The 55473-nt window shown below is 70.6% G+C and carries 54 protein-coding genes, 3 tRNA genes and 2 pseudogenes (1 of these 59 only partly in view); 23 read left to right on the top strand and 36 right to left on the bottom strand.

All coding sequences use genetic code 11. The features are described 5' to 3' along the window. Positions 1 to 299 carry the 3' end of an alpha/beta fold hydrolase gene (locus JSY13_RS00300; RefSeq protein ID WP_259607037.1) on the top strand. It extends 463 nt beyond the left edge of the window, so 299 of the gene's 762 nt are visible here — the last part of the coding sequence; its start codon lies beyond the left edge, outside the window; the stop codon is at positions 297 to 299. 22 nt (positions 300 to 321) lie between these two features. On the opposite strand, the gene mnhG is transcribed toward JSY13_RS00300, so the two are convergent. The 6 genes from mnhG to JSY13_RS00270 are packed head-to-tail and all read right to left on the bottom strand — an operon-like array spanning position 322 to position 6790. Beyond that, on the bottom strand, positions 322 to 711 hold the full coding sequence (mnhG, locus tag JSY13_RS00295) for a monovalent cation/H(+) antiporter subunit G (protein ID WP_259607036.1): 390 nt from the start codon (positions 709 to 711) through the stop codon (positions 322 to 324). Further along, a complete protein-coding gene (locus JSY13_RS00290) occupies positions 708 to 977 on the bottom strand; it encodes an MrpF/PhaF family protein (protein ID WP_259607035.1) in 270 nt (89 codons plus the stop codon). Before JSY13_RS00290 ends, mnhG begins: the two co-directional genes overlap by 4 nt. After that, a complete protein-coding gene (locus JSY13_RS00285) occupies positions 974 to 1561 on the bottom strand; it encodes a Na+/H+ antiporter subunit E (protein WP_259607034.1) in 588 nt (195 codons plus the stop codon). The genes JSY13_RS00290 and JSY13_RS00285 overlap by 4 nt, the downstream gene beginning before the upstream one ends. Further along, the gene (locus JSY13_RS00280) at positions 1558 to 3111 is read right to left on the bottom strand and encodes a Na+/H+ antiporter subunit D (protein ID WP_259607033.1); all 1554 of its coding nucleotides are present in this window, start codon (positions 3109 to 3111) and stop codon (positions 1558 to 1560) included. The genes JSY13_RS00285 and JSY13_RS00280 overlap by 4 nt, the downstream gene beginning before the upstream one ends. Beyond that, on the bottom strand, positions 3108 to 3800 hold the full coding sequence (locus tag JSY13_RS12620; protein WP_432806423.1) for an NADH-quinone oxidoreductase subunit K: 693 nt from the start codon (positions 3798 to 3800) through the stop codon (positions 3108 to 3110). Before JSY13_RS12620 ends, JSY13_RS00280 begins: the two co-directional genes overlap by 4 nt. After that, complete coding sequence (locus JSY13_RS00270; RefSeq protein ID WP_259607032.1) at positions 3800 to 6790, bottom strand: Na+/H+ antiporter subunit A; 2991 nt, start codon at positions 6788 to 6790, stop codon at positions 3800 to 3802. The genes JSY13_RS12620 and JSY13_RS00270 overlap by 1 nt, the downstream gene beginning before the upstream one ends. A 244-nt stretch (positions 6791 to 7034) precedes the next feature. Between JSY13_RS00270 and JSY13_RS00265 the strand changes: the two genes are divergently transcribed. Continuing rightward, the gene (locus tag JSY13_RS00265; protein ID WP_259607031.1) at positions 7035 to 7307 is read left to right on the top strand and encodes a hypothetical protein; all 273 of its coding nucleotides are present in this window, start codon (positions 7035 to 7037) and stop codon (positions 7305 to 7307) included. Between the two features lie 14 nt (positions 7308 to 7321). After that, positions 7322 to 8542, top strand: coding sequence for a hypothetical protein (locus tag JSY13_RS00260; RefSeq protein ID WP_259607030.1), 1221 nt, complete (start codon positions 7322 to 7324; stop codon positions 8540 to 8542). Between the two features lie 287 nt (positions 8543 to 8829). Here the strand turns inward: JSY13_RS00260 and JSY13_RS00255 are convergent, their stop codons facing one another. Then, entirely contained in the window at positions 8830 to 9912 is a 1083-nt protein-coding gene (locus JSY13_RS00255; protein WP_259607029.1) for a LacI family DNA-binding transcriptional regulator, read from the bottom strand. Between the two features lie 58 nt (positions 9913 to 9970). Between JSY13_RS00255 and JSY13_RS00250 the strand changes: the two genes are divergently transcribed. The 3 genes from JSY13_RS00250 to JSY13_RS00240 all read left to right on the top strand — a co-directional run bounded on the left by JSY13_RS00250 (position 9971) and on the right by JSY13_RS00240 (position 12699). Beyond that, a complete protein-coding gene (locus tag JSY13_RS00250; protein ID WP_259607028.1) occupies positions 9971 to 11200 on the top strand; it encodes an MFS transporter in 1230 nt (409 codons plus the stop codon). A 9-nt stretch (positions 11201 to 11209) separates the two neighbouring features. Next, the gene (gene nucS, locus JSY13_RS00245) at positions 11210 to 11905 is read left to right on the top strand and encodes an endonuclease NucS (RefSeq protein WP_259607027.1); all 696 of its coding nucleotides are present in this window, start codon (positions 11210 to 11212) and stop codon (positions 11903 to 11905) included. Positions 11906 to 12030: 125 nt separating this feature from the next. Beyond that, positions 12031 to 12699, top strand: a complete 669-nt coding sequence (locus JSY13_RS00240) for an HAD hydrolase-like protein (RefSeq protein ID WP_259607026.1) — start codon at positions 12031 to 12033, stop codon at positions 12697 to 12699. A gap of 44 nt (positions 12700 to 12743) precedes the next feature. On the opposite strand, the gene JSY13_RS00235 is transcribed toward JSY13_RS00240, so the two are convergent. Next, complete coding sequence (locus JSY13_RS00235) at positions 12744 to 13340, bottom strand: alpha/beta fold hydrolase (RefSeq protein ID WP_259607025.1); 597 nt, start codon at positions 13338 to 13340, stop codon at positions 12744 to 12746. Between the two features lie 70 nt (positions 13341 to 13410). On the opposite strand from JSY13_RS00235, the gene JSY13_RS00230 reads away from it, so the two are divergent. Continuing rightward, complete coding sequence (locus JSY13_RS00230) at positions 13411 to 13992, top strand: TetR/AcrR family transcriptional regulator (RefSeq protein ID WP_259607024.1); 582 nt, start codon at positions 13411 to 13413, stop codon at positions 13990 to 13992. 117 nt (positions 13993 to 14109) lie between these two features. On the opposite strand, the gene JSY13_RS00225 is transcribed toward JSY13_RS00230, so the two are convergent. Further along, positions 14110 to 14316, bottom strand: coding sequence for a cold-shock protein (locus tag JSY13_RS00225; RefSeq protein WP_259607023.1), 207 nt, complete (start codon positions 14314 to 14316; stop codon positions 14110 to 14112). Positions 14317 to 14670: 354 nt separating this feature from the next. Next, positions 14671 to 15535: pseudogene (locus JSY13_RS12615) on the bottom strand (IS5 family transposase). A gap of 261 nt (positions 15536 to 15796) precedes the next feature. Between JSY13_RS12615 and JSY13_RS00210 the strand changes: the two are divergent. The 3 genes from JSY13_RS00210 (at position 15797) to JSY13_RS00200 (ending at position 19701) form a co-directional block, all read left to right on the top strand. Beyond that, on the top strand, positions 15797 to 17587 hold the full coding sequence (locus tag JSY13_RS00210; RefSeq protein ID WP_259607022.1) for a GmrSD restriction endonuclease domain-containing protein: 1791 nt from the start codon (positions 15797 to 15799) through the stop codon (positions 17585 to 17587). A gap of 596 nt (positions 17588 to 18183) precedes the next feature. Further along, entirely contained in the window at positions 18184 to 18366 is a 183-nt protein-coding gene (locus JSY13_RS00205; RefSeq protein WP_432806422.1) for a CsbD family protein, read from the top strand. Between the two features lie 108 nt (positions 18367 to 18474). Further along, positions 18475 to 19701 (top strand): YbdK family carboxylate-amine ligase, encoded by a 1227-nt coding sequence (locus tag JSY13_RS00200; protein ID WP_259607020.1) that lies wholly within the window; start codon positions 18475 to 18477, stop codon positions 19699 to 19701. Here JSY13_RS00200 and JSY13_RS00195 read toward each other — a convergent pair. After that, a tRNA-Leu gene (locus tag JSY13_RS00195) sits at positions 19667 to 19750 on the bottom strand. The two genes, JSY13_RS00200 and JSY13_RS00195, sit on opposite strands and share 35 nt — an antisense overlap. Before the next feature lie 313 nt (positions 19751 to 20063). On the opposite strand from JSY13_RS00195, the gene JSY13_RS00190 reads away from it, so the two are divergent. The 7 genes from JSY13_RS00190 (at position 20064) to JSY13_RS00160 (ending at position 29036) form a co-directional block, all read left to right on the top strand. Then, positions 20064 to 20771, top strand: a complete 708-nt coding sequence (locus JSY13_RS00190; RefSeq protein WP_259607019.1) for an FHA domain-containing protein — start codon at positions 20064 to 20066, stop codon at positions 20769 to 20771. After that, a complete protein-coding gene (locus tag JSY13_RS00185; RefSeq protein ID WP_259607018.1) occupies positions 20768 to 21259 on the top strand; it encodes an FHA domain-containing protein FhaB/FipA in 492 nt (163 codons plus the stop codon). Before JSY13_RS00190 ends, JSY13_RS00185 begins: the two co-directional genes overlap by 4 nt. Before the next feature lie 8 nt (positions 21260 to 21267). After that, the gene (locus tag JSY13_RS00180; protein WP_259607017.1) at positions 21268 to 22581 is read left to right on the top strand and encodes a PP2C family protein-serine/threonine phosphatase; all 1314 of its coding nucleotides are present in this window, start codon (positions 21268 to 21270) and stop codon (positions 22579 to 22581) included. Continuing rightward, positions 22578 to 23960, top strand: coding sequence for an FtsW/RodA/SpoVE family cell cycle protein (locus JSY13_RS00175; protein WP_259607016.1), 1383 nt, complete (start codon positions 22578 to 22580; stop codon positions 23958 to 23960). The genes JSY13_RS00180 and JSY13_RS00175 overlap by 4 nt, the downstream gene beginning before the upstream one ends. Further along, positions 23957 to 25414: a peptidoglycan D,D-transpeptidase FtsI family protein gene (locus JSY13_RS00170; RefSeq protein WP_259607015.1), complete on the top strand. Its 1458-nt coding sequence runs from the start codon at positions 23957 to 23959 to the stop codon at positions 25412 to 25414. Before JSY13_RS00175 ends, JSY13_RS00170 begins: the two co-directional genes overlap by 4 nt. Continuing rightward, a complete protein-coding gene (locus JSY13_RS00165) occupies positions 25411 to 27159 on the top strand; it encodes a serine/threonine protein kinase (protein WP_259607014.1) in 1749 nt (582 codons plus the stop codon). The genes JSY13_RS00170 and JSY13_RS00165 overlap by 4 nt, the downstream gene beginning before the upstream one ends. Before the next feature lie 62 nt (positions 27160 to 27221). Then, positions 27222 to 29036: a protein kinase domain-containing protein gene (locus JSY13_RS00160; protein ID WP_432806421.1), complete on the top strand. Its 1815-nt coding sequence runs from the start codon at positions 27222 to 27224 to the stop codon at positions 29034 to 29036. 28 nt (positions 29037 to 29064) lie between these two features. Here the strand turns inward: JSY13_RS00160 and JSY13_RS00155 are convergent, their stop codons facing one another. The 3 genes from JSY13_RS00155 to JSY13_RS00145 are packed head-to-tail and all read right to left on the bottom strand — an operon-like array spanning position 29065 to position 30574. After that, positions 29065 to 29667, bottom strand: a complete 603-nt coding sequence (locus JSY13_RS00155; RefSeq protein ID WP_259607013.1) for an anthranilate synthase component II — start codon at positions 29665 to 29667, stop codon at positions 29065 to 29067. After that, positions 29664 to 29819, bottom strand: a complete 156-nt coding sequence (locus JSY13_RS00150; RefSeq protein ID WP_259607012.1) for a hypothetical protein — start codon at positions 29817 to 29819, stop codon at positions 29664 to 29666. The genes JSY13_RS00155 and JSY13_RS00150 overlap by 4 nt, the downstream gene beginning before the upstream one ends. Then, on the bottom strand, positions 29819 to 30574 hold the full coding sequence (locus tag JSY13_RS00145) for a class E sortase (protein WP_259607011.1): 756 nt from the start codon (positions 30572 to 30574) through the stop codon (positions 29819 to 29821). Before JSY13_RS00145 ends, JSY13_RS00150 begins: the two co-directional genes overlap by 1 nt. Positions 30575 to 30609: 35 nt before the next feature. Between JSY13_RS00145 and JSY13_RS00140 the strand changes: the two genes are divergently transcribed. Further along, entirely contained in the window at positions 30610 to 30849 is a 240-nt protein-coding gene (locus JSY13_RS00140) for a cell division protein CrgA (protein ID WP_259607010.1), read from the top strand. 167 nt (positions 30850 to 31016) lie between these two features. Here the strand turns inward: JSY13_RS00140 and JSY13_RS00135 are convergent, their stop codons facing one another. Together JSY13_RS00135 and JSY13_RS00130 are read right to left on the bottom strand one after the other, a co-directional pair. Then, the gene (locus tag JSY13_RS00135; RefSeq protein ID WP_259607009.1) at positions 31017 to 31892 is read right to left on the bottom strand and encodes a rhomboid family intramembrane serine protease; all 876 of its coding nucleotides are present in this window, start codon (positions 31890 to 31892) and stop codon (positions 31017 to 31019) included. Positions 31893 to 31917: 25 nt separating this feature from the next. Next, positions 31918 to 32475: a peptidylprolyl isomerase gene (locus tag JSY13_RS00130; protein WP_259607008.1), complete on the bottom strand. Its 558-nt coding sequence runs from the start codon at positions 32473 to 32475 to the stop codon at positions 31918 to 31920. Positions 32476 to 32628: 153 nt separating this feature from the next. Between JSY13_RS00130 and JSY13_RS00125 the strand changes: the two genes are divergently transcribed. After that, complete coding sequence (locus JSY13_RS00125; protein WP_259607007.1) at positions 32629 to 33123, top strand: DNA helicase; 495 nt, start codon at positions 32629 to 32631, stop codon at positions 33121 to 33123. A gap of 140 nt (positions 33124 to 33263) precedes the next feature. Continuing rightward, positions 33264 to 33698, top strand: coding sequence for an aminoacyl-tRNA deacylase (locus tag JSY13_RS00120; RefSeq protein WP_259608218.1), 435 nt, complete (start codon positions 33264 to 33266; stop codon positions 33696 to 33698). Positions 33699 to 33794: 96 nt separating this feature from the next. Here the strand turns inward: JSY13_RS00120 and JSY13_RS00115 are convergent, their stop codons facing one another. Then, the gene (locus JSY13_RS00115; RefSeq protein ID WP_259607006.1) at positions 33795 to 34484 is read right to left on the bottom strand and encodes a DUF4352 domain-containing protein; all 690 of its coding nucleotides are present in this window, start codon (positions 34482 to 34484) and stop codon (positions 33795 to 33797) included. A gap of 179 nt (positions 34485 to 34663) precedes the next feature. Here JSY13_RS00115 and JSY13_RS00110 point away from each other — a divergent pair, with 179 nt between their 5' ends. Both JSY13_RS00110 and JSY13_RS00105 read left to right on the top strand, forming a co-directional pair. Beyond that, positions 34664 to 36022, top strand: coding sequence for a sensor histidine kinase (locus JSY13_RS00110; RefSeq protein ID WP_259607005.1), 1359 nt, complete (start codon positions 34664 to 34666; stop codon positions 36020 to 36022). A gap of 25 nt (positions 36023 to 36047) precedes the next feature. Beyond that, on the top strand, positions 36048 to 36737 hold the full coding sequence (locus JSY13_RS00105) for a response regulator transcription factor (protein WP_259607004.1): 690 nt from the start codon (positions 36048 to 36050) through the stop codon (positions 36735 to 36737). An 11-nt stretch (positions 36738 to 36748) separates the two neighbouring features. Here the strand turns inward: JSY13_RS00105 and JSY13_RS00100 are convergent, their stop codons facing one another. The 3 genes from JSY13_RS00100 to JSY13_RS00090 form a co-directional block, all read right to left on the bottom strand. Next, the gene (locus JSY13_RS00100; protein WP_259607003.1) at positions 36749 to 37189 is read right to left on the bottom strand and encodes an NUDIX hydrolase; all 441 of its coding nucleotides are present in this window, start codon (positions 37187 to 37189) and stop codon (positions 36749 to 36751) included. A 52-nt stretch (positions 37190 to 37241) separates the two neighbouring features. Next, positions 37242 to 37565 (bottom strand): DUF7882 family protein, encoded by a 324-nt coding sequence (locus JSY13_RS00095; protein WP_259607002.1) that lies wholly within the window; start codon positions 37563 to 37565, stop codon positions 37242 to 37244. A 102-nt stretch (positions 37566 to 37667) separates the two neighbouring features. Then, complete coding sequence (locus JSY13_RS00090; RefSeq protein WP_259607001.1) at positions 37668 to 38306, bottom strand: hypothetical protein; 639 nt, start codon at positions 38304 to 38306, stop codon at positions 37668 to 37670. A gap of 152 nt (positions 38307 to 38458) precedes the next feature. Here JSY13_RS00090 and JSY13_RS00085 point away from each other — a divergent pair, with 152 nt between their 5' ends. Next, positions 38459 to 38905, top strand: coding sequence for an iron chaperone (locus tag JSY13_RS00085; protein ID WP_259607000.1), 447 nt, complete (start codon positions 38459 to 38461; stop codon positions 38903 to 38905). A gap of 58 nt (positions 38906 to 38963) precedes the next feature. Here JSY13_RS00085 and JSY13_RS00080 read toward each other — a convergent pair whose 3' ends face one another. From JSY13_RS00080 to dnaA, 16 genes and pseudogenes are all read right to left on the bottom strand, one after another. Beyond that, positions 38964 to 40094, bottom strand: coding sequence for an aminotransferase class V-fold PLP-dependent enzyme (locus JSY13_RS00080; protein WP_259606999.1), 1131 nt, complete (start codon positions 40092 to 40094; stop codon positions 38964 to 38966). An 80-nt stretch (positions 40095 to 40174) separates the two neighbouring features. After that, entirely contained in the window at positions 40175 to 41044 is an 870-nt protein-coding gene (panB, locus tag JSY13_RS00075) for a 3-methyl-2-oxobutanoate hydroxymethyltransferase (protein WP_259606998.1), read from the bottom strand. After that, positions 41041 to 41433: an aspartate 1-decarboxylase gene (gene panD, locus JSY13_RS00070; protein WP_259608217.1), complete on the bottom strand. Its 393-nt coding sequence runs from the start codon at positions 41431 to 41433 to the stop codon at positions 41041 to 41043. Before panD ends, panB begins: the two co-directional genes overlap by 4 nt. Further along, positions 41433 to 42284, bottom strand: a complete 852-nt coding sequence (gene panC / locus JSY13_RS00065) for a pantoate--beta-alanine ligase (RefSeq protein WP_259606997.1) — start codon at positions 42282 to 42284, stop codon at positions 41433 to 41435. Before panC ends, panD begins: the two co-directional genes overlap by 1 nt. Beyond that, entirely contained in the window at positions 42281 to 43039 is a 759-nt protein-coding gene (locus JSY13_RS00060; RefSeq protein WP_259606996.1) for a DUF2520 domain-containing protein, read from the bottom strand. Before JSY13_RS00060 ends, panC begins: the two co-directional genes overlap by 4 nt. A 223-nt stretch (positions 43040 to 43262) precedes the next feature. Next, positions 43263 to 43335: transfer RNA gene (locus JSY13_RS00055), tRNA-Ala, on the bottom strand. A gap of 35 nt (positions 43336 to 43370) precedes the next feature. Next, positions 43371 to 43444: transfer RNA gene (locus JSY13_RS00050), tRNA-Ile, on the bottom strand. A gap of 52 nt (positions 43445 to 43496) precedes the next feature. Further along, positions 43497 to 44300, bottom strand: coding sequence for a DUF4097 domain-containing protein (locus tag JSY13_RS00045; RefSeq protein ID WP_259606995.1), 804 nt, complete (start codon positions 44298 to 44300; stop codon positions 43497 to 43499). Next, positions 44297 to 44896: pseudogene (locus JSY13_RS00040) on the bottom strand (LuxR C-terminal-related transcriptional regulator); the annotation flags it as partial. The pseudogene JSY13_RS00040 and the gene JSY13_RS00045, both read right to left, overlap by 4 nt. A gap of 478 nt (positions 44897 to 45374) precedes the next feature. Further along, complete coding sequence (locus tag JSY13_RS00035) at positions 45375 to 45779, bottom strand: DUF3566 domain-containing protein (protein ID WP_259606994.1); 405 nt, start codon at positions 45777 to 45779, stop codon at positions 45375 to 45377. Next, complete coding sequence (gene gyrA, locus JSY13_RS00030; protein ID WP_259606993.1) at positions 45776 to 48325, bottom strand: DNA gyrase subunit A; 2550 nt, start codon at positions 48323 to 48325, stop codon at positions 45776 to 45778. The genes JSY13_RS00035 and gyrA overlap by 4 nt, the downstream gene beginning before the upstream one ends. A 204-nt stretch (positions 48326 to 48529) precedes the next feature. After that, positions 48530 to 50668, bottom strand: a complete 2139-nt coding sequence (gene gyrB, locus JSY13_RS00025; protein WP_259606991.1) for a DNA topoisomerase (ATP-hydrolyzing) subunit B — start codon at positions 50666 to 50668, stop codon at positions 48530 to 48532. A 118-nt stretch (positions 50669 to 50786) separates the two neighbouring features. Next, positions 50787 to 51272 (bottom strand): DciA family protein, encoded by a 486-nt coding sequence (locus JSY13_RS00020; RefSeq protein ID WP_259606990.1) that lies wholly within the window; start codon positions 51270 to 51272, stop codon positions 50787 to 50789. Beyond that, positions 51269 to 52429 carry a DNA replication/repair protein RecF gene (gene recF / locus JSY13_RS00015; RefSeq protein WP_259606989.1) on the bottom strand — a complete coding sequence of 387 codons (1161 nt, stop codon included), beginning with the start codon at positions 52427 to 52429 and terminating at the stop codon, positions 51269 to 51271. Before recF ends, JSY13_RS00020 begins: the two co-directional genes overlap by 4 nt. Positions 52430 to 52522: 93 nt before the next feature. Beyond that, positions 52523 to 53665 (bottom strand): DNA polymerase III subunit beta, encoded by a 1143-nt coding sequence (gene dnaN / locus JSY13_RS00010; protein WP_259606988.1) that lies wholly within the window; start codon positions 53663 to 53665, stop codon positions 52523 to 52525. 416 nt (positions 53666 to 54081) lie between these two features. Further along, positions 54082 to 55473 carry a chromosomal replication initiator protein DnaA gene (dnaA, locus tag JSY13_RS00005; RefSeq protein WP_259606987.1) on the bottom strand — a complete coding sequence of 464 codons (1392 nt, stop codon included), beginning with the start codon at positions 55471 to 55473 and terminating at the stop codon, positions 54082 to 54084.

The raw sequence follows: 55473 nt of genomic DNA, 5'->3' as shown, positions 1-55473 counted from the left end.
GCCCCGTGGTGCTCTGGCGCGGCGCCCGGGAGTACCTGCGCGGCGGGCCGCACCTGCTGCGCAAGATGCGCGCGACCATCGTGCACGATGCGAAGCGGGCGTACGGCCGGGTGCGGCATCCGGTGCTCGTGCTGCGCGGCCAGCGCGATCCGCTCGCGCCGATGAGCTGGTGCCGGGAGATCGTGGACAACATCCCCGGCGCCCGCTTCGAGGAGATCCCCGACCACGGGCACGGCACGCTGATCAGCGATTCCTGGGCGGCGGCCGAGCTCATCCGCCGGTTCGTCGCCGAGCTCTGAGGGCGCTCCGGCCGGCGACCTGCTACCCGGCGGCCGGGGGCGTCTGCTTCGACTCGGCGTACTCGTCGACGACGAGACCGCGCTGGTGGATGGTGCCGTTGCGGTACGCCTGGCGGCCGACCATGTGCGCCGACAGCGGTGCGGTGGCGAACTGCATCAGCACCACCGGGGCGACGATGACGAGGCCGAGCAGGATGCCGCCGACGCTGCGCTGCGAGAGCGCGATCGCCAGGCAGATCAGCAGCAGCCCGAGCACCTGCGGTTTGGTCGCGGCGTGCAGCCGGGAGGGCACGTCGCGGAAGCGCAGCAGGCCGATCGCGGCCGATAGGCACAGCAGCGCGCCGACGAGGATCAGCCCGAGCACGATCGCATCCAGCAGCGGGTCGGGGATCTCGAGTCCGAGCAGGGTCATGGCGTCGTGACATCCCTCCGGGCGACGTAGCGGGCGACGGAGATGGATCCGAACACGCCGACCGCGGCGATGATGAGCAGCACCGGGACGTTGCGGGTGTGCCCGTTGATCGCCATCTCGGCGCCGAGCACGCACATCACTTCGGTCAGCAGCACGTCGGATGCCACGGCGCGGTCGAGGATCGATGGGCCCCGGACGATCCGGATGACGGTGAGGATGGCGGCGACGCCGAAGACGACGAGGATCGCCGTGAGCAGGATGTTCATGGGCGGGCCTTCCGCTTGCCGGTGCCGAGCTCGTCGGCGCGCAGCGCCCGGTACTGGGCGGGCGTCCCCAGGGCGCGCACGATGCGCTTCTCCCAGCGCAGCACGCCCTCGCGCACGTCGTCGACGTCTTCGCGGCTGCGCACCCCGATCACGTGCAGGTACAGGATGCGGCGGTCGCGATCGGCCTCCACGACCAGCGATCCGGGGATCAGCGAGGAGGTGACGGCCACGTGCGTCATCACGAGGTCGTCGGCGTAGCGCAGCGGCACGGCGATGATCGCCGCGCCCGGCTGCCGACCGAGATCGAGCACCTGGGCGGTCACCCGCAGCGCCCCCATCACGATCGCGGCGAGGAACTGCACCACGTACAGCGCCGCGTACCAGAGGTTGATCCGGCCGACCAGCTCGACCGTCGGGAGCCGGAAGACCCGGGTGACCACCACCGCCACCACCAGGCCGGTCACCACCGCCAGCGGCGTGAACTGCTGCCAGAGCAGCATCCACAGCGCCACCAGCCAGAGCAGGAACGGCACCTGCAGGCCGATGTCGCGCAGGATGCGGCGGGTCGAGGCGTCCGGGCTCATCCGCCCACCTCCTCCTCGAGCTGCACCAGGCTGACCGGCTGCAGGAGCGCACCGCCGATGCGGTCGCAGAGAGCGTACAGCGGCCCCGCGAACACGGTCAGCGCGAGCGTCACCGAGACCATGCCGCCGGTGGCGATGGTCATGATCGCAGGGATCCGCCGCGTCTCCTGCCGCTCGTCGGCGGCGGGGGCCGTGGTCAGGTGGGCGACACGGCTCAGGTCGGCGTCGTCCTCCTCCTCTTCGCGCCAGAACGCGAGGTTCCACGCGCGCATCAGGGTGTACAGCGTGAGCAGCGAGGTGACGACGCCCCCGAAGATCACCACGATCATCAGCGGGGTGCCCACGCCGGCCGCCGCCTCGAACAGTCCGACCTTGCCGAGGAAGCCGGAGAACGGCGGCAGTCCGCCCAGGTTGATCGCCGGCACGAAGTACAGCACGGCCAGCACCGGCGCCGCCTTCATCAGCCCGCTGACCCGCAGGATCGACGTGCTGCCCGCCCGTCGCTCGACCAGCCCCACCGCGAGGAACAGGGTCGTCTGCACGACGATGTGGTGCACGATGTAGTAGACCGTCGCGCCGATGGCATCCGGCGTCACGATCGCGAGACCGAAGATCATGTAGCCGACGTGGCTGACGAGAGTGAACGAGAGGATCCTCTTCAGCTCGGCCTGCGCGACGGCGCCCAGGACGCCGATGATCATCGTGGCGAGCGCCACGATCAGCAGCAGCGTGTCGATGCTGTTCTCGGCGAACAGCTGCGTCTCGGTGCGGATCAGCGCGTACACGCCGACCTTGGTGAGCAGGCCCGCGAACACCGCCGTGACCGGGGCCGGCGCGGTCGGGTACGAGTCCGGCAGCCAGAACGACACCGGGAACACGGCCGCCTTGATGCCGAAGGCGACGACCAGGAGCAGGTGCAGCACGAGCTGCGTCTCCTGCGGCAGGGCGGCGACGCGCTCGGTGAGCTGCGCCATGTTCACCGTGCCGACGGCGCCGTAGATCATCGCGATCGCGGCGAGGAACAGGATCGACGACACCAGCGAGACGACGATGTAGACGGCCCCGGTGCGGATGCGGGACTCCGTGCTGCCCAGCGTGATCAGCACGTAAGAGGCGACGAGCAGGATCTCGAAGCCCACGTAGAGGTTGAACAGATCCCCCGCGATGAACGCGTCGAAGATGCCCGCGGCGAGGATCAGGTACGACGGGTTGAAGATCGAGATCGGGGTCTCGTCGACGCCGTCGGCGACGCCCTGGCCGATCGAGAACAGGAGCACGGCGAGCAGGACGATGCTGGAGACGAGCACGAGCAGCGCCGCGAACCGGTCGACGTAGAGCACGATGCCGAACGGCACCGGCCAGCCGCCGACCGAGACCGCCAGCGGCGACCCGGCATCGACGGCGACCAGCAGCACCGCGGCGATGATCGACACCGCGGCGAGCGTGCCCACCGAGACGACCATCTGCAGACGCGGGTTGCGCCCGAACACGAGGGTGACGGCCGCGCCGAGCAGCGGCAGGGTGACGATCAGCGGCACGAGGGCGGTCACGGGCGGCCCTCCTCGCCGCTGTCGTCGGGGCGGCTCGTCTCGTCGCGCTTGTCCCGCGCGACGTCGTGAGCGGATGCCGCCGGAGCCGGCGCCTCCCCCGCGGAGCCCCCGGACGCGGAGCCCCCGGACGCTGAGCTTGTCGAAGCGTCCTCCCGGAAGCTCCCGGACGCTGAGCCCCCGGGCGCCGGGCCTGCCGAAGCGTCCCCCGCGGCATCCGGATCCACCGGCAGGGGCGTCGCGACGCGCACCGTGACCGGCACCGTCTCCAGACCGACGAAGTCGGTCGTGGCGTCCTCGTCGATGAGCTCCGCCTCGTCGTCGATGACGTCCTCCTCGGCATCCGTCCGGGCACGCAGAGCGAGGTCGGCCTCGTCGTCCGCGACGGTGTCGGCCTGGCCGAGCTGCCACGAGCGGTAGATGAGGGCGAGCAGGAAGGCGGACACGGCGAACGTGATCACGATCGCGGTGAGGGTGAGCGCCTGCGGCAGAGGATCGCTGACCCGCGCGTCCTCGCCGTGGAACGGCGCCCTGCCCGGCACGCCCATCACGATGAGCAGCAGCAGGTTGGTGGCGTTCCCGAGCAGGAGGAAGCCGATCAGCACACGCGTCAGACTGCGCTCCATCATCGCGTAGACCCCGCACGCGAACAGCACCGCCATGATGAGGATCAGGGTCAGGGAGACGTCCATCAGGCATCCGCCCCTCTCCGCTGCCCGTGGCGCAGGGCCTGCGTCTGCCGGTCGACCTCGGCGCCGAGACTGCGCAGCACGTCGAGCACGAGGCCGATCACGACGAGGTACACGCCCACGTCGAAGAGCGTCGACGACACCAGTTCGAGGTGGCCGAGCACGGGAACGTCGGCCTCCCACACCGCGCTCTGCAGCGGCCCCAGTCCGAAGAACAGGGGCAGTACGGCCGTGCCGGCGGCGACGACGAGGCCCGCGCCGAGCAGGCGCCCGGCATCCGTCGGCGCCGCCGCGCCCAGCTCCCAGCGGCCGCCCGCGACGTACCGCATCACCAGCGCCATCCCGGCGACGAGGCCGCCGGCGAAGCCTCCGCCGGGGCTGTTGTGTCCGGCGAAGAGCAGGTAGATCGACACCACGATGATCGTGTGGAACAGGATCCGGACGATCACCTCGAGCAGGATCGAACGGTTGGCGGCTTTGACCTGCTGACCGCCGACGAGCCAGGCGCGCGGTGCGTCGCGGTTCTCGGGGGTCTGGAAGCGCACGCCCTCGGTGGTCTCCACCATCGGCCGGCGGGCGGTGGAGCGTCGCTTCGTGTCGGGCAGGTCGCGGGTGGCCGAGAGCAGGTCGGCGCGGTGGGTGACGAAGACGAGGGATGCCACGCCGGTGGCTGCGAGCACCAGCACCCCCAGCTCGCCCATGGTGTCCCAGCCGCGCAGGTCGACGAGTGCGACGTTGACGACGTTCTTGCCGTGGCCGAGTTCGTAGGCGAGCTCCGGGTAGGCGAGGGAGATCGGGTCGACGAACCGGGCCTGCGTGGCCACGATCGCGACGAACGCCATCACGACGCCGACGCCGACGGCGAGCAGGGCGCGCGGCACCCGGCCGGCCGAGGCGTTGTGCTCGCCCATGCGCGACGGCAGGCGCCGGAGCACGAGCGCGAAGGCGACCAGGGTGATCGTCTCGACGAGGATCTGCGTGAGGGCCAGGTCGGGGGCGCCGCTCGTGGCGAAGAGCACCACCATGCCCAGCCCGGTGACCGACACCAGGACCACACCGGTGTAGCGCTTCTCGGCACGCACGGCGAAGAGGCCGGCCGCCGCCATGATCGGCGCGACGACGAGCTGCACCGGTGTGTGCCAGCCGGAGAGCCGATGCTCGCCGAGCGCCCCTCCCCCGACGAGGGCCGTCGCCTCGGCGGCCACGAGCACGATGAAGATCGTGCCGACGTAGAGGGGCAGCGAGCCGCGTTGGGTGAAGGTCGTGGTCAGCACCGAGAGCCGGTCGATGCCGCGGACGACGGCATAGTAGGCATCGGATGCCGTGAACGGCATGAACCGGCGACGGCGGTCCCATCCGGTGCGGATCGTGAGTGCGCACAGGCCGACGCCGAGCAGGATCGCCGCGATCGAGACGAACAGCGCCGGCTCGAGGCCGTGCCAGAGCGCCAGATGCCCCGGCTCGCCGGACGCGGAGCCGGTCGCGGACGCTGAGCCCGTCGCGGACGCTGAGCCTGTCGAAGCGTCGCCTCCTGCCAGGCTGAGCGCGTATGGCTGCAGCGCCCGGTCCACCGCGGGAACGCCCAGTCCGAGGGCGATGGTGGCGCCCGCGAGCACGATCGGCGCGGAGAGGAACCCCACCGGCGGGTCGGGCCAGGCGGTGTCCGGCACGCGGCCGCCGGCATCCGTCTTCCGCGCGAACGCGCCCCACAGGAATCGGGCGCCGTACGCCGCCGTCAGCACCGATCCGAGGGCGACGCCGGCGAGGGCCGCGGCGCCCCATGCCGAGCCGTGCAGGGTCTCGTCGATGAGCGCCGTGAGGGTGGATTCCTTCGCGACGTATCCGATCGTGGGCGCGAGGCCCACCATCGAGGCGACCGAGAGGACCGCCGCCGTGGCCATCACCGGGGCCTGGCGGCCGACGCCGCAGAGCTCGGTGATGTCGCGGGTGGAGAGCTGGCGGTCGATGATGCCGACGATCAGAAACAGCGCCGACTTGAACAGGGCGTGCCCGATGACGAGGGCCAGCCCGGCGAGCGCGGCCGCCGGCGTGCCGTAGCCCAACACGATCGCGAAGAAGCCGAGCTGGCTCACGGTGCCGAAGGCGAGGATGCGCTTCAGGTCCGTCTCACGCAGGGCCTGGATGCCGCCGAGAAGCATGGTGATGATCCCCAGCGTGATCACGATCGGCCGCCACGGCGCGGCGAAGGCGAAGATCGGGGCGAAGCGGGCGATCAGGTAGATGCCGGCCTTCACCATGGCGGCGGCGTGGAGGTACGCGCTCACCGGCGTGGGCGCAGCCATCGCTCCCGGCAGCCAGAAGTGCAGCGGGAACAGCGCCGACTTGCTCACGGCGCCGACGAGCAGCATCACGATCGCGGCATCGACGATGGGTCCGGTCGGCGCCATCGCGAGCAGTTCGCGGATGCTGGCGGTGCCGGTGTCGACGACGAGAAGGATCACGCCGACGAACATCACGAGTCCGCCGAGCGTCGTGATCAGCAGGGCCTGCAGCGCGGAGCGGCGGCTGGCGGCGCGGCGGTGGTAATGCCCGATCAGGAGGTAGGAGAGGATGCTGGTGAGCTCCCAGAACATCACGAGCATCACCAGGTCGTCGGTGAGCACGAGCCCGTACATCGCGCCGGCGAATCCGAGCAGCACGCCGGCGAAGGGCGCCACCCTGGATGCGTCGTCGTGGAAGTACCAGCGGCAATACAGCAGCACCAGAGCGCCGACGCCGGTCACGATCAGGGCGAGGACCCACCCGAGCACGTCCATGCGCAGGGAGAGGTGCAGGCCGAGCTGGGGGATCCAGTCGTAGCTGAAGAACGGCACGCGCTCGGGGTCGAGGACGTCGGGTGTGCGGGTGAGCGCGTGCACGAAGGCGGCGGCGGGGACGAGCGCGCCGATCGCGAAGGCCTGGGCTCCCAGCCAGCGGACCAGTGCAGGAAGGACGAGCGCCCCTGCGAGGAACACGGCGAGGAGCAACGGCATAAGCAGCTCCTCTGGCGCTTCGGGGCCTCTCGGCGCGGCGGGCGGTGTTCCCCATCTTATCGGGCGGTCTCCCCCGCCCTCCCGGCCCGCACTCCGCCGGCCTTCGCGCGCCGCGCCGGCCGGTCGCACCGTCGGACGCGGAGCCCGTCCACGGACGCTGAGCCTGTCGAAGCGTCCGCCCCGCCGCGCACCCCACCGCACCGGACCCGCCAGTGTCAGGCAACGGGCGTGCGACAGTAGTGCCATGACCCGCACGTCCCTCCGCGAGCTCGTCGGCTGGCTCGCGGCGACGGGGATCGCGATCGCCGTCACGGCGGTCGTCGCGGCCTCGCCCCGCGGCGAGCTGCTGTTCCGCGATGGGGACTCCCTGGCGGTCGCGCTGCTCGTCCGCTCGATCCTCGAAGGCGATCCGCAGGACTGGGCCTTCTCGAGCGTCCTGTTCATTCCGGAAGCCGCATGCTTCCTCGTGCTGAAGGCGGGCATGCCCCCCTCGATGTCGATGCGCTGCTCGCCGTGAACGCGGTCGTGAACATGGTCGCGCTGTACGGAGCGACCCGGCTGGCTGCCGGGCGGCGCGAGCCTGGCCGGGCGCCCGTCGCGTGGTCGCTTATCGCCCTCGGGGCCTTCGGCATGCTCGCCGCATCCGAGACATCCGCTTCCCGCGATGCTCTCGAGCCGGCATCGCTTCTGTTGACGACGACGTACTACTCCGCGACGGTGATCGGCGCCGTCGTGGCGGTGGGCCTCATGCGCCGCCTTCTCGACACGACGTCGCGCAGAGTGCTGCTCGGCACGACGTTCGCGCTCGGTGTCACCACCGTTGTCTCGACGGTCTCCAACCCGCTCTTCGTCGCCTGGGCCGTCGCTCCGCTCGTCGTGATCCTCGCCGTCCGGGCCGTGCGTGACGACCAGCGAATGCCTTCGCTGTCCGGAGTCGGTGCGCTTCTCGCCGGTGCCGCAGGCGGGATGATCGGCCGCATACCGCTGTCGGAATGGATCGCGAACAGCGGGACCGGATACGCACAGCCGGCGCTCTGGCAGGAGTCCATGAGCCACTACGCCGCGCTGGGGATCGAGCGTCTGGCGTCACCGCACGGTTTGGCGGCTGCGGTCCTCACGGCGGCGCTCATCGCGCTGTGCGTTGTTCGCAGCATCCGCGCCGGCGACGGCTCAGGTGTGATTGCGCTCTACGGCTGGCTCGCACCGGCACTGGTCGTCCTGGGGGCGATCGCGCTGGGTACGCACGCAGCCCGCTATCTCGCACCGATCGCCTTCGCTCCGGTGCTGGGTCTTGTCGCCCGGCCGACCGCTCTGCCGTCGCCCCGGCTTGTTCGGCGGGCGGCGGCGTCCGTCGCCGCCGTCGCACTTGCAGCCGGCGTCGTGATCGGCATCCCGACCATCGGCGCCGCCGCCGGACGGCCCGATCCCGATCTCACGTGCGTCACCGACTGGGTGGACGGCTCCGGCCGCACGGGCGCCGGCCAGTTCTGGACTGTGCGCCTGCCGAAGCTGCATCTCGCCGAGCCCTCACGGCTCGTGCAGGTCGACCACCGGCTGCGCGGTTACGCATGGCTCGTCAACCGCACCGACTTCGCCGTCGGCGAGGTGACGTTCCTTGTTGAGGACGCGCAGACCGTCCCGTGGGACCTTCCCCCGCCTGGCGCCGTGCCGGACCGCGTCATCGAATGCGGCCGCTACCGCATCCTCGACTACGCCTCGCATCCGCTCCCCCTCGGCCCCCAGCGCTCCTGACCATCGCCGGGTTCGCCGGGAGAGAATCGCACCGCAAGGCGGCCTCGCGGATGCGGGAACCTCCTCACGGCTGGACACGCTCGCGCCGGCGGGAGAAGAACGCACCGCAAACCGGCCCCAGGGATGTGGGAGCCTCCCGGCGGCGGAGCGCGTCACTCCCGGCGGGAGAAAAACGCACCGGACACGGGCGTTTCCGATGCAGAAAGCTCCCGCCGACCGCCCCGCGCGACCGGCCCGCGCGACCGGCCCGCGCCCAGCACGCGCACGCGGCGCCAGCGCCCGCGCCCTCACCGCCCCGCGGGCGGCGCCATCGTCGTCCCCTCGCGGAAACGGCAGGTGAAGTGCACCGACTCCCCCGGCTCTCCGGCCAGCATCCGCGCGATCTGGGCGCCGGCGGCGCGCCCCTTCTCGATCGCGGGCTGCACGATGGTCGTCAGCCGCTGGTCACCGAGTCCGTCGACGGCGATCCCGTCGAAGCCGACGACGCTGAGATCCTCCGGCACCCGCAGGCCGAGCTCCTCGGCGGCGCGCATCGCACCGACCGCCAGCAGGTCGCTCTGCGCGACGATCGCGGTCGGCCGTTCGGCATCCGGCAGCCGCTTCCCCGCCTCGTCGGTCAGCAGCGCTCGCGCGGCGATCATCCCCTCGTCGATGAGGCTCCCCGCGGCGCTGACCACCGGGGCGTCCGGGAACACCTCGCGGAACCCGGCGAGCCGGTCGAGCGCGACGTCGACGGTCGCGGCGCGCAGGCGCGCCGGCGTGACCGGTCCGCGCTCGCGCGCCGGCTCCATCGGCAGCGTGATCTCCGCCACCCGCTCATGCCCGAGGTCGCGGAGATGCCGCGCGATGGCCGCGCTGGCCTCCCGGTTGTCCAGGGTGACCCGGGGCACGCCCTCCCCCGCCGCGCCCTCGATGACGACCACGGGCAGCCCGCGCTGCCGCACGGTCTCGACCGCGGCGCGCGTGCGCGCGGAGCATCCGATGAGCACGACCGCATCCACCGGCGCCTCCGCGATCGGCGGCGGATCGTCGCCCTGCGGATCGTCGCGCAGGAGGAGGAGTCCCGCACTGGCATCCGTCAGCGCATCGGTGAGCCCGTCCATCATCGCCGTGGTGACCGGGTCGAGGAACGCATGGCGCAGGTGCGCGGACAGCACGACGCCCACGATCCCGCTGCGTCCGCGGCGCAACGAGGCCGCACGCGGGTCCGGCCCCGCATAGCCGAGCTCCGCGGCGGCGTCGAGCACCCGTCGGCGGGTCGCCTCGGCGACGTTCACCTTGCCGCTGAACACCACCGAGGCGGTCGACGTCGACACCCCGGCCGCCCGGGCGACGTCGGCGATCGTCGGCCGGCGCGGCTGGATCGTCATACCCCGAGGATAACCCGGAGTCGCTGCGCGGATCGAATCGATTCGATAGGGTGGGGGAGTGGAATCGACGCTCACCCGCTCCCAGTTCGTCCGCTGGCGCCTGGCGATCTTCGCGATCTTCCTCGCCAGCGGCCTCTCCATCGCGACCTGGGCCTCCCGCGTGCCCGGCATCAAGGAGGCGCTCGACCTCGACAACGCGCAGGTCGGCGTGCTGCTGCTGGGGATGGGCGTCGCCTCGATCCTCGGCATCTCCCTGAGCCCCGCCGTGATGGCCCGCACCGGCGCGCGCCGCGGCATCCTCCTGAGCATGCTGTTGTTCGCCGCGGGCATCGCCCTGATCGGCCTGGGCGCGAACGTGTTCGGCTCGGTGCCGGTCGTCCTGCTCGGCATGGCGCTGTTCGGCTTCGGCAACGGATGCGTGGACGTGATGATGAACGTCGAGGCCACCGCGATCGAGCAGCAGATGGGCCGGACCATCCTGCCGGTCTTCCACGCCCTGTTCAGCTTCGGCACCGTGCTCGGCGCCGGGGCGGGGGCCCTCGCGGCATCCGTCGGTCTCGACGTCGCCGCGCACGCCGGCGTCATCGGCGTCGTCATCGCGGTCGCGGCCGTCGTCTGCTTCTTCCAGGTCCCCGCCCGCGAGGCGGCGCTCGACCCGGTGGACGAGGAGAAGCCGCATTGGCGCGAACGGATGCACGTGGCGCTCGAGGCCTGGCGCGAGCCGCGCACCTACGCGCTCGGCGTCGTCATGCTCGGCATGTCCTTCGCCGAGGGCGGCGCGAACGACTGGATCGCGCTCGGCGCGGAGGAGGGTCACGGCGCCGCGCCCGGCATGGGCGCCGTCGCCCTCGCCGTCTTCTCGGTCGGCATGACGGTGGTGCGCCTCTTCGGCGGCCCCGTCGTCGACCGGTTCGGCCGGGTGCCCGTGCTCCGCGCGCTCGCGCTGACCGCGGCCGCCGGCATCCTGCTCTTCATCCTGGGGCCGTCGCTGCCGCTCGTGCTCGTCGGCGCCGCGCTGTGGGGCATCGGGGCGTCGCTCGGATTCCCGATCGGGATGTCCGCGGCCGCCGATGATCCGGCGAAGGCCGCCGCGCGCGTGAGCGCCGCCGCGACGATCGGATACATCGCCTTCCTCGGCGGTCCACCCGTCCTGGGCTTCATCAGCGAGCACATCGGCCTGCTGAACACCCTGTTCATCCTGGTGGGCCTCGTCGTGGCATCCGGTCTGTTCTCGGGCGCCGCCCGGCCGCTGCCTGCGGACGAGCTGACGGCGAGCGCGACGAAGTAGGCTCGACGGGTGCGTCTCGTCATCGCCCGCTGCTCCGTCGACTACACCGGTCGTCTCAACGCCCACCTGCCCCTGGCCACGCGCCTGCTGGTGCACAAGGGCGACGGCAGCCTGCTGGTGCACTCCGACGGCGGCAGCTACAAGCCGCTGAACTGGATGAGCCCGCCGTGCTCGCTCGCCACCGAGGAGCCGGGGGAGGAGGAGGCCGGCGCCGGCGTCGTCGAGGTGTGGCGCGTCACGCACAAGAAGACCGGGGATGCCCTGCGCGTGCAGATCTACGAGGTCATCCACGACTCGAACCACGACCTCGGCATCGACCCCGGGCTGCAGAAGGACGGCGTGGAGGCGGATCTGCAGCGCCTCCTCGCCGAACAGGTCGAGCTCGTCGCCGAGGGGGCGACCCTGGTGCGCCGGGAGTACCCGACCGCGATCGGTCCCGTGGACCTGCTCGTGCGGGATGCGGCGGGGGCGGCGATCGCGGTCGAGGTGAAGCGCCGGGGCGACATCGACGGCGTCGAGCAGCTCACCCGCTACCTGGAACTGCTCGGCCGGGATCCGCACCTCGCCCCGGTGCGGGGCGTCTTCGCGGCGCAGGAGATCAAGCCGCAGGCGCGCGTGCTGGCCGAGGACCGCGGCATCCGCTGCCTGGTGCTGGACTACGAGGAGATGAAGGGCCTCGAGTCGGGCGTTCCGCGGCTGTTCTGAGGGAGGAGGCGGGACCCTTCGACAGGCTCAGGGTCCTTCGACGGGCTCGGGGTCGGGCGACGGGCTCAGGGTCCGGGCGTCCGCCGGCGCGCGAGCGCGCAGTCGGCACCCGTAGGCTGGAGGGCATGCCCGCCTCCCGCTACTCCTGCATCCTCTGGGACGTCGACGGCACGATCGCCGACGCATCCGCGGGCATCCTTCCCCGACTGCGACAGGTGTTCGCCTCGTACGGCCTGCCCGAGCCCGCGCCCGAGGCCCTCGCCGCGTGGATCGGCCCGCCCATGTTCGAGTCGTTCCAGCTCCACGCCGGGATGACGCCCGAACAGGCCGAGGAGGCGCTGGGCCGGTACCGCGCCCTGGCCGCGGCCGACGGATACGCGGCATCCGTGGCCCTGTACCCGGGTGTGGCGGACGTGATCCGCGCGGTGTCGGATGCCGGCATCCCGCAGGCCACCGCGAGCACCAAGCCCGAGAACCAGGTCGCCGCGATCCTCGAGCACTATGAGCTGCTCGCCGCCTTCACCGCGATCTCGGGGGCGCGCCCGGGCCCGGAGGGCCGCAGCGACGGCAAGTCCTTCGTCGTCGCCCGCGCCCTCGAGCGCCTCGCGGATGCCGGCGCCGACGTCAGCTCACCGGTGCTCATCGGCGATCGGCATCACGACATCGACGGCGCCGCCGAGCACGGCATCCCGGTGATCTTCGCCGAGTGGGGCTTCGGGGATGCCGGTGAGGGAGCGGGCGCCGTCCATCGCGCCGCCGCGCCCGAGCAGCTGCGCAGCCTGCTGCTCGCCTGACACGGCCCCGGCGCCGACCCGGTCGCGCCGCGGACCCGCTCGCGCTACCGCCGCGCCTCCGCGATCGCCGCCGCGACGGCCTCCGGGTGATCCAGATGCGGGATGTGCCCGGCATCCGCGACCACCGTCACCTCGGCATCGGGCATCCGCCTCGCCAGCGCCTGCGCCGCGGACGGCGGCAGCAGGCGGTCCTGGTCGCCGAGCACGAGCCGGCGCACCCGATCCGGATGCGCGGTGGCGAACGCCGTGGCGACGAACCCGCCCATCGACCCGGCGACGAGGTCGACGCGGTCGAGCTCGAGCGCATCGAGGAGCGTCGCGACCCACTCCGCGGACGCCCGCCGGAATCCGCGCACCCGCACATCCCTCGGATCCGACAGGCCGAATCCCGGCCGGTCCGCGACGAGCACGCGCCCCGACAGCCGCCCCGCGATCGGCGCCCATTCGGCGGTGACCCCCACGCCGCCGTGGATCAGCAGCACCGCCGGCCCGGTGCCGTGGTCGAGGACGGCCGTCCGCCGTCCTGGTGCATCCGTGATCAGCCGCTCGGCTGCCGGGAAGCCGCGGCTCGCGAAGGCCGCCCTGCGCAGCGTCCGGAAGCGCGCACGCCCCTCCGGCTCTCCCCGCCGCTCGCCGTCCATCGCCGCTCCCCAGCCGCCGCACGCCTATCGTTACACCGTAACGTAACGCCGTTTCGGTATGCTGTCAAGCATGGGGCGACCACGGATGCATGACGAGGCGACCGCTCTGCGCCTGCTCGACGCGGCGGAGCGCCTGATCGAGTCCTCGGGTGTCGAGGCGCTCTCGATCCGCGCGCTCGCGGGCGCGACCGGCACGAGCACGCGCGCCGTGTACAGCACGTTCGGGTCCAAGCGCGACCTGCTGGCCGCTCTCGCCGGCCGGGCCTTCCGCATCCTCGAGCAGGAGGTCGCGGCCGTTCCGGAGACCGAGGACCCGGCATCCGACCTCGTCGCCGCCGGCCTCGTCTTCCGCCGCCTTGCGATTGAGCACACGGCGCTCTTCCGGGTCGCCTTCCACGACAGCGAACCCGCCGAGGCCGCGTGGCCAGAGATCCGCCCGCTGCAGCGCTCGGCGCTCGCCCGGCTCCGCGCACGGATCGCCCGGGTGCTGCCCGAGGGCGCGCCCGCGTCCGCCCTCCGCGCGCACACCTTCGCCTTCCATGCGCTGTGCGAGGGGCTGGCGACGCTGCAGCTGCGCGGTGCGCCCGTGGGCGACGCGTGGGAGGGGTCTTTCCGCACGCTCATCGAAGGCATGCGGCGGACGGATGCCTGAGGCCGGGCCCCCTCAGCACACGCCGAGCCCGCTCGTCGCCCGCGGGGCGCCCTCGACGCACGAACTCCCCGCCCCGGACGACATGGTCCGGGAACGGGGAGTCCGGTGAGTCCCGCCTCAGAGGGGGCGGATGTTCTCGGCCTGCAGGCCCTTGGGACCCTGCGCGACGTCGAACTCGACGCGCTGGTTCTCCTCAAGGGAGCGGTAGCCGGATGCCTGGATGGCGGTGTAGTGCGCGAAGAGGTCGTCGCCGCCGTCGTCGGGGGAGATGAAGCCGAAGCCCTTCTCCGAGTTGAACCACTTGACCGTGCCCTGGGTGCTCATTTACTGCCGTTCTGCTGATTGCCAAGCCGCCGCGGGCTGCGCCGACTGGTGCTAACGCTAGCCCAGGGCACGGATGCGGCGGTACGGGTTGACAGAAGGTGATCCAAATGTTGCAGAGGCACGTCGCTACCCGTCGGTGCGATGATCCGGGGCGGGCCGGGCGCGGCCCGCGGCATCCGCCGATGGACGTTGAAGGCCCCCACCGCGGGGGGAGCGATGGGGGCCGGAAGACGACCGGAGGGTGCGTCGGATACCAGCGTACAACAGATCTGAAGATTTTGTCCCCCATTTGGGGGACAAAATCGAGTTTCGGTGCGATGGTGCCAGAGGCCCCCGGAAGGCTAGGCCGTGTTGCTAAATCCATTGCAAGGCGGCGGAGAGGCAGATCCCTGCCGCGTATGACCGGGCGGTCTTGTCGTAGCGGGAAGCGAGTCCGCGCCACTGCTTCACGAAGTTGAAGCACCGCTCGACGACGTTGCGGCCCTTGTAGCGCTCCCGTTGCTCATCGCCGAAGTCGATCGGACGGCCCGGACGCTTGCGACGGTGCGCGATCTGGTCGTCGCGTTCGGGGATCGTGGCCTTGACGCCGCGCTCGCGCAGCCAGGCCCGGTTCTTCTTCGACGGGTAGCCCTTGTCCGCGAGCACCCGGTCCGGCCTCGTGCGCACAGGCCCTCGGCCGGGGACGTGGATCTCGTCGAGTACGCAGGTGAACATGCTCGTGTCTGCGACCTGCCCGCCAGTGAGGACGAACGCCAGCGCCCGGGCCTGCCCGTCGCAGACGAGATGGATCTTCGTCGTCAAACCACCCCGTGACCGGCCGATCGCGTGGTCAGGAGGCTCTGGCCCGGACTTCTTGTAGTTCGACGGATCCCCCTGTGACCCGGGGCAAGGTCGCGCCATGCTGATGGACACGCGCGATCGAGGAATCCACCGACACGACCCAGTCGATCTCACCCTGAAGCGACGCCCGCTTCTGCACGTGGGTGAGCAGGTCCTCCCAGACGCCGTCGCTCGCCCACCGGCGGAAGTTCTTGTAGATCGTGTTCCAGCTCCCGAACCGATCGGGCAGGTCTCGCCACGCCGATCCCGTGCGGAACCGCCACGCGGTCGCCTCGACCACCGTGCGCCGATCCACCGGAGGACGGCCCCGTGTCCTCACCGGCGGGAACACGTCCCGGATCAGCTCCCAGACCTCGTCCGTGATGACATCTCGCGACACGCCTCAAGAATCACCCGAAGGCCCCGAACCAGCATTTAGCAACACGGCCTAGGTGCGGCATTGCCCGCAGCCAGGGGAGTGCCTCATGGAGGTCGTCTTCGAAGGACATGTGAACATCATGGCCTGCCCCGCGGACAATGGCCGTCTCCCGGCCCCCTCCGGTGCGAGGGCTGGACCTCACCGGTGACGGTCCGTGGCACCGGTAGGGTACGGATCAGCGATCCGCAACACCGCCCACGACGGGCCGCCCGAAGGGACAGCATGGCGAAGTACTCGGTCCACCAGCAACCAGTGGACACTCTGCTCTCCTGGGTTCGCTCAGGTCAGATCGCGATTCCCGAGATGCAGCGGCCGTTCGTGTGGGATTCGACCAAGGTGCGTGATCTGCTCGACTCGCTCTACAACGGCTTCCCGGTCGGCTATCTCATCACGTGGCAGAGCGCCGACGTGGGCCTGAAGGACGGGTCGAAGTCGGCGTTCCGGCAGATCCTCATCGACGGACAGCAGCGCATCACGGCGATGACCGCGGCGCTTGTCGGGCAACATGTCGTCGACAAGTCGTACCGCAGGAAGCGCATCAAGATCGCATTCAACCCGGCGACCGAGACGTTCGCCACCTTGACCCCTGTCATCGAGCGCGACCATGCATGGATCTCCGACGTCTCAGAGTTCATCAACGCGCCATCGAGCTATTCCGCCACAAAGGCGTACCTGGAGGCGAACCCGGACGTCGCTCCCGAGATCGCCGAGCGTGCACTCGAACGCCTTTCGTCGATCCGCCAAGCGCAGGTCGGAATCATCACCCTCGACGAGGATCTCGACATCGAGACCGTCACCGAGATCTTCATCCGCATCAACTCAAAGGGTGTTCCGCTCAGCAGCGCGGATTTCGCGATGAGCAAGATCGCCAGCCATGGGAGGTTGGGCGCCGACCTCCGCAAGCTCATCGACTACTTCTCGCATCTGTCTGTGGCGCCGCACGTCTATGACGATATCGCCGCGAATGACGCCGAGTTCGCGGCATCCGGATATCTCAACGCGTTGCAGTGGCTCAAGGACGACGCCTCGGATCTCTACGACCCGAAGTACACCGACGTGATCCGCGTCGCCGGATTGACGGAGTTCGGCCGCGGCAAGGTGTCGGCTCTGGTCAGCGTCCTCTCCGGACGCGATTTCGACACGCGTTCATTCAGCGAAGAGCTCGCCGTGGAGTCGTTCGAGCGTCTGCGACAGGTTCTGCTCCGAATCGTGAATCAGCGGAACTTCCAGCAGTTCGTCCTCACGATTCGCTCGGCCGGATTCATCGCCCCGAAACTGATCAGTTCGAAGAACGCACTGAACTTCGCCTACGCGCTGTACCTGCGACTGCGCGCGGATGCCGGGCTCAACGAGGCGGACATCAAGCACGTGGTGCGCAAGTGGTTCGTGATGTCGACCCTCACCGGGCGCTACACGGGCAGCTTCGAGACCGCTTTCGAGGCGGACATCCGCCGTATCGAAGAAGTCGGTGCCCGCCAGGCGCTCGCCGATATCGAGGCTTCACAGCTCGCCGACAACTATTGGGATGTCGCACTGCCGATGGAGATGAAGACGTCGAGCGTGCGCAGCCCGTACTTCCTCACATTCCTGGCTGCGCAATCACACACCGGTGCGCGCGGGTTCCTGTCCAAGAACGTGACCATTACGAGCATGATCGAGGAAATGGGAGATGTGCACCACATCGTCCCGAAGAACTACCTCGTGAAGAACGGGATCAACGATCGTTCGGACTACAACCAGATCGCCAACTACGCGCTCACCGAAACCCCCATCAACATCGCGATCAAGGATCGGGCACCCGCGGACTACATGAGCATCGTGGACGAGCAGATCGACACCGGCGTGATGCGACTCGGAGAGATCACCTCACACGATGAGCTCACCTCGAACTTCGCCGCCAATGCCGTGCCGGAGTCGCTGCGCACGACGACTGCCGACTCGTATCAGGAGTTCCTGGCGGAGCGTCGTGTCTTGATGGCCCGGGTCATCCGGGACTACTACCGCGGGCTGTGATCAACAGGCGCTTCCCCAGCGGTCGGCCACTCACCGCCGATACCAGGCTCCACGACTCTTGAAGTACGCGGCACTCGGGTGCGGCTTCCCCACGTCGGGGTGCTGATGGCGATCGGGCAGAGCGAGTATCCAGTCGATAGCCTCGCGCGGCAGAAATCGCGGATCGGGCCGGTCGACGGGATCGTCGAGGCGCTGGGGATAGCCGCTCCGTCGCTGGGGATACGACGGCGGCGATCGATCTCCCGAGGCATGCCCCTTCACCATACGGGAGGGAACTCTCACCTGGGGGAGTGGCGAAGGGTTTCTCAGGGGGATCGCAGGTTCGGGAGGAGACGGACGCACAGCGAGGCACCGTCTCCCCCGAAACCGCGACAGCGCTCACGGCATCCGTTCATCGCCCGCCCCGCCGGGCCGCCTCCGTCACCATGGCCGCTCCACGGTCCGCCTCCGCCCCGCTCGCGGCCCGTTCCCGCTACCCTGCCCGCCGCCCGGCTGTCAATCCCGTCGCCCGTCGCCCTGCTCGGTGGCACAGTGGCATTCCACTCATCGAGGGGCGGCACACCGTCCCGTAACGAAGGGAGAGTGCTGTGGGAGCCATGGACAAGGCCAAGCACAAGGCGGAGGAGATGGTCGGCAAGGCCAAGGAGGGCATCGGCGACGCGACCGACAACGAGAGCCTTCAGGCCGAGGGCAAGCTCGACCAGGCGAAGGCCAACGTGAAGCAGGCCGGTGACGAGGTCAAGGAAGGCGTCAAGGACGCGTTCGACGACGACAAGTGACCCCTCTCCGCACGGGGTCACACTGAGATCCCGCCCCCTACCAGGCGGTGCGCCGTCGGCCCTTCGGGATGCCGGCGGCGCATCGCCCCTTTCTTCCTGGAGGTCCCCATGCCGCGATCGGTCCGCTTCGGCGTCGAGGAGGAGTTCGTGCTGCTCGACGACCGCACCCTGGTGCCGTTGTCCGCGGCGAGTGCGCAGCGGCAGGTGCTGCGCGCCGGTACCCCCGGCGGCAGCATCTCCAAGGAGTACCTGACCAGCCAGCTGGAGTGCGCCACCGACCCGGTCGCCACACTCGACGAGGCGTCGACGCAACTGGTCGAGCTGCGTGGCACCGTGGCGGCCCACGCCGCCAGGCTCGGCGCGATCAGCGGTCCCACCGGCACGCCGTTCACCCTCATCGGCGGTCCGGACGTCTCGGTGTCGCCGCACTACGACGAGGTGGCCGCGCTGCTGGGCGGGATCACCCGCGAGCACGAGGTGAACGGCCTCCACGTGCACGTCGAGGTGCCCGACGACGAGGAGCGGGTGCGCGCCCTGCGGCGCCTCCGGGTGTGGTTGCCGGTGCTGCTCGCGCTCAGCACGAACGCGCCGTTCGCGTATGGCGGCCCGTCCGGCTTCGCCAGCTGGCGCAGCATCCTCATCCGCCTGCTTCCGGTCTCGTGGTGCCCGCCTCGATTCGCGGATGCCGAGGACTACCACTCCATGGTCGAGCGCATGGTGCGCATCGGCCTGCTCCCGGATTCGTCCTCGGTGTCCTGGGCGGTGCGGCTGTCCGAGCGCTTCGACACCGTCGAGGCCCGCGTCACCGATGCGCAGCTGCGGGTCGAGGACACGCTCCTGCTGGTCGCACTCATCCGCGCCATCGCGTGCGCCGACGGCCTGGACGACGAGGCGCGTCACGAGGATCTCGACGCCTCGCTGTGGCTGGCCGCCCGGCACGGCATGCGCGCCCGCTTCTTCACTCCCGCCAGCGACGGGATCGAGGATGCCTGGGGCGCTGTGGACCGCCTGCTGGCCGGCATCCGTCCCGTGCTCGACGATCTGGGCGACGCGGCCTTCGTCGACGAGCACCTGGAACGCCTCCGCCGCGACGGCACCGGCGCGGAGCGCCAGCTGCGCGCCTTCGAGGCGGGGGAGTGGATGCCCTCGCGGACCTCTACCGCACCGGCGTCGCCGCCGGCCCCGCGAAGGTCGCCTGAACGCTCCGCCGCCTCCGCCGGGCCCAGCGCTCCAAGGGCCCACCCTGAACACGAGACGGCCGAGGGCCCGAACCTTGCGGTCCGGGCCCTCGGCCGTTCTGTGCGCGAGGGGGGACTTGAACCCCCACGTCCGTAAGGACACTGGCACCTGAAGCCAGCGCGTCTACCTATTCCGCCACTCGCGCATGTCGTGTTCCGGAGAACTCAACCTCCCGAGGATATCACGTGCGCGGACCTCCTCTTGCACGGCATCCGTCCGGCATCCGTCCGCGGCATCCGACGCGAGACTTGCTTTCCGGCACGAGACTCAGCGCCAGGGACTGAGTCTCGTGCTGATGGCCACGTCTCGCCCCCGACCACCCGCCCCGTGACCACCCGCCCACCCGACCGCCCGGCCACCCGCACCGCGGCCGCGCCCGCTCCAGGCGACCCGCAGAGGCGGATCTTCAGGCGGGCTGGCTACGATGTGCGTACCGGTCGGCATGCCAGAGGAGCCCAGTGGGACTACTTGACAGCTTTGAGAAGGGTCTTGAGCGCGCGGTGAACAGCGCGTTCGCGAAGACCTTCCGCAGCGGCATCCAGCCGGTGGAGATCGCCTCGGCGCTCCGCCGCGAGGCCGACACGAAGGCCGCGGTGGTCAGTCGCGAGCGCATCATCACCCCCAACGATTACGTCGTACGCCTCAGCCCCGAAGACGCCGAGCGGATGCGGGGCCTCGGCCGCGCCTTGAACGAGGAGCTGCACGCGCTGCTCACCACGCACGCGAAGACCCAGGGCTACAGCTTCGCCGGGCCACTGTCGATCTCCCTCGAGGCCGACGACAAGCTCTCGACCGGGATGGTGCGCGTCAGCTCCGGCTCGGTCGAGGGACGCGTCTCCTGGCAGGCCGTCGTCGAGGTGGACGGGCGCCGGCATCCGCTCACCAGCGCCCGCACCGTGATCGGCCGCGGCAGCGACGCCGCCATCACGATCTCGGATGCCGGATCCAGCCGCCGCCACGCCGAGATCCTCTGGGACGGCGAGCGCGCGATGCTCCGCGACCTCGGGTCCACGAACGGCACCAAGATCGACGGGCAGAAGATCCGCGAGGCCGCCCTGCCGCCGGACACCGTCTTCACCATCGGCCGGACCGACCTGGTGTTCAGAGTGGTGCCGGTCGCGGCCGGCGGCGAGGACGCCACGCGAGCCTTCGGGGTCGCCCCGTGAGTGAACTGGTCCTCCTCATCCTGCGCATCGGGTTCCTGGTGCTGCTGTGGTTCTTCGTCTTCGGCGTCGTCTACTCGCTGCGCGCCGACCTCTTCGGCGTCCGGGTCCGCAAGCTCCCGGCCGAGCAGGCCGCGGCTGCCCCCGCCGCCCGTCCCGCGCCGGCCCCGAAGCCGAGCGCCCCGTCACCGGGCAGGACGCCGACCAAACTCGTCATCACCTCCGGCCCGAAGGCCGGGCTCGAGGTCCCCCTCGGCACCGAGCCGATGACGATCGGCCGCTCCAGCGAGTCCGGCCTGGTCATCCGCGACGACTACACCTCCAGCCACCACGCCCGCCTCGCCCTGCACGGCGGCGCCTGGACCATCCAGGACCTCGGCTCGACGAACGGCACCTTCCTCGCCGGCGAGCGCATCTCCGACCGTCCGCATCCGATCCCGATCGGCGCGCCGATCAAGGTCGGGGCCACGACCTTCGAGCTGCGGGCGTAACCCGGACCATGGTCTTCGAGGGCTCGAGCGCCGCGATCTCCCACACCGGGAAGGTCCGCTCCAACAACCAGGACTCCGGATACTCCGGGGCCAACCTGTTCGTCGTCGCGGACGGCATGGGCGGACACGCGGGCGGCGACGTCGCCTCAACCATCGCGATCCAGCGGATGGAGGGACTGGACCACGCCTACCCCTCCACCGACGACGCGCAGGCCGCCCTGCAGGCCGCCGCGACGACCGCCGCGGCCGACCTGGTCCGCGCCGCCAAGGAGCGCCCCGAGCTCGCCGGCCTCGGCACCACGCTGAGCGCGATCATCATGGTCGACGACTACGCCGTGATCGGCCACATCGGCGACTCCCGCATCTACCTCTTCCGCGACGACGAGCTCACCCAGATCACCACCGACCACACCTTCGTACAGCGCCTCGTCGACTCCGGCCGGATCACGCCCGAAGAGGCGCGCTACCACCCCCGGCGCTCGGTGCTGATGCGCGTGCTCAGCGACATGGACATCGACCCCGAGCTGGACATGTTCGTCATGCCCACGCTGCCCGGGGACCGCTGGCTGATCTGCTCCGACGGCCTGTCCGGCGTGGTGGACGAGGCGCACCTGCGCAAGGCGCTCCGCCTCGGACTGCCCCCGGGGCGCACCGCCGACAGCCTGCTCAAGCAGGCCCTCGACGGCGGCGCCCCCGACAACGTCACGATCGTCATCGTCGACGTCGGCGGCGCGCATCCGCTCTCCTCCGGCACCGCCACGATCGTCGGCGCGGCATCCAACCCGGCCGAGCTGCTGGTGCCCAGCCCGGCACCCGCGCGGCCCTCGCTCACCGGCTGGCTGCACCCGGTGCTGCAGGCGGCGAACGAGCCGACGCACTTCGAGCCGGATGCCGAGTACTTCGAGGAGATCATCGAGGAGGACCGCCGCCGGGCCCGACGCCGGCGGATCGCCTGGTTCGCCGCGTTCATCGCCGCTGTGCTCGCCCTCGTCGCCGGCGCCTGGCTGGCCTACAGCTGGACCCAGACCCGCTACTTCGTCGGCGCCGACGAGGACAGCGTGGTGATCTTCCGCGGCGTGCAGCAGAACCTCGGCCCGATCGTGCTCTCCACCGAGGTGCGCGACACCGGCATCCTGCTCGCCGACCTGCCGCAGTACCAGCGCTCGTCGGTGGAGCGCACCATCAACGCCCGCTCCCTCGCCGACGCGGACGCGATCACCGAGAGGCTGCGCGACAGCATGCTCCCGCCGGTGACCCCCGAACCCACGCCGACGCCGACCCCGCCGGCCACGCCGACGCCGACCGGAGCGCCGACACCATGACCGCCGTGACCGCAGACACCAGCGTCCTGAAGGCGCTGAAGAAGATCCGGATGCCGCAGAAGCAGCGCAACCGGGAGCTCGCCCTGCTCCTGTTCGCCTGCGCCCTGTCCGGTGCCGCGTTCAGCCTCGTGCAGCTCGGGGCGCTCGGCACCCTCGACCCGCTGATCCTCGCGATCGGCGGCGTGCTCGCGGTGCTGGTGCTCGCCCTGCACGTGGTGCTGCGCTTCGTGGCATCCGACGCCGACCCGTTCGTGCTGCCGATCGCGACCCTGCTCACCGGCCTCGGGATCGCGATGATCTACCGCATCGACATCGCGCAGCGGAACACCGGCTGGGACGCGTACTCCACCAAGCAGCTCGCCTGGACCGCGCTCTCGGTCGCCGGGGCCATCGCCCTCGTGATCGCGCTGCGCAACTACCGCGTGCTGTACCGCTTCACGTATGTCTCGGGCCTGGCCGGCATCCTGCTGCTGGTCCTGCCGTTCATCCCGGGACTGAAGGCGGAGGGCTCCAACGCCGACGTGTGGGTGTCGATCCCGGGCCTGTTCGCGTTCCAGCCCGGCGAGCTCGCCAAGATCTGCCTTGCTGTGTTCTTCGCCGGTTACCTGGTCCGCACCCGGGAAAGCCTCGCCTCGGTCGGCAAGAGGTTCCTCGGCATCACGTGGCCGCGGATGCGCGAGCTGGGGCCGGTCCTGGTGGTGTGGGTGCTGTCCCTCGCGATCATCGTCAGCCAGCGCGACCTCGGCACCGGCGTGCTGATCTTCGGCATGTTCATCGCGATGCTCTACGTCGCCACCGGCAAGACCAGCTGGGTGCTCATCGGCCTCACCGGCGTGGCGGTCGGGGCGTTCCTGGCCACCCGCATCCTGGAGTACGTCCGAGGTCGCTTCCGGAACTGGCTGGACGCGTTCAACCCCGAGGTGATCGCCGCGGACGGCGGCAGCTACCAGCTCGTCGAGGGCATCTTCGGCCTCGCGCACGGCGGTCTGATCGGCACAGGGTGGGGGCAGGGCCGGCCGTACGTGACGCCGCTCGCGCACAGCGACTACATCATCCCCAGCCTGGGCGAGGAGCTCGGCATCGTCGGGCTGTTCGCGATCCTCTGCCTGTACATGGTGTTCGTCAGCCGTGGCCTTCGGATCGGCCTGGCAGGACAGGACGACTTCGGCAAGCTGCTGGCGACCGGGCTGTCGTTCACGATCGCGCTGCAGGTGTTCATCATGGTCGGCGGAGTGACGCGGGTGATCCCGCTCACCGGTCTGACCACGCCGTTCCTCGCCGCGGGCGGCTCGTCGCTGATCGCCAACTGGCTGGTGGTCGCGCTGCTGCTGCGCATCAGCGACGCCGTCCGCCGTCAGCCCAGGGTGGTGATCGGATGACCAGGGAGCTCCGGCGTCTCAGCTTCGTGATCCTGGCGATGTTCCTGTCGCTGTTCATCGCGACGAGCTGGATCCAGGTCGTCGACGCCGACAACCTCGCCCAGAACGCCGCGAACACGCGCACCCGCCTGGACAGCTACGAGATCCAGCGCGGATCGATCGTCGTCGACGGCACCGCGATCGCGACGTCGACCCCGGTCGACGACCGCTACCAGTACCAGCGCGTGTACACGGATGCCGCGATGTGGGCCCCCGTGACCGGCTACTACAACCCGGTGCTGGACTCGTCCACCGGCATCGAGCGCGTGATGAACTCCGACCTCTCCGGCACCGGCGCGAACGCGTTCTTCGGCGAGATCGAGCGGATCCTGTCCGGCCAGCCGCAGCAGGGGCTGAGCGTGGAGCTGACCCTGAACCCCGCCGCGCAGCGCGCGGCCTGGGATGCGCTGCAGGGTCTGAAGGGCGCGGTCGTCGCGATCGAGCCGTCCAGCGGCCGCATCCTGGCCATGGCCTCCACCCCGGGCTTCGACCCGAACACGCTCGCCGGGCACGATCCGGATGCCGTGAACGCCGCCTACGACCAGCTCTCCGCCGACCCCGCGCATCCGCTCTACAACCGCGCGATCGGCGGCGACCTGAACCCGCCGGGATCGACCTTCAAGGTCGTCGTGGCCGCCGCGGCCCTGGCGTCCGGGAAGTGGACCATGGACAGCCAGCTGCCCAACCCGGCGCGGTACACACTTCCGGGCACGTCCACGGAGATCTCGAACGCGTGGGGCGGCACGTGCGGCGACGGGGCCACGACGACCATCGCGGAGGCGCTGCGGCTGAGCTGCAACATCCCGATGGCCGACCTCGCGTACCAGCTCGGCGACCGCACGATCCGCGAGACCGCCGAGAAGTTCGGCTTCAACGCCGAACTGGAGATCCCGCTCGCGGTCACCCCGTCCAGCTACCCGTCCTCGCTGAACGACCCGGAGACGGCGCTGACCGGATTCGGCCAGGGCCAGGTCACCGCGACGCCGCTGCAGATGGCGATGGTCGCCGCCGGGATCGCCAACGACGGCGTGGTGATGACGCCGCGCATGGTGGATGCCGTGATCGGCGACGACTTCGCCGTGCACCGCCAGTACTCCGACACCGTGTTCGGCGAGGTGCTCGACGCGGCAGGCGCCGACGCGATCACCGGCGCGCTGGTCGCCGGCGTCGATTCCGGCGCGGGCACGGGTGCAAGAATAGACGGGGTCGAGGTCGCCGGTAAGACGGGTACGGCGCAGAACGGCGGGTCGCGTCCGCACACGCTGTGGTTCACAGGTTTCGCCCCCGCGGAGAACCCGCAGGTGGCGGTGGCAGTCGTCGTCGAGGACGGCGGTGGAATGGGGCAGTCCGGATCCGGCAATGACATTGCCGCGCCGATTGCCAAACAGGTCATAGAGGCGGTGCTGGGCAGATGAGGCCGACGCAGGGTGTGTCGTTCGGTGGTCGCTACGAGCTGCAGTCGCGGATCGCGATCGGCGGCATGGGCGAGGTGTGGGAGGCGACGGATCACGTCATCGGCCGCACGGTCGCGATCAAGATCCTCAAGGACGAGTACATGGGCGACCCGGGGTTCCTCGAGCGCTTCCGCGCCGAGGCCCGTCACGCCGCGCTCGTGAACCACGAGGGCATCGCCAGCGTGTTCGACTACGGCGAGGAGAACGGCTCCGCCTACCTCGTGATGGAGCTCGTCCCCGGCGAGGCGCTGTCGACGATCCTGGAGCGCGACGGGGCGCTGAGCGCCGACAAGACGCTCGACATCGTGGCGCAGACCGCGTCCGCACTGCAGGCCGCGCACGCCGCCGGCCTGGTGCACCGCGACATCAAGCCCGGCAACCTGCTGATCACGCCGGACGGCCGCGTCAAGATCACCGACTTCGGCATCGCGCGCATCGCGGACCAGGTGCCGCTGACCGCCACCGGCCAGGTGATGGGCACCGTGCAGTACCTGTCGCCCGAGCAGGCGTCGGGTCACGCGGCTTCCCCCGCCACCGACATCTACTCGCTCGGCATCGTGGCCTACGAATGCCTCGCCGGCAAGCGCCCGTTCACCGGCGAGTCGCAGGTCGCCATCGCGATGGCGCAGATCAACGAGCAGCCGCCGCCGTTGCCGGCGACCGTGCCGATCCCGGTGCAGAACCTGGTGATGGCGATGATTGCGAAGAAGCCGGCGGACCGGCCGTCCTCGGCCGCCACGGTCGCGCGCGCGGCGCAGGCGCTCCGCCGCGGCGACCTGAACTCCGCCGCGATCGCCGTGCCCGCCATCGCGGGTGCGGGCGTGTCGGATGCCGACGACGCGACCCGCATCCTCACCGGCGTGGGCGATGAGCAGGCCACCCGGATGATGCCGACCACGGCCCAGCTGCCCACCGGGCAGCCGGTCGAGGAGGAGAAGCCCGAGAAGAAGAAGCGCAGCCCGTGGACGTGGCCGCTGATCGCGCTGATCCTGCTGCTGCTCCTCGTGCTCGGCGGCACCCTGTTCGCTCTGTTCGGGAACCAGGGTCAGAGCGGCGCCGACCCGACCGGCAGCCGCAGCTCGGCGCCGGTGCGCACCACGACCGCGCCGCCCCCGTCGCCCACGCCCGACGACCCGGAGCGCGTGGACGTCGACGCGCTCGGCCTGGTCGGCATGACCTGCGACGCGGCCCAGCAGACCGCCGAGAGCGCGGGTCTGGAGGTCACCTGCGTCACCGGGAACACGCCCGCAGAGACGCCCGAGCAGGTGGGCACCGTGCAGAGCGTGGAGCCGCGGGGCACCGTGGAGCAGGGCACGCAGCTCACCCTCACGCTGTTCGCGGAGCAGGTCCCGATCGGGCAGCCCCAGTCGGCACCCAGCTTCTCCGGCACCATCCAGGAGGGCGAGCAGGCCACCGTGAGCTGGTCGGCGTTCTCCTGCCCGTCCGGCACCGGCACGGTCACGTCCTACGAGGTGGTGCTCACCAACGCGCAGTTCGCGGCCGGCGGCACGACGCGGGCCTTCGGCCCGAGTGACCGCCAGGCCCCGATCGTCGTCAACGACGGCACCGCCGGCCAGACGGTGACCGCCACCTACCGCGCGTTCTGCGGCGACCGCCCCTCGGAGATGTCGGCCGCCGGCCAATCCTCGACGATCCTGCCCGCCGTCCCCGTCCCCACGCCGGGCACCGGGAACGGTGCGGGATAGGGTCAGGGCGAAGGGTAACCTAAGCTAGTTCGTTCAGCCGTCGTCATCTGGGGGGTCGTTTCGTGTCCACGGAGCCGCGCATCATCGCGGATCGCTATCGCGTCGATGAGCTCATCGGGCATGGCGGCATGGCGAAGGTGTACCGCGGCTACGACCTGACCCTCGGCCGCGAGGTCGCGATCAAGATCCTCGACAAGGAACTCGCGCGCGACACCGCCTTCCGCACCCGGTTCCGGCTCGAGGCGCAGGCGGCGTCGCGGATGTCGCATCCGTCGATCGTGCGCGTGTACGACGCGGGGGACCCTTCGACGGGCTCAGGGTCCGGAGGCTCGGGCTCAGGGTCCGGAGGCTCGGGCTCAGGGTCCGGAGGCTCGGCCTCAGGGTCCGGAGGCTCGGCCTCAGGGTCCGGAGGCTCGGCCTCAGGGTCGGGAGGCACGGCATCCGGCACCGACCTCCCCTACATCGTGATGGAGCTCGTCCACGGCACCCTGCTGAAGGATGTCATCGCGCAGGGCCCGGTGCCGGTGCAGGATGCCGTGCGCTACGTCGACGGCATCCTCGAGGCGCTCGACTACTCGCACCGCGCCGGCGTCATCCACCGCGACATCAAGCCCGGGAACGTGATGATCACGCCGTCCGGCGCGGTGAAGGTGATGGACTTCGGCATCGCGCGCGCCGTCTCGGACTCGTCGTCGACGGTCGCGGAGACCACGCAGATCATCGGCACCGCCGCATACTTCTCCCCCGAGCAGGCCAAGGGCGAGCCGGTCGATGCCCGCACCGACCTGTACTCCACCGGCGTGGTGCTGTTCGAGCTGCTCACCGGCCGGCAGCCGTTCCGCGGCGACTCCGCCGTGGCGGTCGCCTACCAGCACGTGAGCGAGACCCCGGTGCCGCCCACCGAGGTCAACGAGCAGGTGCCGCGCGCGCTCGACGCCGTCGTGCTGCGCGCCCTCGCCAAGGACCCCTACCAGCGCTTCCCGGACGCCGCGAGCTTCCGCGCCGCGCTGGACGCCGCGGTCGGCGGGCGGGAGCCGAGCCGCAAGCAGATCGGGGCGCTCACCAGCGAGCTGTACGGACCGAATCCGCGGCACGCGCAGGAGACCGCCCGCACGCTCCGGCAGCTGAGCACCGACACGACCATGACCCGCACCCAGTCCGGCCCGCCGGTGGCATGGATCTGGGCCGGTGTGGCGCTCATCGCCGTACTCGTGGCATCCGTGCTGTTCTGGGTGGTCAGCCTCAGCATGCGCCCGCCGGAGGTGCCGAGCACCTCGCGCACCGTGCCCAACCTGATCAACATGACCTCCGACGACGCCGAGGAGGCGCTCGAAGAGCTCGGCCTGCACGCGGAGCTGCGCACCGAGCCCAGCGCGGACTTCGACGAGGACCACGTCATCCGCACCGAGCCCGGCACCGGCGCGACGGTGAACAAGGGCGAGGAGATCCTCGTCTACGTCTCCAGCGGCGCGCAGACGGTGTCGGTACCGGTGCTGGAGGGGCTCAGCCAGGAGGCGGCCAAGCAGGCGCTCGAGGATGCCGGACTGGTGTTCGGCACCGTGCGCCCCGAGAACGACCCGGTCACCGGCGAGGGGATCGTCCTCGAAGCCAGTGAGGAGGCCGGCGCCGAGGTGGAGCCGGGCACGGTCGTGAACCTCGTCGTCGCCAGCGGCCGCGTGACGCTGAAGAACCTCACCGGCTGGACGCTCGAGGCCGCCACGCGGGAGCTGGAGAGCCTGTCGCTCACCCCGGTGCGGGTCGCGGTGCCGGACTGCCCGGCCACCACGCCGCACACCGTGTCATCGATGTCGCTCGCCCCGGGCGACATCCCGATCCAGTCCACGGTCGAGTTGCGGCACTGCACCGGCACAGGCTGACCGGCGCCGCCGGCCGCCGCCGGAGCGGTCAGCGCCGCCCGGCGAGCTCCAGCCAGTTCGCCAGCAGCCGGTGCCCGCCCTCGGTGAGGATGCTCTCGGGGTGGAACTGCACCCCGGCGATCGGCAGCGTCTCGTGCGCGATCGCCATCACGGTGCCGTGCTCGGCGCGCGCGGTGACCCGCAGCTCCGGCGGCAGGTCGACCTCCTTCAGCGCCAGCGAGTGGTAGCGGCCGGCGGCGAACGGCGACGGCAGTCCGCGGAACAGCCCGGACCCGTCGTGCTCCACCTGCGACACCATCCCGTGCATGAGCTCGGGAGCCGGCACGACGGGCGCGCCGAACGCCGCCCCGATCGCCTGGTGCCCGAGGCAGACCCCGAGCAACGGCATCCGCCGGTCCGCCGCGAGGCGCACCACGTCGATCGACGCCCCGGCGTCCGCCGGCGTGCCGGGACCGGGGGAGACCATCACGGCGTCGCAGCCGTCGAGCAGCGCGCCGCTCGCCGTCAGGGCCGGGGTATCCTCGGCATCCGCCTCGACCATCCGCACGTCCGCACCGAGCTCCCGCAGGTAGCTGATCAGGGTATGCACGAAGCTGTCGTGGTTGTCGACCACGAGCACCCGCGTCGTCATCCCAGGTCCACCTCGGCCGGGGTGATCAGCGGGCTGATCCACGGGAAGACGTGGAAGAACAGCGCGTACAGCACCAGCGCCACCAGGATCAGCAGGATCAGCACCCGCACCCACCAGGGGCCGGGCAGCAGGCGCCACAGCGCGGCGTACATCAGGAGACCCCCTCGGTCAGCGAGGCCGGCGGGCCCTCCGCCCGCGGCTGGAAGCCCTCGAACACCCCGTACGCGACGATCCGCTCGGCGAGGGAGTACATCGGCGAGCATGCCGTCAGCGTGATGAACCGTTCGCCGGTCTGCATCTCCGGCATCTGCGGCACGTCCAGCAGCACCTCGATCTCGTCCGGGCGGACGTACTCGAGCGTGCGGAAGCGGTAGGTGTACCAGCCGACCTCGGTCTCCACGACGATGGCGTCGTTCAGCCGCAGCCGGTCGATCTCGTGGAACGGCCGGCCCCACGTGGTGCGGTGGCCGGCGACGGAGAAGTTTCCGATCTCGCCCGGCATCTTCGACTGCGTGTACACGCCGATGCCGATCCGGTCGAGGGTGCGCGCCCGCGTGGTGCCCCCGGCGATCGGGACGTTGTAGTCCGCGCCGAAGCGGGGCACGCGCATGGTCGCGAAGACCTCGGCGTCGTCCGGATGCTCGAGCATGGGCGGCTCGTAGACCGGCGCCGGTCCGTCGGCGATCACGGGCGGCGGCTCCGGTACCGGCTCGGCGGCCCATCTCTCGGTGAGCTCGGTGCCGCGCTCGTTGTTCTGCGCGCCGATGATGACGTCGCCGATCCACATCTGCCAGGCGACGAAGAGCAGCACGAGCACGCCGGCCGTCAGAAGCAGCTCACCGAGGACGCTGGTGACGGTGGCTCTCGACCGCCGTCGCGCCGGGCGCGCGGGAGCCGTTGCCGTCATGAGGGAATTCTATGCGCCATGGCTAGACTGTCGGCATGGCACGAGACCGCAGATCTGAAGAGCCCGCCGTCGAGCGCGCGGAGGGCGAGGAGGCTCCCAACGCCGTCTGGTTCAAGCCGGTGATGGTCGGCTTCATGCTCCTCGGGCTGGTGTGGATCCTCGTCTACTACATCTCCGGACAGGCGCTGCCGATCCCGGGCATCCAGGCGTGGAACCTCGCGATCGGCCTGGGCATCGCCCTGATCGGGTTCCTGATGACGACACGCTGGCGCTGACCGGCATCCGTTCGCGGCGCCCTCTCACGCGGTGAGGGGGCGCCGTCGCATGTCCGGGCGGATGCCGAGCGGGGAATCACATGTGTGTAATTCTCCCCACCTGTGTACAGACCTGTGGATAACTTCGCGGGATGAGCGCCCGGCCGCGCGCGGGATGCGCGCCGGCGTCAGATCCGGATGCCGAGGACCATCGCCGGGACCAGGAAGGCGATGGCGAGCAGCGCGGCCACGAGCGCGGCCAGCAGCACGATCTGCCAGACCCGCTGAGCGGGTCGGCGGGTGCGGGCGTAGATGAGCCCGATCAGCGCGCCGATGGCGGCTCCGCCGAGGTGGGCCTGCCAGGCGATGTGGAAGCCGGGCACGAACCCGATCACGAGGTTGATGCCGAGCACGACGAGGATGCCGCGGATGTCCGCGCCGATGTGCCGGCCGATCACCAGCAGCGCGCCGAGGAGGGCGAACACGCCGCCGGATGCCCCGACGGTCGCGATCCGCGGGTCGAAGCAGGCCACGGCGACCGAGCCGCCGAGACCGCCGATGAGGTACAGCGCGACGAAGCGCGCGCGTCCCAGCATCGGCTCCAGGCTGCGGCCGATCATCCAGAGTGCGAGCATGTTCAGCAGGAAGTGCATGATGCCCGCGTGCACCAGCATGGCGGTGAGCAGCCGCCACGGCTCGAACGGGATGCCGGGGATGCCAGGGAGGATGTACACCCCGGCGAAGAGGAGCACCTCGGAGATCACCGGGACGAACAGCTGCAGCGCGCCGACGAACGCCGTCAGCGCCATGATCGCGTAGGTCGCCAGGGGCCGGGTGTCCGCCGCGACCGCGCCGATCCAGCGCCGCTGCGCACGGCGCTGCGCGGGGGTGCGGTTCCTGCGCATCTCGGTCATGCACTCGGGGCAGATCACCCCGACCGGGGCCTGGGTCTGGCACTCCGGGCAGATGGTGCGCAGGCACCGCTGGCAGAGCACGAAGCTCTGCCGATCCGGATGCCGGTAGCAGAAGTTGTCGCGGTTGCTCGTGAACTCTGGCGTCGTCATCCGGATCGGCTCGTGCTCTCGCCGATCAGGCCGCGACGATGTCGATCGAGTGCAGCACGACCGGCTCGATCGGGCGGTCACCGGCACCCGTGGGCACGGCCGAGATGGCGTCGACCACGGCCTTGGAGGCGTCGTCCGCGACCTCGCCGAAGATGGTGTGCTTGCCCTGCAGCCACGGGGTCGGGTCGGTGGTGATGAAGAACTGCGATCCGTTGGTGCCCTCGACCTGGCCGGTGATGGCGTTGCGGCGCAGGCCCGCGTTCGCCATGGCGAGCACGTACGGCTCGTTGAAGTTCAGCTCGGGGTGGATCTCATCGTTGAAGGTGTAGCCGGGGCCGCCGACGCCCTGGCCGAGCGGGTCGCCGCCCTGGATCATGAAGTTCGGGATGATGCGGTGGAAGATGACGTCCTTGTAGAGCGGACCCTCGCCCGGCTTGCCGGTGGCGGGGTCGGTCCACTCCTTGGTGCCGTCGGCGAGGCCGACGAAGTTCTTCACGGTGTTCGGGGCGTGATCGCCGAACAGGTTGATGACGATGTCACCGTGGTTGGTGTACAGGGTTGCGACGTGTGAGGCGTGAGGCATGCTGACATTCTCGCAGAGGCCGCCCGGGGACGGGCTGCGGATGCCGGAACGCGTATTGTGGCGCACCCGCAGCGGATGCGCCAGATCACTGCCCGCATCCAGCCTGATCTGGCAGGATGGGCCCATACGGACTCCGACCGACGGGAGAGCAACGTGAACCTCAGCCGCAAGCGTAAGAAGGAACTGCGCAAGCTTCAGGAAGAGGCCAGACGACTCTGGGAGTCGCAGCAGGTGCTCGTCGGCCACGCCGCCGACATCGCGCGGGAGGCCGGCCGCCAGCTCGGTCACCTCAACCGCGAGCAGGTGGTCCCCGTCGTGCAGGACGCATACAACCGCCGTCTCGCCCCGGTCGTCGACCGCGGTGTGAAGATCGGCCGCCACGTGGTGGACGACAAGGTCGTCCCCGCCGTGGGCGGCGTCGTCGGCTCGGCGCTGTCGGCCTGGGATGTCGCGAACGCCAAGCGCCACGACATCATGAACCGGTTCGCGCCGCCGCCGAAGAAGAAGGGCCCGGGCGTGGGCTCGGTGATCGCGATCGTGCTGGGTGCGGCCGCCGCCATCGGCGTCGTCTTCGCCGCCTGGCAGGCGTTGCGCGCCGACGACGAGCTCTGGGTCGCCGACGACCCGCTCTCGCCGCCGAACGCGTGACCTCCCCGTCCTCCCGGTCGTCGAACGAGGTCGCCGCAGGCGACCAGGGCGGTGCATCGAGCGAGCCGGCGGGTCGACGTGACGAAGAACCCGACCCGCACGCCCGCGTCCGCGCCGCCGCATCCGCTCGCGGCCTCGAGATCGAGATCGTGAAGCGCCCCGCGGCGCGCAACCTGCACGAGGCCGCCGCCCTGCTCGGGCTGCAGCCGTCCGACATCGTGAAGACGCTCGTGGTGAAGCGCGCCTCGACGAGCTCGGCACCCGAGGGGGAGTACCTGTTCGCCCTCGTACCGGGCGGGCGTGCGATCTCGTGGCCCAAGCTGCGCGCGGTCGTCGGCGTGAACAGGCTGCGCCTGCCCGAGCCCGAGCTCGCGTTCGCAGCGACCGGGTACGAGCGCGGCACGATCGTCCCGATCGGCAGCACGCACGACTGGCCGGTGTACGCCGACGAGACCATCGTCGGGCGCCGCATCGCGATGGGCGCCGGCAGCCACGGCTTCAGCCTGTTCACGGATGCCGATGCGCTCATCCGCGCCTACGGCGCCACGGTCGCGGACATCTCCGTCCCGGAATAGCACCCGCGCCCGCCGCCCGCCGCACGCACCACGGTGCCCGCCGTCAGCAGACGACGGGCACCGCGACCGCATCCCCAGCGCGGTCGGTGGGCGGGGTCAGGTCAGCGCGATGGTGACCGACTTCCCGCCGAACATCCCCGGCTGGAACTCCAGGGTGTGCGGCGCCGTGCCGGCCGGCAGGTCGAAGACGACGATGCCGCTGGCGGTGTTGCCGGGGTTGATCTGCTCGAAGGCGAATCCGGTGTCCTGCAGGTACAGCGACGCGGTGGGGTGCGCCTCGAACTCGCGGCCCTCGGCGTCGCGCACGGTGAAGCTCGAGGAGATGATCGTCTCGGCGGCGGTGCCGGTGTTCGTGACGTCGATGTGCAGCAGCGTGAAGGCGCCCTGCGCCTGCTCGGAGGCGTACTCGCCGCCGACGCTGGGCACGCCGGTCTCGATCGAGGTGACGGTGATCTCGAAGCCGTCCATCACGACCTTCTCGCCGATCCCGGGCATGGGCGTCTCCGCCGGCTCCTCGGCGGGCTGATCCTCGGCGGCGCCCTCGGCGGGCTGATCCTCCGCCTGCTTCTCCGCGGCCGGCGCGGATGCCGACTCGGGGGACCGGTCGCCGCCCCCGGCGACGGCCCCGACGACGCCGAGCACGACGACGCCGGCGATCACCCAGAACCACCAGCGGGTGAGGACCGACCTCTTCCGCTCGGGCGCCGGCGGCGGAACGGGGGCCGCGGGGGCGCCGTACGGAGCGGCCGGCGGCTGCGCGGGCGGGGTGGGGATGCTGTCGGACATGGTGCTCTCCGTTCGGACGTGGGGCGGCTGCTCGGTCGAGCGCCGCGGTCCTCTCACGCTAGGAACGGGGCCCGCCCGGCATCCTCCTCCCCCCGGCTGGACCTCGCCAGCCGATCGGCTGGATCGCACCGGCCGCGAGGCGGAAGCGGATGCGGGAGGCCGGCCCTACTCTCGGATGCATGCACCTCCCGTCCCGCGCCGACGCCCCGCACCGCACCGGCGTCACGCCCGCCCCCGGCGTCCCGTCCCGGATCGACGCCGTCGCCGACCGCGCTGTCGCCTCCGGCCGCCGGATGGTGGCGCAGGGGCTCCGGGCCGGCGGCTCGCTGGGTCTGTACGTCCTCGGGATCATGGTCACGGCGTGCGGCGTGGCGAACGTGCCGGGCGCCGCCCACCCCGGTGCCGGGCGGAGCATCGAGGTCACCGATCTCGGGACCGGTCTGTTCATGCTCGGCATGCTCGCCTGGGTGGCGGTCTTCTTCCGGCGTCGGCAGCCGGCCGTGCCGCTCGCCGCGGGTGCCGTGCTGGCTCTGGTGGGCATGGAGTACCTGCTGCTCCTGCTGGGCGCAGCGAGCGCGCTGCTGCGCTGGCCGGTGAAGGCACGGCGGATGGCGACCGGTGCCGCGGCCGCTCTGGTGCTGGTCTTCGTCCTGCGCGAGATGTTCACGCCGTGGGGCGACGCGGACATCCTGCTCACCTCGGTGGCGCGCAGTGCCGGTGAACCACCCTCGTTCGTGCTGGGCGCGGCCCTGACCATCGGCATCGCGGCGCTCTCGGTGGGCGCGGCCTTCGGTCTGGCGATCCTGGTGCGGACGCGGCGGGAGAGCCTGGCGCTGCGCAACCGCGTCAGCGTGGAGCACGACCGGGCTGAGAGCCTGACCGCCGAGGTCGGCCGGCAGGCGGAGCGCGAACGTCTGGCGCGCGACATCCACGATGCGTTGGCGCACCGGCTGTCGGTGATCTCCCTGCAGTCGGGGGCGCTCGAGGAGGCGGCGCGCTCGCAGGACCAGGCCGTCGCCCAGGCCGCGCAGACCCTGCGCCATCAGGCGCACGCCTCCCTCGAGGACCTGCGCGGGCTGCTCGGCGAGCTCCGCCGGGAGCCGGGCACCGCCGCAGACACCGATGCGGCCGTGCCCCCGTCGATGGCATCCATGCGCACCATCGGCCACCTCATCCGCACCGTGCGCCAGAGCGGGGCCGCGGTGGACGCGTTCGTGCTCATCGACGACGCCGAGCACGCCGGTGCGGCGCTGGACCGCACTGTCTACCGGATCGTGCAGGAGTGTCTGACGAACGCGCTCAAGCACGCGCCCGGATCCCCGGTGTCGGTGTACGTCGAGGCCGCGCCGTCCAGCGGGGTCCGCATCCGCGTGAGCAACCCGCTGCCGGGCGCCGCGGGTTCAGGCGTCGCCGGCGCCGGACGCGGCCTGAACGGCATCCGGGAGCGCACAGAGCTGCTCGGCGGCACGGCGTGGATCGGCGAGACGCAGGGGGAGTTCCTCGTGGACGTCACCCTGCCGTGGCCGCCGCGGACGTGACCGGCGAGCGACCTATATTCGTCGTATGAGCAGTCCCGACGGCGTCTCGCCCGCGATCCGCATCCTCATCGTCGACGACGACGCCCTGGTGCGGCAGGCGCTGCGCGGTATCCTCTCGGCCGCCCCAGACCTCGAGGTGATCGGGGAGGCGTCCGGCGGCGGCGAGGCGATCGAGATCGCCCGTCGGCATCGTCCCGACGTCGTGCTGATGGACGTGCGGATGCCGGGGATGCCGGGCGACGAGGCGACGACGGCATTGCGGGAGCAGCTGCCGGACACCCGCGTCATCGCGATCACGAGCTTCGACTCCGGGGACTACGTGATGCGGATGCTGGAGGCCGGCGCGCAGGGGTTCCTGCTCAAGGACGCCGAGCCCGCGGACTTCATCCGGGCGGCGCACGCCGTGATGAAGGGCGACGGCTTCGTGTCGCCGCGCAGCACCGCGCACCTGATCGCGCGGTTCGCCGCGGAGGGCGACGAGGCCGCACGCCGCATCGCCCGCGAGCGCTTCGGCGCGCTCTCGCCGCGGGAGAAGGATGTCGCCGTGCTCGCGGCCGAGGGCGCCTCGAACCAGGAGATTGCCGACCGGCTGCATCTTTCCGTGGCGACGGTGAAGACCCACCTGGAGGCGGCGCGGATCGCGCTCGGCGCGCGCAACCGGGTGCTGCTCTGCATCGCGGTGGAGCGGGCGGGCTTCGGGCCGGGAGCCTTCTGAGTCGCGGTGTTCTAGGCCGCCGCGTCCCCGCCCAGCAGTCCGGCCATCCGCAGGGCGATGTCCACCAGACGCACCCGCTGCAGGCCGGCGATCTCGTCGAGGGTGAACCAGCCGGCCATGTCGGTGGAGCCGTTGCGTTCGAAGCGCAGCGTGCCGCCGGTGACGCGCGCCCGGTAGACGATGCGGAGGGTGTGCAGCGGGGCATCCGCATCGTGCACGCGACGCCCGGCCGGGATCACCCGCGAGTGGATGCCGAGCAGGCCGGTCGACTGCACCGTGTACCCGGTCTCCTCGCGCACCTCGCGGCGCATCGCGACCTCGGGATCCTCGCCGGGCTCGAGCCCGCCGCCGGGCAGGGTCCACGCCACGCGGCGGCCCTCGGTCCAGCGCGCCAGGAGGACGCGGTCGTCGTCATCGGTGACGACCGCGTACGCGGCGACACGCAGATCCATGGATCCACCTTAGTGGCGGGCCGCGGCATCAGATCGGCCCGCACCGTCCGCGTCAGCTCGGCTGACCCTCGGACGGGGCGCGCTTCTCGGGGGTCAGCTGGATCCCGCCGCTGCTGTTCGCCGATGCGGCGAGCTCGGCCAGCCACGGCGAGCTCAGCTCGGGCGGCTCCGGCTCGTCGAACACGAAGCGGAGCGGAATGGACGGATGCAGCCAGAGCGTGGATCGCCCCCGGGCGTCCTCGCCGTCATGCCGCCACGACAGCGTGAAGCTCTCCTTGCGGCGCAGTTTCGTGGCGATGACGACCTTGAGGTGTGCCAGGGTGCGGTCGTCCATCTCGATCGGGTCGGCGAAGTCGCCGTAGAAGAGGAGTCCCATTTCGAGAGGACGCTACGGCACCGGCGACGCCGGACCGCGGGCCGGCACGATTCCGGTCCGCGATGCGCACACCTTCTTCGTCTCCGGTATCCGCCGGCGGCGTCAGCGTCGTTCGAGGGCTTCCCGCGGCGCGCCGCCGCCGGCATCCCTGACCGCCGCGTCGAAGAACGTGGACCGGAACGTGCTCAGGGTGGTCAGCAGGGCGTGACGCACCAGGCTCGACTCGATGAGGGGGTCGTCCCCGGCGGCCGCGGAGGCCGAGAGCAGGTAGTCGAAGGCCCGGTTCCAGTGGCGACCTGCGGTGCGGTCACGCGGCACCGCGTCGGTCAGCCGCAGCCGGAGCAGGTCGTCCCCGGTGATGCGCCGGGCCAGGCGCTGCGCCTCGGCGCGGTCGAAGACGAGCGCACTGACGTCCGCCGTGCCCTCCCAGTGCGCCTCGACCTGCGCGCCGTCGGTCGCCCAGGGCACCGAGGTGTCCAGGTGCGAGCGGCCGCTGCGGACCCATCCGTTCGGCGTCGTGACGCGGCAGGCGAAGAGCTGGTCCTCCGGCTGCACCGCCGAGTCGACGGTGGCGGTGAGGGCGTAGCGCACGATCGACATCCCGCCCAGGGACACCGAGCACCACTGGAAGCCGAACGGCTTCGGGTCGAGGTTCTGCACCCGCGCGGAGGGCACGTACCGCGTCCAGATCTCCTCGACGTCCGCCGCATCGCGCGAGGCCAGCCGCAGGACGTCTGCCATGCCGCCTCCCGTCACCTGAACGATCCAGCTTCCAGCGTACGGTCCCGGTGACGACCGGGCGCCGGCCGGCGGATCGATCAGGATTCGAGAAGCCGGCGTGCTCCGGCATCCGTAGCCTGAAGTCGTCGCCCCTCGAAAGCAAGGAGAGAGCCATGGCAGACCACGAGAAGAACTTCACCGCGGAGGAGCGCGAGGCCATGAAGGCCGCGGCGGCGGACAAGCGCAAGGCGCGCACCCGGGCGAAGAAGTCACCCGAAGAGGTGCGCGCCGAAGGCGAGGCCGATCTGAACGAGGCGATCGCGAAGCTCAGCGGGGACGACCGCGCCCTCGCCGAAGGGCTCCACGACCTGGTCGCCGAGGTCGCGCCCGACCTCGTCCCTCGGACGTACTACGGGATGCCGGCGTGGGCGAAGGACGGCAAGGTGCTGTGCTTCTTCCAACCGGCATCGAAGTTCAAGACCCGGTACGGAACCTTCGGCTTCGAGCAGCCCGCGAACCTCGACGACGGAACCCTGTGGCCCACGGCGTACGCCGTGCTCGCGCTCACGGAGGAGAACCGGGCGCACCTCGCGGAGAGGCTCCGGCGCGCGGTGAGCTGAGGTCCGGCGCGCCCCCGCCTCCGTCGCGCGGGCCGGGTCCGCGTCGGGGAGTCCGCCCTCAGCGTCCCATCGCGTCGAGGGCGGCTTCCAGACGCGCGACCGTGCCGTCCACGTCGTCGAGCTTGTCGAGACCGAACAGCCCGACCCGGAAGGTGGAGAAGGACTCCGGTTCGCCGCAGTGCAGCGGCACGCCGGCGGCCACCTGCAGACCGTGCTCGCGGAAGGCGGCGCCGCTGCGCAGCGCGGGATCGTCGGTGTGCACGACGATCACGCTCGGCGCGGCGAATGCCGGTGCGGCCACCGACGGGAGCCCTCGTGAGGCGAGCAGGTCGCGCACCCGCCCACCCAGCTCGAGCTGCGCGGCGCGGAGCACGTCGTAACCGCGGTCGCGCGTCTCGACCATCTGCCGCAGGTTCCGGGCGATCGTGTCTGTCGGCATGGTGGAGTGGTATGCCGCCGACCCGTCGCGGTATCCGTCGGCGATCGCGAGCCAGCGCGCGAGGTCGAGCCCGAAGCTCGTCGCGGTGCCGGATGCCACGGCCGCGCGCCCCGCCGGGCTGAGCATGACGTAGCCCACTCCGGGACTCCCGCTCCAGCCCTTCTGCGGGGCGCTGATCAGCACATCCACGCCGAGCGCCGCCATGTCCACGCGCATCGCGCCGGAGGCGATGCCGTCCAGCACCAGGACGCCGCCGACCTCGTGCACCGCCGCGGCGAGCGCGGCGACGTAGTCGTCGGGGAGGATGATGCCGGCGGCCGTCTCGACGTGCGGGGCGAAGACGACCTCGGGCCGGGCCTCGCGGATCGTGCGGACGACCTCCTCGATCGGGGCCGGACTCCAGCTCGCCTGCGCACCCTCACGGTCCGGGCGCGCCGCGCACACGGTCGTCTCCGCGGCGATGGCGCCGGCATCCAGGATCTGCGACCAGCGGTACGAGAACAGTCCGTTGCGCACGATCAGCACGCGCCGGCCGGTCGCGAGCTGACGGGCCACCGCCTCCATCGCGAGGCTTCCGCCACCGTTCACGAGCGCGACGCCGTCGGCGTTGTACGCCTCGCTCAGGATGGCGAGGGTCTGCTGCATGACCTCGACGAACCGGGCGGACATGTGGTTGAGCGAGCGATCGGTGAAGACCACCGAGTACTCCAGCAGGCCATCGGGATCGACATCGGCATGGGGAAGGCTCATGCCCCCAGCCTGTCACAGCCGACAGCGGACGACGCTCGCGAGGCCGCGTTCGATGATCCGCTCACCGGGTCGGTGGTTCGTCACAGGGAGCGGATCGACTCCCGCATCCGCTCCGCCTCGGCATCCGGCATCCCGTACGTGTGCTCGGGCGCGGGGTAGGCGCCGGTCCGCACGTCCTCGACGTAGGCGGCGACTCCCGCCTGCATCCGCTCGCGCAGCCCGTCGTACCTCTTCACGAACCGGGCGGCGGGGCCGTCGTAGATGCCGAGCAGGTCGTGGAAGACGAGCACCTGCCCGTCGGTCGCCGGCCCGGCGCCGATCCCGATCACCGGGATGCGCAGCAGGGGCACGAGCGCCTCGGTGACCGCGGCCGGCACGGCCTCGAGCACGAGCGCGAAGCATCCCGCGCCCTGCAGCGCCAGCGCCGCCCGGCACAGCTCCTCCGCCTCCGCGGCGGTGCGGCCCTGCGCGCGGTAGCCGCCGAGGGCGGTGGCGGTCTGCGGCGTGAGGCCGACGTGGCCCATCACCGGGATGCCGGCGCGGACGATGGCCCGAGCGCGGTCCACGGAGGTGCCGCCGCGCTCGATCTTGACGGCGTCGCAGCCGGTCTCCTTGACGAAGCGCTGCGCCGTGGCGACGGCCGTCTCGTCGGATGCCTCGTACGACCCGAACGGCAGGTCGGCGATCATCAGCGCCCGCCGCAGCCCGCGGCGGACGGCCCGGGCGAGCATGATCATCTCGTCGACGGTGACCGGGACGGTGCTGTCGTAGCCGAGCACGGTCATCGCCGCCGAGTCGCCGACGAGCACGGCGTCGACCCCGGCGGCATCCGCCACCTGCGCACTGGGATGGTCGTACGCGGTGACCATCGCGATCGGCTCGCCGGCCGCCTTCTTGGCGGGGAAGTGGGCCAGACCCAGGCGCGAGGTCGCCTCCGCGTGCGCGCTCATGCGGACGCCGGGGTGAGCAGGGTGCCGACGGCGTCGTCGACCGCGAGGACGGCGTTGCTCCGGTCGACGTGCACGACCACCGGCCGGTGGTTCTGCAGTTCGGCCCCGTCGTACTCGGCATAGGAGATGACGATGATCGTGTCGCCGGTGTGCACCAGACGGGCCGCGGCGCCGTTGACCTGGATCACTCCCGAGCCCCGCTCGCCCGCGATCGTGTAGGTCTCGAAGCGGGCGCCGTTGTCGACGTCGACCACATGCACCTGCTCGTGCTCGAGGATGTCCGCTGCGTCGAGCAGATCGGGATCGATCGTGATCGAGCCGACGTAGTGCAGGTCGCTGCCGGTGATCGTGGCGCGGTGGATCTTCGACTTCAGCATGGTGCGGCGCATCATGCGTCTCCTCTCAGCAGGGTGTTGTCGATGAGGCGGACGCCGCCGACGTGCGCGGCCACCGCGAGCAGAGCCTCGCCCTCGACGTGCGACAGTTCATGCAGGTCCTGGGCGTCACGGAGTTCGAGGTACTCCGGCTCGACGCCGGCGGCCGCGAGCTCGGCGCGGGCGGCGGCGATGAGCGCTCCGGCGTCGCGCTCGCCCGCCGCGGCGGCGCGTTCGGCTGCGGCGAGGGCGCGGTGCAGGGCGGTCGCCCGCTCACGCGATTCCGGATCGAGGCGGACGTTGCGCGAGCTCATCGCGAGGCCGTCCGGCTCCCGGACGATCGGGCACGCGTCGATCCGGACCGGGAGGTTCAGGTCGCGCACCAGGCGCCGCACCACGAGCACCTGCTGCGCGTCCTTGCGACCGAAATACGCCACGTCGGGGGCCACGATGGCGAAGAGCTTGGCGACAACGGTGGCGACGCCGTCGAAGTGCTCGGGTCCGCGGTACGCGCCGCAGAGCACCTCGGTGATGCCGGACACGTGGATGCGGGTGGCAAAGCCGTCCGGGTACATCTCGGCGGCGGAGGGGACGAACAGGATGTCGACGCCCTCGGCCTCGGCGAGCGCGGCGTCGCGCTCCTCGTCGCGGGGGTAGGTACTCAGGTCGTGTGCGGCGTTGAACTGCGTCGGGTTGACGAACAGGGAGACCACGACGAGGCCGTGCGCGGCGCGGGCGGTGCGCATCAGGGAGAGGTGTCCCTCGTGGAAGGCGCCCATGGTGGGCACGAACCCGACGGTGCGGCCCTCGCCGCGGGCGGCGGACACCGCGTCGCGCACCTCGGCGACCGTGCGCAGGATCCTCATGCGTTCTCCTCCCTGCTCCCGGGGGAGCGCGTGGCCGCGATCGCACGGGTGCGGATGCTGAGCGCGTCGAACAGCGGCAGCAGCTCGGGCAGCTCGGTCACGGCGGTCCGCTGGCGCGCCACGGTCTCCTCGTCGCCGCGGGCGATCGGGCCGGTCAGCGCCGCGGCACCGTGCGCCACCCAGTTCTCGACGGTGCGGCGCACCAGCGGGGCGAGCATGGCGCGCGCCTCGCGGGGACGGATGCCGGCGACCCCGGCCATCCGCTCGGCGGCGTCCTCGATGGTGACGAGGAAGTTCGAGGCGAAGGATGCGGCGGCGTGGTACGCGGCACGCGCGTGCGCGGGGAGGACGAAGGGCTGCGCGCCGAGCGTCACGGCCAGAGTGCGGGCGACCGCGAGTCCGTCGTCGTCGTGCGCGTCGATCGCGCAGGCGATGCCGTGGAACGCCTCGGCCGGTTCGCCGCCGGTGAAGGTCTGCAGCGGATGCCAGCCGAAGTCGACCGCGTCGAGCGGTGCGGCGCCAGAGGTGTGCCCGAGCAGCCGCGCGGAGGGCCGTGCCCGGGCCGCGACCGCGGGGATCGCGGCATCCGGCACGCACAGCAGCACGACCTCGGCGGGCGGAACCGGCTCACCCCGGCCGACCGGACCGTGCACCTCGACGCCGGCCGCGCGGAGCGCGCGGGCGAGGACGAGGCCCAGCCGGCCGGGTCCGACGATGCTCACGCGGGTGAGCGCAGGGGTGCGGGAGATGCTCATGGCGGTTCGCGCGGGGTCGGCGCGCGTGACGAGTATCCGCCCGAGGCCGGACACCGCACAAATCGAAGATCAATCCACCAAAGCAACGACGGTCAGAATACGCGGATTGCCGCCTTTCCAGGAGCCTGTCTTTGCATCCTGCTCCGGGCCTCGTCGCGCATCGCCGTCGGAGACAAGAAGACCCCGCCGGAGCGGGGCCTTCTCGAACTGTCTCAACACAGTGTGGAGCCTAGGAGATTCGAACTCCTGACATCTTGCTTGCAAAGCAAGCGCTCTACCAACTGAGCTAAGGCCCCGTGCGGCGCGGGACCGCGGGTTTCCGCGAACGGAGTGGGGCTACCAGGACTTGAACCTGGGACCTCTTCATTATCAGTGAAGCGCTCTAACCGCCTGAGCTATAGCCCCGTCAACCTCCAAGAGATTACCGGATGCCGACGAAAAATCCGAATCGGGGCGTTCAGTCCTCCCGGTGCAGGTCGATGCTGCCCGCCGCGACGGTCGCGGTGATGGTCCGTCGGGCGTCCGGGGACGAGCGAAGCTCGCTGTCGATCGACCCGGCGGTGCGCTCCAGACGCACGTCGTACTCCTCGTCGGGCACGGTGAGATCGAGGGACCCGGCGGAGACCTCGGCGGTGACGGCATCCGGCGCCGAGGTGAGCTCGGCGCGCAGGCGGCCGGCGGAGACCCGGTAGTCCGCCTCGCGGACGCCGGCGAGGCTGATGTCCGCGCGGCCGGCGTTGACCTCGGCGTCGAGCGCGGTCGCGGCGCCCTCCAGGTTCAGCGACCCGGCGCCGACGTCGATGCGGACGACGCCGAACTCGCCCTCCGCATCGATCCGCCCCGCCTGCAGGTCGAGGCCGAGATCCGCGCCGGCCAGCTCGGCGGGCAGCGTCAGGGTGGCGGTGGTGCCACCGCGCAGCCAGTCCGGACCGAACCAGCTCCAGCCGCGGTCGGGCCCGTGCACGACGAGTTCGCCGCCGTCGGCGCGGAGCGACCAGCCCCGGGCATCCGGTCCGCTCACTTCGAGCCGCGCCTGATCTCCGTCGCCGAAGCGCACGGTCAGGTCGGCGCCGCCGACCTCGACGTCGATCGCCTCCACGCCGTCGACGTCCACGGCGCGCGTCTGGTCGGTGCTGCTCAGCTGGAACCCGGCGGTCACGGCCGCCGAGGCACCGGTGGTCGTGAGCACCGCCCCGCCCACGACGGCGGTGAGGACCGTGATCGTGGTGAGCCCGGCTCTGGTGGTTCCGGTCGCGTTCATCGCGTGCCTCCTGGAGTGGTCGGTGCGGCGCTGCCGCTGTTCTCGATGTGGGCGAGCGCCGCGAGCACCCGCCGGTTGCCGTCCTCGGGTTCGAGCCCGAGCTTCTGGAAGATGGAGGTGATGTGCTTCTCGACGCTGGCCTCGCTGAGGAACAGCAGGCCGGCGATGGCGCTGTTGGACTTGCCCTCGGCGATCAGGGCGAGCACGGAGCGCTCCCGCTCGGTGAGGCGCAGCATCCGCTCGTCGCGGTTGCGCCGCGCGAGCAGCTGGGCGACGACTTCGGGGTCGAGCACGGTGGCGCCGGCGCGGATGCGTTCGACGGACTCCACGAACTCGGCGACGTCGGCGACGCGGTCCTTGAGCAGGTAGCCGAGCGGCCCGGCCTGCGCGGAGATGAGGTCGGCCGCATACCGTTCCTCGACGTACTGCGACAGCACGAGCAGCGGCAGCCCCGGGTGCGCGGTGCGCAGTGCCAGGGCGGCACGGATGCCCTCGTCGGTGAACGTCGGCGGCAGCCGGACGTCCAGGATGCACAGATCGGGGGACTGGGAGGCGACCGCCTCGTCGAGCCCGTTCGTGTCGGGGAGCGCGGCGACCGCGGGCGACCTCGAACCAGGCCAGGCCGAACAGGCCGTACACCAGGCCGACGAGCAGGATGATGCCGATGCCGGCGGCGAGGATCAGCCCCAGGCCGAGGCCGAGGATCGCGGTGAACGCCGCCAGCAGAGCGGAGCCGATGACGCCGAGCGCGGCGAGCTCGAGGATCGTCAGCAGGATGCGCAGCCGCGCCTTCCCGCCCTCACGCCCTTCCGCGGGGACGGGCGACGGCGGTGCTTCCCCTGCGGGGGGCGGCATCAACGGCGTCGGATTCGTGGTCATGCCCCCACGCTACGACCGCCCGTCCTCCCCGCGACACCGCCCTACCCCCACACTCCCCCTCGGGTTTCCCCTACCCGAAGCGGCGGAGGGCCCCACTCTGCGAGCGGAGGGAAGGCGTCCGCCCCGACCCCCCGGAACCTGCGAGCGGAGGGAAGGCGTCCGCCCCGACCCCCCGGGGTCAGCGAAAGGCAGAAGTCAGTTCGACATGAAGCCCACGAGCAGCCCGCCCGTGACCTTGACCGCGAGGTTGTAGATGCCGGCTGCGACAGCGCCCAGGACCGTGAACACGATGAGGTTCAGAATGGAGACGACCGCCGCGAACGCCATCACCCGCGGCAGCCCGATCAGCGACGTGAGCTCGATCTCCCCCCCGGTCATGGTGCTCAGGAACTCGCTGGCCTGGGCCAGCACGCTCGTCGCCTGCAGCACGAGATAGATGAGGAAGAAGGAGACCATGGTGACGATCGCCAGCGCGACGGCGCCGAGGAACGACAGCTTCACAGCCGACCAGAAGTCGACGTAGACCAGGCGGAGGCGCACCTGCTTGCCGGTGGTCTTGCGCGTGGACTTCTTCGCCAGCTTGTCGGCTACCGTGCTCATGCGTCTGTTTCCTCAGGGGTCGGGGTGGTCTCGGAGGTCTCGGGGCCGGATTCCGCCTCGTCCTCTCCGAGGCCGCGCTCGGTGTTCCGCGCGATCGCGAGAATCCTGTCGTCCGCTGTGGTCCGGGCGAAGACGACACCCATGGTGTCGCGGCCCTTGGCGGGCACCTCGGCCACGGCAGAGCGTACCACCTTGCCGCTGGACAGAACCACCAAGACCTCGTCGTCCTCGGAGACGATGAGACCGCCCGCGAGCACCCCGCGATCGTCGTTGAGTTTGGCGACCTTGATGCCCAGTCCGCCGCGTCCCTGGACCCGGTACTCCGACACCGCCGTGCGCTTCGCGTAGCCGCCGTCGGTGACGACGAACACGTATCCGTCCTCGGTGGCGACGGATGCCGAGAGCAGGGTGTCGTCGCCGCGGAAGCTCATCCCCTTCACGCCCTCGGTGGCGCGGCCCATCGGGCGCAGCGCCTCGTCGGTGGCGTTGAAGCGCAGCGACATGCCGTTGCGCGAGATGAGCAGGATGTCGTCGGTCTTGTCGACCAGCAGCGCGCTGACGAGCTCGTCGCCCTCGCGCAGACGGATGGCGATGACGCCGCCCTGGCGGTTGGTGTCGTAGTCGCCCAGGCGCGTCTTCTTGACCAGTCCCCCGCGGGTGGCGAGCACGAGGTACTCGGCCGCCTTGTAGTCCGGGATGTCGAGGATCTGCGCGATCTTCTCGTCGGGCTGCAGCGCGAGCAGGTTCGCCACGTGCGTGCCCTTCGCGTCGCGGCCGGCCTCGGGCACCTCGTACGCCTTGGCGCGGTACACCCGGCCCTTGTCGGTGAAGAACAGCAGCCAGTGGTGGGTGGTGGTGACGAAGAAGTGCTCGACGATGTCGTCGGCGCGCAGCTGGGCGCCCTTGATGCCCTTGCCGCCGCGGTGCTGGGAGCGGTAGTTGTCGCTGCGGGTGCGCTTGATGTACCCCTCGCGGGTGACGGTGACCACCATCTCCTCCTCGGGGATGAGGTCCTCCATCGACATGTCGCCGTCGAAGCCGTGCAGGATGTGCGTGCGGCGCTCGTCGCCGAAGCGGTCGACGATCTCGGTGAGCTCCTCGCGGATGATGGCGCGCTGACGGGCCGGGTCCGCGATGATCGCGTTGTACTCGGCGATCTGCGCCTCGAGCTCGGTGGCCTCGTCGATGATCTTCTGCCGCTCGAGGGCCGCGAGGCGGCGCAGCTGCATCTGCAGGATCGCGTCGGCCTGCAGATTGTCGATGTCGAGGAGCTTCTTCAGTCCCTCGCGCGCGTCGTCGACCGTGGGGGAGCGGCGGATCAGCGCGATCACCTCGTCGAGGGCGTCGAGCGCCTTCAGGTAGCCGCGCAGGATGTGCATCCGCTCCTCGGCCTTGCGCAGCCGGAACCGGGTTCGGCGCACGATGACGTCGAGCTGGTGCTCCAGCCAGTGCATGATGAAGCCGTCGAGAGCGAGCGTGCGCGGCACGCCGTCGACGATCGCCAGCATGTTGGCGCCGAAGTTCTCCTGCAGCTGGGTGTGCTTGTACAGGTTGTTCAGCACGACCTTCGCGACCGCGTCCCGCTTCAGGACGACGACGAGGCGCTGGCCGGTGCGATCGGAGGACTCGTCGCGGATGTCGGCGATGCCGGTGATCTTGCCGTCGCGGGCCAGCTCGCCGATCTTCACGGCGAGGTTGTCCGGGTTCACCTGGTACGGCAGCTCGGTGATGACAAGGCAGGTGCGGCCCTGGATCTCCTCCACCTCGACGACCGCGCGCATCGTGATGGAGCCGCGGCCGGTGCGGTAGGCCTCGTGGATGCCCTTGGTGCCCAGGATCTGCGCGCCGGTGGGGAAGTCGGGACCGGGGATGCGCTGGATCAGGCCCTCCAGCAGCTCCTCGCGCGGGAGGTCGGGGTGCTCCAGCGCCCACAGCGCGGCATCCGCCACCTCGCGCAGGTTGTGCGGCGGGATGTTCGTGGCCATGCCGACGGCGATGCCCACCGACCCGTTGACGAGGAGGTTCGGGAAGCGGGACGGCAGGACGTCCGGCTCCTTGGTCTGCCCGTCGTAGTTGTCGGAGAAGTCGACGGTCTCCTCTTCGATGTCGCGCACCATCTCCAGCGCGAGCGGAGCCATCTTGGTCTCGGTGTACCGGGGGGCGGCGGCGCCCATGTTGCCGGGGGAGCCGAAGTTGCCCTGGCCGAGGGCCAGCGGGTAGCGCATCGACCACGGCTGGACGAGGCGGACCAGGGCGTCGTAGATCGCCGAGTCGCCGTGCGGGTGGTACTGACCCATCACCTCGCCGACCACGCGGGCGCACTTCGAGAACGACTTGTCGGGGCGGAAGCCGCCGTCGTACATGCCGTAGATGACGCGGCGGTGCACCGGCTTCAGCCCGTCGCGGACGTCGGGCAGGGCGCGGCCGACGATGACGGCCATGGCGTAGTCGAGGTACGACCGCTGCATCTCCGCCTGCAGGTCGACCTGGTCGATCCGGCCGTGCTCGTGTGCGGCGTTCGGGTCGGGGCGTTCTTCGTCAGTCATGTGTCCGTATCCGGTCGTTGAGCGAGCGGAGCGGGACGAATCGCCTGCTGCTCGCGGGCTGCAGGATCTTCGCTTCGTTCGCAGAGCGGGGGCCCCGGCGCTGACGCGCCACCCCGATGCTCACTCCGCGAAGATCCCTTCGCCCTCTGTTCTGTTCAAATGGCACTGCTCACGAGCAGCGGTGGTGTTTGTGTGTAGGGGTTGTCAGATGTCGAGGAAGCGGACGTCCTTGGCGTTGCGCTGGATGAAGGTGCGGCGGGATTCGACGTCCTCGCCCATCAGCACGCTGAAGATCTCGTCCGCGGCCGCGGCGTCGTCGATGGTCACCTGGCGGAGCGTGCGGGTGGTGTGGTCCATGGTGGTCTCCCACAGCTCCTTGGCGTTCATCTCGCCGAGACCCTTGTAGCGCTGGATGCCGGCATCCTTCGGGATCCGCTTGCCGTTCGCCAGGCCGTCGCGCAGCAGCGCATCGCGCTCGGCATCCGAGTACACGTACTCGTGCGGCGCGTTCGTCCACTTCAGCCGGTACAGCGGCGGCATCGCGAGGTAGACGAAACCGGCCTCGATGAGCCCGCGCATGTAGCGGAACAGCAGCGTGAGCAGCAGCGTCGTGATGTGCTGACCGTCGACGTCGGCATCCGCCATCAGCACGATCTTGTGGTAGCGGGCCTTCTCGATGTCGAAGTCCTCGCCGATGCCCGTGCCGAAGGCCTGGATCATCGCCTGGACCTCCTTGTTGCCGAGGGCCTTGTCGAGGCGCGCGCGCTCGACGTTCAGGATCTTGCCGCGCAGCGCCAGGATCGCCTGGGTGTGCGGGTCGCGGCCCTGCACCGCCGAGCCGCCGGCCGAGTCGCCCTCGACCAGGAAGATCTCGCTGATCGACGGGTCCTTGCTGGTGCAGTCCTTGAGCTTGTCGGGCATCGCGGCCGACTCGAAGACGCTCTTGCGGCGGGCGGTCTCGCGCGCCTTGCGGGCCGCGATGCGGGCGGTGGCCGCGTCGATCGCCTTGCGGATGACGTTCTTCGCCTGGTTCGGGTTGCGTTCGAACCAGTCGCCGAGCTGGTCGTTCACGACCTTCTGCACGAACGCGCGCGCCTCGGTGTTGCCCAGCTTGGTCTTGGTCTGGCCTTCGAACTGCGGTTCGCCGAGCTTGATCGAGATGACCGCGGTGAGACCCTCGCGCACATCCTCGCCGGAGAGGTTGTCCTCCTTCTCCTTGAGGATGTTGTTCGCGCGGGCGTACCGGTTGACCAGGCTGGTCAGCGCCGCGCGGAAGCCCTCCTCGTGCGTTCCGCCCTCGTGCGTGTTGATCGTGTTCGCATAGGTGAACACGTTCTCGGTGTAGCCCGTGGTCCACTGCATCGCGATCTCGAGCGAGATGCGCCGGTCGGTGTCCTCCGACTCGAAGGCGATGACCTCGTCGTTGACCACCTCGGCATGACGCACCCGGTTCAGGTACTCGACGTAGTCGACGAGGCCGCGCTCGTAGAGGAAGTCGTCGTCCGGCTGCTTGAGGACGACAGTGCCCTCCTCCTCCACCTCGTACGCGGAGTCCGGACGCTCGTCGCGCAGCGTGATCCGCAGCCCCTTGTTCAGGAACGCCATCTGCTGGAAGCGGGTGCGCAGCGTGTCGTAGTCGAAGTCGACGGTCTCGGTGAAGATCGCCGGGTCCGGCCAGAACGTGATCGTGGTGCCGGTCTCGTCGGTCTCCTCCCCCTTCTCGAGAGACTGCTGCGGCACGCCGCCGTTCGCGAAGCTGTGCCGCCAGACGTGACCCTGGCGCTTGATCTCGACCTCGAACCGGGTGGAGAGCGCGTTCACCACGGAGGAGCCGACGCCGTGCAGACCGCCCGAGACCGCGTATCCGCCGCCGCCGAACTTGCCGCCGGCATGCAGGATCGTGAGGACCACCTCGACCGTGGACTTGGTCGGGTCGGAGGAGTGCGGGTCGACCGGGATGCCGCGACCGTTGTCGACGACGCGGATGCCGCCGTCCTCGAGGATCGTGACCTCGATGGTGTCGCAGTAGCCGGCCAGCGCCTCGTCGACGGAGTTGTCGACGATCTCGTACACCAGGTGGTGCAGGCCGCGCGGGCCGGTCGAGCCGATGTACATGCCCGGGCGCTTGCGGACGGCCTCGAGGCCCTCCAGGATCTGGATCGCGTCGGCGCCGTACTCGCCGGGCACGCGCTTCGCGTTCGCCTCCGCGCCGTTCGCCTCCGAGCCCGAAGCCTCGGAGCCCGTCGCCCCGGAGCCCGTTGCCCCGGAGCCTGAGTCCGTCGAAGGGTCGGGGGTGCCCCCGGTCGTCGATCCGTTGTCGTCAGCGGGGGTTTCAGGCGTCATCAGAAGGCGTTCTCCAGATCGTGGGGTGCCCGTCCATTCTAGTGGGTCGCGGGGGTCGGATGCCGTGCCAAACGCCTTGTGTGGCGTTCTGAGCGCGTCAGGGTGCCTTCGTGGTGCCCTACCCGTAGGTGTCCCGTGGACCCCGTCCGGGGACGACTCGCGGTCCCCACTTCCAGGACGGGACATCCGGTCCGATGAACCGAAGGTTCTCCACGCCGGCATCCGGATACCGCCTGCCGATCTCGGTGAGGATCACCGCCCGCATGAACTGCAGGTTCTTCGCCCACGCCGTCGAATCGCACTTCACGGTGAGGATGCCGCGCTCGAGCGACACCGGCTCGGAGTGCTTCGCGGTGTCGGCGCCGGCGAGTTCGGCCCACTGCCGCACCAGATCCTCGGCGGCGAGGGTCTTCTCCCATCCGGACTCCTTGGTGAAGGAGTCGAGGATGTCGCCGAGCCGGCCCGGGTCTCGGCCGGGGGTGAACGGCGCGTTCTCGTCGTCGTCGGTGATGCGCCGCTTGCGCTTCCAGTTCTTCGCGCTCGGCTTCAGCCCGCGCAGGCGCAGGTAGGTGGCGACGGTCTCGGGGGTCTCCGGCTCGGTCATCCCGCGTCCTCGCGCTCATCCGTGATCGTCCCGGCGTGGATCCGCACCACGTGGCGGTGCAGCGCGTCGGGGATGTCCTCCTCGACCGCGGCGGTCACGATCACCTGCTCGTACCCGGAGGTGAGGGAGGCGAGCCGGCGCCGACGGTCGGCGTCCAGCTCGGCGAAGACGTCGTCGAGGATCAGCACCGGGTCGCCGGCCGGCGACTCGGCCCGCAGCAGCTCGGCGGATGCCAGGCGCAGCGCGAGCGCGACCGACCACGACTCCCCGTGCGAGGCGTAGCCCTTCACCGGCAGGTCGCGGACGCGGAGCACGAGGTCGTCGCGGTGCGGGCCGACCAGGGTGAGACCGCGGTCGAGCTCGGTGTCGCGCTTGGTGCGCAGGGCGCCGCGGAACAGCTCCTCGATGTCGCCGCGGACGTCCGGGGATTCGGCCGGCGCGTCCTCCTCGGGGTCGCCGCCGCGGACGGACAGCGCCCAGTCCAGCTCGGGACGGTGATCCGCGCCGGCGATCGCGGTGTAGGCATCCGTCAGCGGCTGCTGCAGATCCTCGGCGAGGCGGAGCCGCGCGTGGATGATCTCGGAGCCGAGCGCGATCAGCTTGTCGTCCCACACGTCGAGGGTGGTGAGCGCGTCGCCGCGGATGCCGCGGGCGCGCGCGGACTTGAGCAGAGCGGTGCGCTGGCGCAGCACCCGGTCGTAGTCGGCGAGCACTGCGGCCATACGCGGGGTGCGCTGGATGAGCAGCTGATCGGCGAACCGGCGCCGCGCGGACGGGTCGCCGCGCACGATCTGCAGATCCTCGGGGGCGAACAGCACGACGTGGGCGTAGCGGGGGAGCTCGTTCGTCTTCGCCGGCGAACCGTTGATGCGCGCCTTGTTCGAGCCCTGCCGGTTCAGCTGCACCTCGACGAGCACGGTGCGCTGGGCGTGCGCGAGCCGGGCGCGGATGACGGCGAACTCCTGCCCGTCGCGCACCATCGGGGCATCCGACGACACCCGGTGCGACGCGAGCGTCGCGAGGAAGACGACCGCCTCGGCGAGGTTCGTCTTGCCCTGGCCGTTGCGGCCGACGAGCACGTTGGGGCCCGGATGCAGGCGGAGATCGGCGGTCGCATAATTGCGGAAGTCGACCAGGTTCAGGTGCTCCACAATCACCGCATCAGCCTACCTTCGGGCTCGGACGCTCCGGCCGGCGGCGGCCGTTGAGGAGCACCGCCGCAGGCGGAGCGAGACGAAGCGCGGTTCGGGTCAGCGCAGCAGCAGGTTCGGCTGCAGGAGGTACTTGAACGAGTCGGAGCCGGCCTGGTCCACCGAGGTCTGGCTCGTCACCAGGATCGGGCTGAGCTTGTTGGCGTTCTCCGAGGACGTGAAGGTCACGCGGACGAACTCGCTCTTCACGGCGCTGAGCGCCTCGAGCAGGTACTGCGGGTTCAGGCCGAGGGTGACCTCGTCGCCGCCGGTGAGGTGCGCGTCGACGGACTCGGATGCCCGGGCCTGCTCGCTGCCCGAGGCGTCCATGGTCACGGTGTCGGTGCTGAAGGTGAACTTCAGCGGAGCGGAGCGGTCGAGCACGAGGGAGACGCGCCGGACGGCCTCGATGAGGTCGGCGGTGTTGATCACCGCGTAGTGGTCTGTCTGCTCGGGGAACAGGCGCCGCACGGGCGGGAAGTTCCCCTTGATCAGCAGAGAGGTGACGGTCTTGTTGCCGGCGGTGAACGCGATGATCTCGCGGTCGCCGGCACCGGAGAAGGCGACCTCGATGTTGCCGGCGTGCGCGAAGGTCTTGCCGACCTCGGTGAGGGTGCGCGCCGGCACGAGCGCGGTCTGCTCCGCGCCCTCGCCATCCCACGGCACGTCGCGCAGCGAGACGCGGTATCGGTCGGTGGCGACGAGGCTCAGGCTGGTGCCGGAGACCTCGAGCTGCACACCGGTGAGCACGGGGGTGACGTCGTCGCGGGAGGCCGCGAAGGCGACCTGGGCGATCGCGGTGCCGAAATCCTCGGCGGGGACGACGCCGGTGGAGCCGGAGACCTCGGGGATCGAGGGATATTCCTCGACCGGCATGGCCGCCAGCGTGAACCGCGCGGATCCGCACGTGACCGCGATGCCGCCGTCCTCCTCGACCGCGACCTCGATGGGGGCGTTCGGGAGCCGGCTGGCGATGTCGGAGAGCAGGCGCCCGTGCACCAGGATCGTGCCAGGCTCCTCGACCGAGGCCTCGATGGTGGTGCGCGCGGATGCCTCGTAGTCGAACGCCGAGAGCGTCAGTCCCTCGGCGGATGCCTCGATGAGCACGCCGGCGAGGATGGGCTGCGGGTTGCGCTGAGGCAACAGCTTGACGACGAAGGACACGGCTTCGCTGAACACATCGCGGTTGACCTGGAACCTCACGGGCGCTCCCTCGTTGTCGTTGCAGCGCAGTGGACCCACTGCAGACCATCCCATGCTAGTCGTACGACGCGGAGCGCCCGCTACACCGCATCCGACCTGCATCGGACCCGCATCCGTCTCCGCTCCGACCCGGCATCCACATGTCTCTGGTCATCGGAGAGCCCTTCACCAGGGAGAGATCTCTTAACGGTGTTAACAGCTGTGGATTGTGTGGATAAGTCGGTGGATATCAGTCGCGAGTAGGAAACTACACGCGTGTGAGATGTGGAATCCCTGAGGAATCCGCGGGTTTCCGGGCTGTGTCCCGATCACGTCGCCGGTCGAGTTATCCACAGACACCGGTGATCGAGCGGGGGCGCGGGAGCGATTCTCCACACGTTATCCACAACCCCTGTGGGCGGAGGCGCGCTCCCGCGTCAGCGGCGGCCGAGCTGGGTGGTGATCTCGGTCACCTGGTTGTAGATCGAGCGGCGCTCCTTCATGAGCTCGCTGATCTTCTTGTACGCGTACATCACCGTGGTGTGATCGCGGTTGCCGAACAGCTGACCGATCTTCGGAAGGGACAGGTTCGTGCGCTCACGGCACAGGTACATCGCGATCTGCCGGGCCGTGGCGATCTGCTGCGAGCGGCTGGAGCCGTACAGGTCGTCGACCGTGAGCTTGAAGTACTGCGCGGTGGCCGTGATGATGTCCGTCGGCGAGATGATGTTGTCCTCGGCCGTGTCGATGATGTCGCGCAGCACCGTCTGGGCCAGGGAGATGTCCAGCGACGAGCGGTTCAGGCTCGCGAACGCCGAGACGCGGATGAGGGCGCCCTCGAGCTCGCGGATGTTGGACGACACGACCGTCGCGATGTACTCGAGCACCTCGTCGGGGATGTGCAGGGCCTCGCTCTGCGCCTTCTTGCGGAGGATCGCGATGCGCGTCTCCAGGTCGGGCGCCTGCACGTCGGTGATGAGACCCCATTCGAAGCGGCTGCGCATCCGGTCCTCGAAGCCGGTGAGGTGCTTGGGCGCGACGTCGCTGGTGATCACGACCTGCTTGTTGTGGTCGTGCAGCTGGTTGAAGGTGTGGAAGAACGCCTCCTGCGTCTCCGCCCGGCCCTGCAGGAACTGGATGTCGTCGATCAGCAGGATGTCGACGTCGCGGTAGCGGGCCTGGAACACGGCGCCGCGGTTGTTGGCGATCGAGTTGATGAAGTCGTTCGTGAACTCCTCGCTGGAGACGTAGCGCACCTTGACGCCCGCGTACAGCGACTGCGCGTAGTCGCCGATGGCGTGCAGCAGGTGCGTCTTGCCGAGGCCGGAGTCGCCGTAGATGAACAGCGGGTTGTACGCCTTGGCCGGCGCCTCGGCCACGGCGACGGCCGCGGCGTGAGCGAAGCGGTTGGACTGGCCGATGACGAAGTTGTCGAAGGTGTACTTCGGGTTCAGCCGCGACTCGTGACGGATCGGCGTGGGCTGCTCTATCGGGGACTCGTGCCTCGCCGGCTCCGGAGAGGCGAAGTCGGGGACGGAGATGGGAGCGGTGGGCTGGTCGGCGAGCTCGTGGTTGACGACGGTCCGGTACGAGGTCACCTCGTCGCCGGCGTTGGACAGCGCCTCCATGATCGGGATGCGGAGGCGCTTGTTGATCTGCGCGGCGGTCAGGTCGTTCGGCACGTCGAGGTACAGCACGCCGCTCATCACCCCGGCGGGGACGACGAGGCTGAGGAAGCCGTGCAGCTGCGGGGTGACCCGCTCGTCCTCAGCGAGGCGGTCCAGAACCGTCGACCAGATGGGGACGTCGGGTTGGGCTGCAGAAGACAT

The organism is Microbacterium neungamense (genome assembly GCF_024971095.1).
Classification (GTDB): Bacteria; Actinomycetota; Actinomycetes; order Actinomycetales; family Microbacteriaceae; genus Microbacterium; species Microbacterium neungamense.
Note: the sequence above shows the minus strand (reverse complement) of the source record. Positions and strands in the feature narration are given on the sequence as shown.

Coding starts and splice junctions, on each gene's coding strand:
- JSY13_RS00210 (WP_259607022.1), top strand. CDS start 15,797: ATGGCGAAGTACTCGGTCCACCAGCAACCAGTGGACACTCTGCTCTCC.
- mnhG (WP_259607036.1), bottom strand. CDS start 711: ATGACCCTGCTCGGACTCGAGATCCCCGACCCGCTGCTGGATGCGATC.
- JSY13_RS00035 (WP_259606994.1), bottom strand. CDS start 45,779: ATGAGCACGGTAGCCGACAAGCTGGCGAAGAAGTCCACGCGCAAGACC.
- JSY13_RS00140 (WP_259607010.1), top strand. CDS start 30,610: ATGGCACGAGACCGCAGATCTGAAGAGCCCGCCGTCGAGCGCGCGGAG.
- panC (WP_259606997.1), bottom strand. CDS start 42,284: ATGAGGATCCTGCGCACGGTCGCCGAGGTGCGCGACGCGGTGTCCGCC.
- JSY13_RS00165 (WP_259607014.1), top strand. CDS start 25,411: ATGAGGCCGACGCAGGGTGTGTCGTTCGGTGGTCGCTACGAGCTGCAG.
- JSY13_RS00145 (WP_259607011.1), bottom strand. CDS start 30,574: ATGACGGCAACGGCTCCCGCGCGCCCGGCGCGACGGCGGTCGAGAGCC.
- JSY13_RS00155 (WP_259607013.1), bottom strand. CDS start 29,667: ATGACGACGCGGGTGCTCGTGGTCGACAACCACGACAGCTTCGTGCAT.
- JSY13_RS00080 (WP_259606999.1), bottom strand. CDS start 40,094: ATGAGCCTTCCCCATGCCGATGTCGATCCCGATGGCCTGCTGGAGTAC.
- gyrA (WP_259606993.1), bottom strand. CDS start 48,325: ATGACTGACGAAGAACGCCCCGACCCGAACGCCGCACACGAGCACGGC.
- JSY13_RS00130 (WP_259607008.1), bottom strand. CDS start 32,475: ATGCCTCACGCCTCACACGTCGCAACCCTGTACACCAACCACGGTGAC.
- JSY13_RS00020 (WP_259606990.1), bottom strand. CDS start 51,272: ATGACCGAGCCGGAGACCCCCGAGACCGTCGCCACCTACCTGCGCCTG.
- JSY13_RS00225 (WP_259607023.1), bottom strand. CDS start 14,316: ATGAGCACCCAGGGCACGGTCAAGTGGTTCAACTCGGAGAAGGGCTTC.
- JSY13_RS00285 (WP_259607034.1), bottom strand. CDS start 1,561: ATGAGCCCGGACGCCTCGACCCGCCGCATCCTGCGCGACATCGGCCTG.
- JSY13_RS00180 (WP_259607017.1), top strand. CDS start 21,268: ATGGTCTTCGAGGGCTCGAGCGCCGCGATCTCCCACACCGGGAAGGTC.
- JSY13_RS00240 (WP_259607026.1), top strand. CDS start 12,031: ATGCCCGCCTCCCGCTACTCCTGCATCCTCTGGGACGTCGACGGCACG.
- JSY13_RS00100 (WP_259607003.1), bottom strand. CDS start 37,189: ATGGATCTGCGTGTCGCCGCGTACGCGGTCGTCACCGATGACGACGAC.
- JSY13_RS00170 (WP_259607015.1), top strand. CDS start 23,957: ATGACCAGGGAGCTCCGGCGTCTCAGCTTCGTGATCCTGGCGATGTTC.
- JSY13_RS00045 (WP_259606995.1), bottom strand. CDS start 44,300: ATGAACGCGACCGGAACCACCAGAGCCGGGCTCACCACGATCACGGTC.
- JSY13_RS00270 (WP_259607032.1), bottom strand. CDS start 6,790: ATGCCGTTGCTCCTCGCCGTGTTCCTCGCAGGGGCGCTCGTCCTTCCT.
- JSY13_RS00230 (WP_259607024.1), top strand. CDS start 13,411: ATGGGGCGACCACGGATGCATGACGAGGCGACCGCTCTGCGCCTGCTC.
- gyrB (WP_259606991.1), bottom strand. CDS start 50,668: ATGACGCCTGAAACCCCCGCTGACGACAACGGATCGACGACCGGGGGC.
- JSY13_RS00115 (WP_259607006.1), bottom strand. CDS start 34,484: ATGTCCGACAGCATCCCCACCCCGCCCGCGCAGCCGCCGGCCGCTCCG.
- JSY13_RS00200 (WP_259607020.1), top strand. CDS start 18,475: ATGCCGCGATCGGTCCGCTTCGGCGTCGAGGAGGAGTTCGTGCTGCTC.
- JSY13_RS00205 (WP_432806422.1), top strand. CDS start 18,184: ATGGACAAGGCCAAGCACAAGGCGGAGGAGATGGTCGGCAAGGCCAAG.
- JSY13_RS00235 (WP_259607025.1), bottom strand. CDS start 13,340: ATGGACGGCGAGCGGCGGGGAGAGCCGGAGGGGCGTGCGCGCTTCCGG.
- JSY13_RS00095 (WP_259607002.1), bottom strand. CDS start 37,565: ATGGGACTCCTCTTCTACGGCGACTTCGCCGACCCGATCGAGATGGAC.
- JSY13_RS00265 (WP_259607031.1), top strand. CDS start 7,035: ATGACCCGCACGTCCCTCCGCGAGCTCGTCGGCTGGCTCGCGGCGACG.
- JSY13_RS12620 (WP_432806423.1), bottom strand. CDS start 3,800: ATGGACGTCTCCCTGACCCTGATCCTCATCATGGCGGTGCTGTTCGCG.
- JSY13_RS00175 (WP_259607016.1), top strand. CDS start 22,578: ATGACCGCCGTGACCGCAGACACCAGCGTCCTGAAGGCGCTGAAGAAG.
- JSY13_RS00105 (WP_259607004.1), top strand. CDS start 36,048: ATGAGCAGTCCCGACGGCGTCTCGCCCGCGATCCGCATCCTCATCGTC.
- JSY13_RS00260 (WP_259607030.1), top strand. CDS start 7,322: ATGGTCGCGCTGTACGGAGCGACCCGGCTGGCTGCCGGGCGGCGCGAG.
- JSY13_RS00135 (WP_259607009.1), bottom strand. CDS start 31,892: ATGACGACGCCAGAGTTCACGAGCAACCGCGACAACTTCTGCTACCGG.
- JSY13_RS00110 (WP_259607005.1), top strand. CDS start 34,664: ATGCACCTCCCGTCCCGCGCCGACGCCCCGCACCGCACCGGCGTCACG.
- panB (WP_259606998.1), bottom strand. CDS start 41,044: ATGAGCGCGCACGCGGAGGCGACCTCGCGCCTGGGTCTGGCCCACTTC.
- JSY13_RS00090 (WP_259607001.1), bottom strand. CDS start 38,306: ATGGCAGACGTCCTGCGGCTGGCCTCGCGCGATGCGGCGGACGTCGAG.
- JSY13_RS00060 (WP_259606996.1), bottom strand. CDS start 43,039: ATGAGCATCTCCCGCACCCCTGCGCTCACCCGCGTGAGCATCGTCGGA.
- JSY13_RS00150 (WP_259607012.1), bottom strand. CDS start 29,819: ATGTACGCCGCGCTGTGGCGCCTGCTGCCCGGCCCCTGGTGGGTGCGG.
- dnaA (WP_259606987.1), bottom strand. CDS start 55,473: ATGTCTTCTGCAGCCCAACCCGACGTCCCCATCTGGTCGACGGTTCTG.
- panD (WP_259608217.1), bottom strand. CDS start 41,433: ATGCGCCGCACCATGCTGAAGTCGAAGATCCACCGCGCCACGATCACC.
- JSY13_RS00290 (WP_259607035.1), bottom strand. CDS start 977: ATGAACATCCTGCTCACGGCGATCCTCGTCGTCTTCGGCGTCGCCGCC.
- JSY13_RS00085 (WP_259607000.1), top strand. CDS start 38,459: ATGGCAGACCACGAGAAGAACTTCACCGCGGAGGAGCGCGAGGCCATG.
- JSY13_RS00255 (WP_259607029.1), bottom strand. CDS start 9,912: ATGACGATCCAGCCGCGCCGGCCGACGATCGCCGACGTCGCCCGGGCG.